General features: G+C 70.2%; 49 protein-coding genes (1 of these 49 only partly in view). 31 read left to right on the forward strand and 18 right to left on the reverse strand.

Annotated features, from left to right (window positions below; genetic code table 11):
* Positions 1-940: condensation domain-containing protein (locus LX16_RS05300; protein WP_147133931.1), on the reverse strand; the 940-nt coding region annotated here is incomplete at its 3' end.
* 351 nt (positions 941-1,291) lie between these two features.
* Between LX16_RS05300 and LX16_RS05305 the strand changes: the two genes are divergently transcribed.
* Positions 1,292-2,284: a LuxR C-terminal-related transcriptional regulator gene (locus LX16_RS05305; RefSeq protein WP_147133934.1), complete on the forward strand. Its 993-nt coding sequence runs from the start codon at positions 1,292-1,294 to the stop codon at positions 2,282-2,284.
* 22 nt (positions 2,285-2,306) lie between these two features.
* On the opposite strand, the gene LX16_RS05310 is transcribed toward LX16_RS05305, so the two are convergent.
* Together LX16_RS05310 and LX16_RS27870 are read right to left on the reverse strand one after the other, a co-directional pair.
* Positions 2,307-2,582 carry a hypothetical protein gene (locus tag LX16_RS05310; protein WP_147133937.1) on the reverse strand — a complete coding sequence of 92 codons (276 nt, stop codon included), beginning with the start codon at positions 2,580-2,582 and terminating at the stop codon, positions 2,307-2,309.
* Between the two features lie 212 nt (positions 2,583-2,794).
* Positions 2,795-2,920 carry a hypothetical protein gene (locus tag LX16_RS27870; protein WP_280176793.1) on the reverse strand — a complete coding sequence of 42 codons (126 nt, stop codon included), beginning with the start codon at positions 2,918-2,920 and terminating at the stop codon, positions 2,795-2,797.
* 214 nt (positions 2,921-3,134) lie between these two features.
* Between LX16_RS27870 and LX16_RS05315 the strand changes: the two genes are divergently transcribed.
* Positions 3,135-3,848 carry a 4'-phosphopantetheinyl transferase family protein gene (locus tag LX16_RS05315; RefSeq protein ID WP_147133940.1) on the forward strand — a complete coding sequence of 238 codons (714 nt, stop codon included), beginning with the start codon at positions 3,135-3,137 and terminating at the stop codon, positions 3,846-3,848.
* Here the strand turns inward: LX16_RS05315 and LX16_RS05320 are convergent.
* Positions 3,829-7,026: an AfsR/SARP family transcriptional regulator gene (locus LX16_RS05320; protein WP_244615765.1), complete on the reverse strand. Its 3,198-nt coding sequence runs from the start codon at positions 7,024-7,026 to the stop codon at positions 3,829-3,831. The genes LX16_RS05315 and LX16_RS05320 overlap by 20 nt on opposite strands.
* Before the next feature lie 153 nt (positions 7,027-7,179).
* Here LX16_RS05320 and LX16_RS26465 point away from each other — a divergent pair, with 153 nt between their 5' ends.
* The 4 genes from LX16_RS26465 to LX16_RS26470 all read left to right on the forward strand — a co-directional run bounded on the left by LX16_RS26465 (position 7,180) and on the right by LX16_RS26470 (position 16,454).
* Positions 7,180-7,380, forward strand: coding sequence for a hypothetical protein (locus tag LX16_RS26465; protein WP_158645481.1), 201 nt, complete (start codon positions 7,180-7,182; stop codon positions 7,378-7,380).
* 472 nt (positions 7,381-7,852) lie between these two features.
* Positions 7,853-8,068 carry an MbtH family protein gene (locus tag LX16_RS05325; RefSeq protein ID WP_147133946.1) on the forward strand — a complete coding sequence of 72 codons (216 nt, stop codon included), beginning with the start codon at positions 7,853-7,855 and terminating at the stop codon, positions 8,066-8,068.
* On the forward strand, positions 8,065-16,074 hold the full coding sequence (locus LX16_RS05330; protein ID WP_158645482.1) for a non-ribosomal peptide synthetase: 8,010 nt from the start codon (positions 8,065-8,067) through the stop codon (positions 16,072-16,074). Before LX16_RS05325 ends, LX16_RS05330 begins: the two co-directional genes overlap by 4 nt.
* Positions 16,075-16,295: 221 nt before the next feature.
* On the forward strand, positions 16,296-16,454 hold the full coding sequence (locus LX16_RS26470) for a hypothetical protein (RefSeq protein ID WP_158645483.1): 159 nt from the start codon (positions 16,296-16,298) through the stop codon (positions 16,452-16,454).
* Positions 16,455-16,528: 74 nt separating this feature from the next.
* On the opposite strand, the gene LX16_RS05335 is transcribed toward LX16_RS26470, so the two are convergent.
* A complete protein-coding gene (locus LX16_RS05335) occupies positions 16,529-17,014 on the reverse strand; it encodes a hypothetical protein (protein ID WP_147133952.1) in 486 nt (161 codons plus the stop codon).
* Between the two features lie 929 nt (positions 17,015-17,943).
* On the opposite strand from LX16_RS05335, the gene LX16_RS05340 reads away from it, so the two are divergent.
* Positions 17,944-19,953, forward strand: a complete 2,010-nt coding sequence (locus LX16_RS05340; protein ID WP_158645484.1) for a TOMM precursor leader peptide-binding protein — start codon at positions 17,944-17,946, stop codon at positions 19,951-19,953.
* A gap of 298 nt (positions 19,954-20,251) precedes the next feature.
* Here LX16_RS05340 and LX16_RS27035 read toward each other — a convergent pair whose 3' ends face one another.
* A complete protein-coding gene (locus LX16_RS27035) occupies positions 20,252-20,530 on the reverse strand; it encodes a hypothetical protein (RefSeq protein ID WP_158645485.1) in 279 nt (92 codons plus the stop codon).
* Here LX16_RS27035 and LX16_RS26870 point away from each other — a divergent pair.
* The 11 genes from LX16_RS26870 to LX16_RS05400 all read left to right on the forward strand — a co-directional run bounded on the left by LX16_RS26870 (position 20,521) and on the right by LX16_RS05400 (position 32,004).
* The gene (locus LX16_RS26870; RefSeq protein ID WP_170283843.1) at positions 20,521-20,688 is read left to right on the forward strand and encodes a hypothetical protein; all 168 of its coding nucleotides are present in this window, start codon (positions 20,521-20,523) and stop codon (positions 20,686-20,688) included. The two genes, LX16_RS27035 and LX16_RS26870, sit on opposite strands and share 10 nt — an antisense overlap.
* A gap of 46 nt (positions 20,689-20,734) precedes the next feature.
* Positions 20,735-20,926 (forward strand): hypothetical protein, encoded by a 192-nt coding sequence (locus LX16_RS05355; protein ID WP_147133961.1) that lies wholly within the window; start codon positions 20,735-20,737, stop codon positions 20,924-20,926.
* A 43-nt stretch (positions 20,927-20,969) separates the two neighbouring features.
* The gene (locus LX16_RS05360; RefSeq protein ID WP_147133964.1) at positions 20,970-21,161 is read left to right on the forward strand and encodes a hypothetical protein; all 192 of its coding nucleotides are present in this window, start codon (positions 20,970-20,972) and stop codon (positions 21,159-21,161) included.
* Between the two features lie 61 nt (positions 21,162-21,222).
* Complete coding sequence (locus tag LX16_RS05365) at positions 21,223-23,106, forward strand: TOMM precursor leader peptide-binding protein (protein WP_158645486.1); 1,884 nt, start codon at positions 21,223-21,225, stop codon at positions 23,104-23,106.
* A gap of 43 nt (positions 23,107-23,149) precedes the next feature.
* Positions 23,150-24,754 carry a nitroreductase family protein gene (locus tag LX16_RS05370; protein ID WP_147133970.1) on the forward strand — a complete coding sequence of 535 codons (1,605 nt, stop codon included), beginning with the start codon at positions 23,150-23,152 and terminating at the stop codon, positions 24,752-24,754.
* On the forward strand, positions 24,751-27,516 hold the full coding sequence (locus LX16_RS05375) for a lantibiotic dehydratase (RefSeq protein ID WP_147133973.1): 2,766 nt from the start codon (positions 24,751-24,753) through the stop codon (positions 27,514-27,516). The genes LX16_RS05370 and LX16_RS05375 overlap by 4 nt, the downstream gene beginning before the upstream one ends.
* The gene (locus LX16_RS05380; RefSeq protein ID WP_147133977.1) at positions 27,513-28,676 is read left to right on the forward strand and encodes a thiopeptide-type bacteriocin biosynthesis protein; all 1,164 of its coding nucleotides are present in this window, start codon (positions 27,513-27,515) and stop codon (positions 28,674-28,676) included. The genes LX16_RS05375 and LX16_RS05380 overlap by 4 nt, the downstream gene beginning before the upstream one ends.
* A complete protein-coding gene (locus tag LX16_RS05385) occupies positions 28,673-29,950 on the forward strand; it encodes a metalloprotease (protein ID WP_147133980.1) in 1,278 nt (425 codons plus the stop codon). The genes LX16_RS05380 and LX16_RS05385 overlap by 4 nt, the downstream gene beginning before the upstream one ends.
* The gene (locus tag LX16_RS05390) at positions 29,947-30,882 is read left to right on the forward strand and encodes an ABC transporter ATP-binding protein (RefSeq protein WP_147133983.1); all 936 of its coding nucleotides are present in this window, start codon (positions 29,947-29,949) and stop codon (positions 30,880-30,882) included. Before LX16_RS05385 ends, LX16_RS05390 begins: the two co-directional genes overlap by 4 nt.
* An 11-nt stretch (positions 30,883-30,893) precedes the next feature.
* Positions 30,894-31,706 (forward strand): ABC transporter permease subunit, encoded by an 813-nt coding sequence (locus LX16_RS05395; protein WP_158645487.1) that lies wholly within the window; start codon positions 30,894-30,896, stop codon positions 31,704-31,706.
* Positions 31,707-31,716: 10 nt separating this feature from the next.
* Positions 31,717-32,004: a hypothetical protein gene (locus LX16_RS05400; RefSeq protein WP_147133989.1), complete on the forward strand. Its 288-nt coding sequence runs from the start codon at positions 31,717-31,719 to the stop codon at positions 32,002-32,004.
* A gap of 390 nt (positions 32,005-32,394) precedes the next feature.
* Here LX16_RS05400 and LX16_RS26480 read toward each other — a convergent pair whose 3' ends face one another.
* Complete coding sequence (locus LX16_RS26480; RefSeq protein ID WP_158645488.1) at positions 32,395-32,820, reverse strand: hypothetical protein; 426 nt, start codon at positions 32,818-32,820, stop codon at positions 32,395-32,397.
* A gap of 205 nt (positions 32,821-33,025) precedes the next feature.
* On the opposite strand from LX16_RS26480, the gene LX16_RS05410 reads away from it, so the two are divergent.
* The 3 genes from LX16_RS05410 to LX16_RS05420 all read left to right on the forward strand — a co-directional run bounded on the left by LX16_RS05410 (position 33,026) and on the right by LX16_RS05420 (position 37,256).
* A complete protein-coding gene (locus LX16_RS05410) occupies positions 33,026-34,654 on the forward strand; it encodes an alpha/beta hydrolase (protein WP_147133995.1) in 1,629 nt (542 codons plus the stop codon).
* A gap of 250 nt (positions 34,655-34,904) precedes the next feature.
* On the forward strand, positions 34,905-36,575 hold the full coding sequence (locus LX16_RS05415) for an alpha/beta hydrolase (protein ID WP_158645489.1): 1,671 nt from the start codon (positions 34,905-34,907) through the stop codon (positions 36,573-36,575).
* Between the two features lie 219 nt (positions 36,576-36,794).
* On the forward strand, positions 36,795-37,256 hold the full coding sequence (locus tag LX16_RS05420; protein WP_147134001.1) for a hypothetical protein: 462 nt from the start codon (positions 36,795-36,797) through the stop codon (positions 37,254-37,256).
* A 4-nt stretch (positions 37,257-37,260) separates the two neighbouring features.
* Here the strand turns inward: LX16_RS05420 and LX16_RS05425 are convergent, their stop codons facing one another.
* From LX16_RS05425 to eccB, 3 genes are all read right to left on the reverse strand, one after another.
* On the reverse strand, positions 37,261-37,842 hold the full coding sequence (locus tag LX16_RS05425) for a hypothetical protein (RefSeq protein ID WP_147134004.1): 582 nt from the start codon (positions 37,840-37,842) through the stop codon (positions 37,261-37,263).
* A gap of 26 nt (positions 37,843-37,868) precedes the next feature.
* A complete protein-coding gene (locus tag LX16_RS05430) occupies positions 37,869-38,150 on the reverse strand; it encodes a hypothetical protein (RefSeq protein WP_147134007.1) in 282 nt (93 codons plus the stop codon).
* 73 nt (positions 38,151-38,223) lie between these two features.
* Entirely contained in the window at positions 38,224-39,579 is a 1,356-nt protein-coding gene (gene eccB / locus LX16_RS05435; RefSeq protein ID WP_158645490.1) for a type VII secretion protein EccB, read from the reverse strand.
* A gap of 244 nt (positions 39,580-39,823) precedes the next feature.
* Here eccB and LX16_RS05440 point away from each other — a divergent pair, with 244 nt between their 5' ends.
* Both LX16_RS05440 and LX16_RS05445 read left to right on the forward strand, forming a co-directional pair.
* On the forward strand, positions 39,824-41,347 hold the full coding sequence (locus tag LX16_RS05440; protein WP_147134014.1) for a type VII secretion protein EccE: 1,524 nt from the start codon (positions 39,824-39,826) through the stop codon (positions 41,345-41,347).
* 18 nt (positions 41,348-41,365) lie between these two features.
* A complete protein-coding gene (locus LX16_RS05445) occupies positions 41,366-42,334 on the forward strand; it encodes a hypothetical protein (protein WP_147134016.1) in 969 nt (322 codons plus the stop codon).
* A 160-nt stretch (positions 42,335-42,494) separates the two neighbouring features.
* Here LX16_RS05445 and eccD read toward each other — a convergent pair whose 3' ends face one another.
* The gene (eccD, locus tag LX16_RS05450; protein ID WP_147134019.1) at positions 42,495-43,964 is read right to left on the reverse strand and encodes a type VII secretion integral membrane protein EccD; all 1,470 of its coding nucleotides are present in this window, start codon (positions 43,962-43,964) and stop codon (positions 42,495-42,497) included.
* A 323-nt stretch (positions 43,965-44,287) separates the two neighbouring features.
* Here eccD and eccCa point away from each other — a divergent pair, with 323 nt between their 5' ends.
* From eccCa to LX16_RS05465, 3 genes are all read left to right on the forward strand, one after another.
* On the forward strand, positions 44,288-48,262 hold the full coding sequence (eccCa, locus tag LX16_RS05455) for a type VII secretion protein EccCa (RefSeq protein WP_147134022.1): 3,975 nt from the start codon (positions 44,288-44,290) through the stop codon (positions 48,260-48,262).
* Between the two features lie 137 nt (positions 48,263-48,399).
* On the forward strand, positions 48,400-48,702 hold the full coding sequence (locus LX16_RS05460) for a WXG100 family type VII secretion target (RefSeq protein WP_147134025.1): 303 nt from the start codon (positions 48,400-48,402) through the stop codon (positions 48,700-48,702).
* Positions 48,703-48,738: 36 nt separating this feature from the next.
* On the forward strand, positions 48,739-49,026 hold the full coding sequence (locus LX16_RS05465) for a WXG100 family type VII secretion target (protein ID WP_147134028.1): 288 nt from the start codon (positions 48,739-48,741) through the stop codon (positions 49,024-49,026).
* 27 nt (positions 49,027-49,053) lie between these two features.
* On the opposite strand, the gene mycP is transcribed toward LX16_RS05465, so the two are convergent.
* Positions 49,054-50,229, reverse strand: coding sequence for a type VII secretion-associated serine protease mycosin (mycP, locus tag LX16_RS05470; protein ID WP_147134031.1), 1,176 nt, complete (start codon positions 50,227-50,229; stop codon positions 49,054-49,056).
* A 128-nt stretch (positions 50,230-50,357) separates the two neighbouring features.
* Between mycP and LX16_RS05475 the strand changes: the two genes are divergently transcribed.
* Together LX16_RS05475 and LX16_RS05480 are read left to right on the forward strand one after the other, a co-directional pair.
* Positions 50,358-51,581 carry a hypothetical protein gene (locus LX16_RS05475; RefSeq protein ID WP_158645491.1) on the forward strand — a complete coding sequence of 408 codons (1,224 nt, stop codon included), beginning with the start codon at positions 50,358-50,360 and terminating at the stop codon, positions 51,579-51,581.
* A gap of 442 nt (positions 51,582-52,023) precedes the next feature.
* Positions 52,024-52,809, forward strand: a complete 786-nt coding sequence (locus LX16_RS05480; protein WP_147134037.1) for a hypothetical protein — start codon at positions 52,024-52,026, stop codon at positions 52,807-52,809.
* Positions 52,810-52,947: 138 nt separating this feature from the next.
* Here the strand turns inward: LX16_RS05480 and LX16_RS05485 are convergent, their stop codons facing one another.
* From LX16_RS05485 to LX16_RS05495, 5 genes are all read right to left on the reverse strand, one after another.
* Complete coding sequence (locus tag LX16_RS05485) at positions 52,948-53,865, reverse strand: hypothetical protein (RefSeq protein WP_147134040.1); 918 nt, start codon at positions 53,863-53,865, stop codon at positions 52,948-52,950.
* Positions 53,855-53,998, reverse strand: coding sequence for a hypothetical protein (locus LX16_RS26485; protein ID WP_158645492.1), 144 nt, complete (start codon positions 53,996-53,998; stop codon positions 53,855-53,857). The genes LX16_RS05485 and LX16_RS26485 overlap by 11 nt, the downstream gene beginning before the upstream one ends.
* A 221-nt stretch (positions 53,999-54,219) precedes the next feature.
* Positions 54,220-54,429 carry a hypothetical protein gene (locus tag LX16_RS05490; RefSeq protein WP_147134043.1) on the reverse strand — a complete coding sequence of 70 codons (210 nt, stop codon included), beginning with the start codon at positions 54,427-54,429 and terminating at the stop codon, positions 54,220-54,222.
* Positions 54,426-54,599 (reverse strand): hypothetical protein, encoded by a 174-nt coding sequence (locus LX16_RS26490; RefSeq protein ID WP_158645493.1) that lies wholly within the window; start codon positions 54,597-54,599, stop codon positions 54,426-54,428. The genes LX16_RS05490 and LX16_RS26490 overlap by 4 nt, the downstream gene beginning before the upstream one ends.
* The gene (locus tag LX16_RS05495) at positions 54,596-54,859 is read right to left on the reverse strand and encodes a hypothetical protein (protein WP_147134046.1); all 264 of its coding nucleotides are present in this window, start codon (positions 54,857-54,859) and stop codon (positions 54,596-54,598) included. The genes LX16_RS26490 and LX16_RS05495 overlap by 4 nt, the downstream gene beginning before the upstream one ends.
* Positions 54,860-55,228: 369 nt before the next feature.
* Between LX16_RS05495 and LX16_RS05500 the strand changes: the two genes are divergently transcribed.
* A complete protein-coding gene (locus tag LX16_RS05500; RefSeq protein WP_147134049.1) occupies positions 55,229-56,044 on the forward strand; it encodes a helix-turn-helix domain-containing protein in 816 nt (271 codons plus the stop codon).
* A complete protein-coding gene (locus LX16_RS05505) occupies positions 56,041-56,214 on the forward strand; it encodes a DUF397 domain-containing protein (RefSeq protein ID WP_147134052.1) in 174 nt (57 codons plus the stop codon). Before LX16_RS05500 ends, LX16_RS05505 begins: the two co-directional genes overlap by 4 nt.
* A 180-nt stretch (positions 56,215-56,394) precedes the next feature.
* Here LX16_RS05505 and LX16_RS05510 read toward each other — a convergent pair whose 3' ends face one another.
* A complete protein-coding gene (locus LX16_RS05510) occupies positions 56,395-56,733 on the reverse strand; it encodes an LppU/SCO3897 family protein (RefSeq protein WP_147134055.1) in 339 nt (112 codons plus the stop codon).
* Positions 56,734-57,296: 563 nt separating this feature from the next.
* Between LX16_RS05510 and LX16_RS05515 the strand changes: the two genes are divergently transcribed.
* Positions 57,297-57,671 carry the 5' end (the start) of an FtsX-like permease family protein gene (locus tag LX16_RS05515; protein WP_211354296.1) on the forward strand. It continues 1,983 nt past the right edge of the window, so the window shows 375 of its 2,358 coding nt (coding positions 1-375); it begins with the start codon at positions 57,297-57,299; the stop codon falls past the right edge of the window.

The raw sequence follows: 57,671 nt of genomic DNA on the forward strand, positions 1-57,671 counted from the left end.
CGGCCAGTCGCTCGGTCCAGTAGGACAGTTGTGAGTCCAGTGCCGCCCCGGACAGCCGTTCGCGCTGCCAGACCGCGAAATCGGCGTACTGCACGGGGAGTTCGGGCAACGTGGCGGGCTGACCGGTGGACCGCGCGCGGTACAGGGCGTTGATCTCGTCGGCCAGCACTCCGAGGGACCAGCCGTCGGCCACGATGTGATGCAGGACCACCACCAGCCGGTGCTCGTCCTCGCCGGTCTTCAACAGCCACCCGCGTGCCAGCGGCCCACGTGCGAGGTCCATCGGCTGCGACACGAGTCGTCCGACCACCGAGTCGACCGGCTCGGTGTCGCCGATGAGGTCCATACGGGTCAACGGGAAGGACGAACGCTCCTCGATGCACTGCATCGGGTCGTCGTCGACCATTTGGAACACGGTGCGCAGCGGCTCGTGCCGGGTGAGCAGGTCGTCCAGCGCGCCGCCGAGCGCGTCGACGTCCAGTGGTCCGATGATGCGGAGCCCGAAGGGGACCAGGTACGCGGCGCTGTCGGGTTCGAGCTGTCCCAGGATCCACAATCGCTGTTGCGCGAACGACAACGGGACCGGTTCCCCGCGCGGAACGCGGGGGATGCGGATGTCGTCGGCGACAGGGGTCCATGCGGCCGGTTCGTCGTCCCCGGCATCGAAAAGCCGGGCCAGGCCGGCCAGGCTGGCCCGGCCCAGCCAGTCGGAGAGCGTTGCGAGGGTGGGGTTCTCCCGCAGGTCCGACGCCGACACCGGAACGGCGAACTCGGCCGTCAGGAGTTCGGCGGCGCGGGTGGCGGCGTCGACGTCTCCGCCGAGTACGAAGAAGTCGTCGTCGGGAGCCGTGGCGCTTCGGGGCAGCAGCGGATTCCATATCGCGGCGATGGACTGCTCCGCCGGCGAGAGGCCGGTCGAAGGTGCCGGGTTCGACGGCATGGATTGCGACGGTGTCACGGGATCAACCCCCAGGGGCGAGGAGAGTGTGGCTCTCGGTCGTCGGGCGACCCCAATCTCGCAGTTTCGGTGGCTCGCGGTAACTGGTTAGTCTCACCGCCGCCTTCCGGTGTCATTTCTGACCAGTGCGGGACGCGGGCCGTGGCGTGGTGTCGTCCGGTGCCGCGTTCCGGCGGTGCATCCGGTGTTCGTACGACCGCGAACAGTGAAAGAAATTCATAACTGTCTGAATGGCGGAGCGTCACCGGTCGTGTGCGGCTGTTAATCTGACGCCTGCCAGGCGGTCCGGCTGGCCCGGCCGGGCTGCGAGACTTCTATGAGGTTTACCCCGAAATGCTCAATTCCCTTGGTATCGATCCCGAGATCCAACAGGTCTATCTGGCCATGGTGGACGAACCGGAGGCGGGTGTCCCGGAACTCGCCACGTCGTTGGGGAGGGACGAGGGCTGGGTCCGGACGGCCATGAACCGGCTCGCCGAACTGTCTCTCGTCGCCGGCTCCGACGGCGCGCCGATGATCGCCATCGACCCCGAGATCGCTCTGGCGGCCCTGCTGGCCCGCCAACAGGCCGAACTGGCCCAACGACAACGCGACGTGGAGGAGAGCCGGCTGGGCATCGCCCAACTGCTCGCCAGTCACGGCGGGCGTAAGATCGGCAGTGATCCCGAGGTCGAGCGGTTGCTCGGCAGTGGCGTCGTCCGCGCCCGGATAGCGGCGCTGGCCGCCGAGGGGCAGGAGGAGACCCTCTCGTTCAGTCCCACCGGTCGGCTGAGTACCACCGCGATCGAGGCGGCCCGCCCCGCGACCCAGGACGCCGCCCGGCGAGGCGTGCGACTGCGGTCGATCTATCTGGACAGTGTGCGCAACGACGACGTCACGATGGCCTACCTGCGTTGGCAGATGGAACTCGGTGCCGAGATCCGCACGCTCCCGTCGCTGCCGGTCCGTCTGCTGGTGATCGACCAGACCCGGGCGCTCATCCCGATCAGTAACGCGCACTGTGGAGCCGGTGCGCTCGTGCTCAGTGGCGAGGTGATCGTCAAGGCACTCGCCGCGCTGTTCGCCGGCCACTGGAAGGAGGCGAAGCCGTTGGGCGACAGGCGTCCGAGGAAGGAGGGTGTCCTGAGCCTCCAGGAGAAGCACATCCTCCGGCTCTGGGCACACGGTCACACCGACGCCTCGGCGGCCCGCCGTATGGAGGTCTCCATCCGGACGGTGCGTCGGCTCTCCGACAACCTGAGCGAGCGGCTCGGAACGCACAGCCGGTTCCAGCTGGGAGCCCTGGCGATCGCGAACGGGTACATCGACCCCGACGACCTGGCCTGACCCCGGGTCGGCCGACGCGGGATCACATCAGCAGGACCACGGACCGCACCGACCACCGGTCGATGGTCTGGATGCTCGCCAGCGAACGTCGGACGAGCTGGTCGGCGGCCGCCCGGACCGCCACCGGATCCTGGACCAGCGAATAGATGCAGATGTACCACGTCGTCGTGGTGCGGGTGGCGTGTATGTGCTCCAACCGGTCACCCGTGGAGGCGCTCACCCGGAACGTCTCCTCGAGGTCGGTGGATCTGATGCCCTCGTGAGGGCTGAATTCGACTATCGCCACAACGAGGCGCATGGTTCCCACTTGTCCGAATGCAGCCCCCGGGAGCCGCGATCGATGTCCGACCGACTGCTGTGCTCCGGGTTCGGCGACCTCTCGTCGTGCCGTGTGGGCCGGACTGTCGGCGGTACGGCCCGATGCCCGCCACCGGCGGTTCCGGATCCGTCCTCTCCGGCCGTTCCCCGTATCCGTGGAACCGGGATCCCGGTCCCCGACCGTGGGACCGCTCAGTCACACCAGTCGTAGCTGGTCGCGCAGTCGGCGAGGACGGCCGGGTCGTCCTGAGCGGTCGAGATCCCGGTGACCAGGACGAGAGCGGCCACCGCAAGAGCCGAGACGAGAAGAGCGCGCATCGGGATTTCCTTGTCTGTCGAGTGATTCGTGGTGTCACCGACCACGTTCCTCCGTGGTGGAGCCGGCCGACAGTGGTCACAACTCCGGGCGGTCGAGCAGGCAGAAGTACCCAGTGTCACGCGCAGAGCAGGTGAGTCAAGGTCGACCTGTGCGGCCCACCACGGGACACCGTCGCCCGCCGCCACGGCCACCGTTGTGACGGAAGGGAGCGAAGTGACCACCACAGTGATCGAACCGGTCGCCGGAGGCGACGCCGTCGGCGTCGACGCGGTCGTGGTCCACTGGTGCCGGGTCGCGGAGTTCCGGCCGTCGATTCCGCCGGTCTACACCGACACCGAACGCACCAGGGCCGCCGGACTGCGCCGCCCGGAGGACCGAGCGGGCTACCTCGCCGCCCACGCACTCGTCCGGTACGCCGCCGCCCGCCTCCTGGGAGCCGACCCCCTGAGTCTCATCCTGCGGCAACACTGCCCCGAATGCGGATCGCCCCGCCACGGAAAGCCCCGTATGGAGGGGGTACCGATTGAGGTCAGTCTGAGCCACACCCGGGGCTTCGCGGCCGCGGCCGCGGGTTTCCGGCCCGTCGGTGTGGACATCGAGAGCGGTGACGCGGAGATCCCCGACGTCGCGTTGGCTCCCGGAGAGGCCTCCCTGTCACGGATGGGCCGCGTCCACCGGTGGGTGCTCAAGGAGTCGCTGGTGAAGGTCGGGGCGGCGACGCTCGACGACTTCCCCGGGCTGGTACTACCTCCGCCGGATCCGTACGGCAACGGCCGGTGGCACGGTTGGGAGCTTCACAGCCGCTCCCTGCCCGGTGACGTCGCGGTGCTCGGAATCGCATTCGCGGCGGCGCCCGGCGGACGAGAGATGCCGTGGATCGCCGAATGGGGCGTCGATCCCGCGACGGTCACGCCGACCGGAACATGAGCACGCGCAACCGGGCGGCCTCGGCATGTTGCGCCTCGGCCGATGTGGACTCGCCCATCCCGGACAGTGCCTCGGCCAGGCATTCGTGGGTCTCGGCCTGTCCCGGCCGGTGGCCGGTCCGCAGATGGTTCCGCAGTGCCTCGCGGCCGACCGCGACGGCGGCCTCCCACTCGCCTCGCGCGGCGTGGCTCCGCGCCACCCGAGTCAGTGCGCGACCCTCGGCCACCCCGACGCCCTCCTCGCGGGCGAGCCGGAGTGCCCGTTCGGCGTGGGACAGTGCGTCGTCGGGTGCGCCCAGTGCGAGCATCACGTCCGCCGTCGCCAGCAGCGCGGGGATCTCGACGTCGGTCGCCGGGATGGCACGCGCGGCGGCGACCGCCTCACGGGCCGGGTCCTCGGCGAACGCCGGTGTGCCGAGCCGGCACACCGCCAGGGTGGCCAGCGCCGCGGCCTGTTGCCGCCGGTCACCGGACTCGGCGGCCAGGCGTCGGCCCAGTTCGGCGGTCGCCACCGCCTCGGCCGTCCTGCCGTACGCGGCGTGGATGAGGGCGAGTTCGTCCAGGACGTGCGACTCGTGGACCACTGCCCCGACCGTCCGGCACAACCGGATCGCCGCCTCGGCGTACCCCTGTGCCCGTGGGTAATCGCCGAGTTCCCGGTTGACGGCGGCGAGGTTGGCCGAGGCGATTATCTGGTGTTCATCTCCGCTCGTCCGCGCGAGGGCGTACGACTCCTCCAGGTACGCGAGCGCCTGGCGGAGCCGCCCCGACCGGTGGCACACCAGTGCCAGCACCGTCAACGTGCCGTCGATCTGCGCCGGGTCGACCTGCCGGTACAGGGACAGGGCGGTCTCGCAGGCGGCGATGGCGCGTGCGGAGTCGCCTCGCAGCATGTGACCGGTGCCCAACTGCGTCTGGATCTGGGCCTCCCAGTGCGGCGAACCGGCTTTGACGGCGTACTGGAGCGCCTCGTCCAGCCGGGTCAGGTTGCGTTCGTGCCTGCCGGTGATGGCGTCACACGCGGCGAGGTTGAAGAGCATCGCCGCCCGTGGTAGCGGTAGGTCGGCGGCGTCGGCCGCCGCGAGGCCCGCGACCGACACGTCGTGCAGTGTGTCGGAGTCGCCCTTGACGTACAGCGTCAACCGCATGGCGTCGGCGATCAGCCAGGCGGTGGGGCCACCCGACTCGGCCACGACCGTCGCTAGTGCCCGCTGCTCACGGTGCAGCCAGTCGCGGCCGTGCCGGGAGTCGTCGAAGGTCTCGGGGGTGACGTCGGCGGGTGGCGGCGGAGCGGGCAGCGGTGTCCACCTGCGCGACGCGACGCCGCGCGCCGCCCGCGCCGAGTACAGGTACCAGGCGCGCATCCGGTCGAGGGCGGCCCGCTGCACCTCCGGCGGGTTGTCGCGTTCCCGGCGTTGCCCGCTGTACAACCGGATCAGGTCGTGCATCCCGTACCGGTCCGGCCCCGTCGCCGTCACCAGGTGCGAGGTGGCCAGGTCCTCCAACAGCCGCGCGGTCACTCGGCGCTCACCCCCGACCAGCGCGGTGGCCGCGCCCACCCCGAAATGGCCCTCGGGCAGCAGGCTCAGCATCCGCAGCAGGCGCCGGTGCGGTGCGGAGAGGTCACGGTAGGACGCCTCCACCGCCGGCGCGACCGCCGAGTCCCCGGCGCTCAGCTCGGTCAGGCGGTGCGCGGGATCGGCGAGCCGGTCACGCAGATCCGAGAACGTCCAGTAGGGATTGACCTTGAGCCGTCCCGCCGCCAGTCGCAGCGCCAAAGGCAGCCGCCCGCACATCTCGGCGACCTCGGCCGCGGTGGCGGCGTCTTCCGCGTTGCGGACGTCCCGACCGCCCTGCCCGGTCAACAGGTCGCGCGCCTCCGACTCCGAAAGGACGTCGAGCCCGATCGGGTGGACGCCCTCCAGGCCGGGGAGCCGGTTGCGGCTGGTCACGACGACCATGCTGCCGCCCGCGCCCGGCAGCAACGGCCGCACCTGTGACTCCTCTGCGGCGTTGTCGAGCAGCAGCAGTATCCGCCGGGTCGTCAGGACGCTGCGCAGCAGTGCGGCGCGGTCCTCGGTGTTCTCCGGCAGCTCGGCCGCCGCCACCCCCAGCGCGGTCAACATGCGGCGCAGCGCCTCCGGCGGGGCGACTCTTCCGCAGGCGTGGCCATACCCGTGCAGGTCCAGGAACAACTGTCCATCAGGGAATCGGGGTGCCAGCCGGTGCGCGGCGTGTACCGCCAGACCGGTCTTGCCCATGCCCGGCATCCCGTGCAGTAGCACCGGACCGGTCGGTGGTTCCGCCGCGGCGAGGGCGACGATCTCCGCCAGTTCCGGTTCCCTGCCGACGAACGTCGCCGGCGGGGTGGGGAGCTGCGCGGGGACGTGGTGTTCCGGCGCGGGCGCGGTGGCGGCCGTGGCGGCCGTGGCGGAGTGATGCAGCGACGGATCCTGCCGCACCATCCGCCGGTGCAGTCGCCGCAACCGGTCGGTGGGTTCGTTGCCCAGTTCCTCGCTCAGTCTCTCCCGAAGCGCCGTGTACCGGGCAAGCGCCTCACCGGGACGGTCGCAGCGGTACAGCGCCACCATCAGGTGCGCGATCAGCGGTTCCGACAGTGGGTGCGCGGCCGCGACCTCGCTCAGTTCCGACACCACCTCGGCGTGACGGCCCCGTTTGAGTTCCACCCGGTACATGGTGGCCAACAGGTCCCGGTACTCGCTCGACAGCGCCGTCCGCATCCCCTCCGCCCAGGACCCCGGTACGCCGCTGAGCGGGTCGCCGCGCCACAGCGCGGCGGCGCGGCGCCACAGCGCGACGCCGTCCGCGGTGTCCCCCGCGGTCACGGCCGCCTTCCCTTGTGCCGCGAGGTGCCGCATCGCGAACAGGTCCACCGACTCGCGGGGAAGCGCGAGTCGGTAGCAACCGGCGTCCGCGCGTGACAACGTCGCGCGTTCCTCGTCGCGCAACAGGTTCCGCAACTGGGCGATGTGGCCGTGGATGACGCCCCGGCCCGTCGGCGGCGGGAACCCGTCCCACACCCGGTCCATCAGGCTCTGCGCGGACACCGGCTGGCCGTCGGCGAGTGCGAGGGCGCTGAGGACACAGGCCCGCTTGGGCGTTCCGGGCGACCGCCAGCCCCGGCCGTCGAACACCTCGACGCTTCCCAGCAGCCTCACCAGCAATGCGGCGTCCTCCGATCTGACGGGCGCGATGGCCGGGTCGCCCCGCCCTCGAATGGATCTTGACAGATTCTGACAGATTTCCGGCAGAACGCGGCTATACCTTCTGCCGGTCGATTGGCGACGCCCCTCAATGAAGGAGTGATCGGTATGTTCACGCTTGCCACCCGGCTCGGAGACGCCATGCTGGCGAAGCTGGCTCCGCGCACCGAGGCTTCGGCCGGATGCCCCACCGAGTCGTGGTACGACTACCGCTGCACCGGTGCCCGCCTGTACCGCCGCCGCTGCACCACGTCCTCCAACTGCACCACCTCCTGTGGAATCTGGAGCTACATCAGCCAGTGCCCGTAACCGGTCACGCGACCGCCCGGGTCGGACGGACCTACCGACCGGCCGACCCGCAGCCCCCGATCCGTTCCCTCCGGTCGGGGGCTGCGTCGTGTCCGGCTCTCTCACTCCATACGTGCCGTGCCCCGGTGACGGTTGCCCCGGCGGATCCACCGGAATCGCCCGGCACGTGACCGCCACACCGGAAGGGCCGCGGCGGAAGCGGGGGACACGGGGGAGACATGACGAGGATCGCACCCGCCGCGCACCGGAGGCCGTCCACACGCTGCTCCGAAGTGGACGCCGGGTCGCGCGCCTCCGGCCCCGCCCAGGGCGTTCACGAGGTGCCACCGCTTTCCGGTCGACCCCGAGCCGCCGCCGCGCACCGTGGAAGACGCTTGCCCGGATGTTGTCGATCCACCCGACGTGGAGCACAATGGCCGCCGGCGCCGATCGGGTATCCGACCGGACGACTCCCACCCCACCGGAGAACCGCATGACCAACCCCTTCGACGACACCGCGCGTCCGTTCCTCGTGCTCGTCAACGACGAGGGCCAGCATTCGCTGTGGCCGGAGGACATCGAGGTCCCCGCGGGTTGGCGGGTCAGCCACCGGGGAGACCGAGGCGAATGCCTCGCCTTCGTGGAACGGCACTGGACCGACATGCGGCCGGCCGGTCTCGTCGCCGAGATGGACGCGAGCGACCGGTGACGCCGACCGCCCCCTTGCCCGCAGGCAGGACGCTTCCGGAGTTGTTCGCCGACCAGGTGGCGGCGACACCCGACGCGGTCGCCCTCGTCTGCGGTGACGACCGGCTCGACTACGCCGGACTCGACCGCCGCTCGCGTCTCCTGGCGGCCCGGTTGGCGGCGACCGGAGTCGGTCCGGAGGACGTCGTCGCGGTGGGTCTCCCCAAGTCGCCCATGATGGTGGAGACGATCCTCGCGGTGGCCGCCACCGGTGCGGCCTTCCTTCCGCTCGATGTCGGCCATCCACCGGATCGGCTCGCCTACCTGCTCACCGACTCGGGCGCCCGGCTGCTGGTGAGCGACACCGTCCACACCGGCCGGTTCCCGGAGGCGGTGCCCCGGCTCCTCGTCGACGAGGACGACGCGCCACCGTCGGCGGACTTCGTTCCCGTGCGGCCCCGGCCCGCGAACCCGGCCTACGTCATCTACACCTCGGGCTCCACCGGCCGTCCCAAGGGAGTCGTCGTCAGCCATGCCGGGATCCCCTGGCTGATCCACGACCAGCGGGCGCGGCTCGGGCTGACCGGATCGAGCCGACTGCTGCAGTTCGCGTCACCCAGTTTCGACGCCTCGGTGTGGGACCTGTTCATGGCGTTGCTGTCGGGGGCCGCCCTGGTGCTGCCGCCACCCGGCCGGCCGGTCGTGGAGACGCTCGCCGATACCGTCGCCGCCCAGGGGGTCACGCACTGTCTACTACCGCCGGCGGTCCTCGCGGTGATGTCCCCCGAAGACCTGCCGGGGCTGGAGACGGTCATCTCCGGCGGTGAGGCGCTGCCGGCGGAGGTGTCCGGCCGGTGGGCGGGACAACGCCGCCTGCTCAACGCGTACGGCCCGACCGAGTCGACGATCTGCGCCACCGTGACCGCCCCCTTGGGGGCGCGGGAGGCACCGCATCTCGGCGAACCGGTTCCCGGCACCACCGCCCATGTGCTCGACGACGCCCTGCGGCCGGTGGCGGCTGGGGAGACCGGCGAACTGTACCTGTCGGGCCCCGGCCTGGCCCGCGGTTACCTGGGGCGGCCCGGTCTCACGGCGGAACGGTTCGTCGCGTGCCCGTTCGGTCCCGCCGGGGAGCGGATGTACCGGACCGGTGACCTCGTGCGGCGGACGGCGGACGGGCGTCTGGAGTTCGTCGGCCGGTCGGATCACCAGGTGAAGATCCGGGGGTTCCGGATCGAGCCGGGTGAGATCGAGGCGGAGCTGGCCCGCCGGCCGGGGGTCGCAGGTGCCGTCGTGGTGCCGCGACCCGACCGGCACGGCCAGGCACGACTCATCGGGTACGTGGTGCCCTTCGGTGACACGACGCTCGACACGGCACAGCTGACCGCCGCGCTGGGGCGGTCGCTCCCGGCGCACATGGTTCCCTCGGCGATCGTGGTCCTGGACGCGTGGCCGTTGACGTCCAGCGGCAAGATCGACCGTGATGCGTTGCCGGAACCGGTGTTCCGGGCCGGTGTGGGCGGCGCGCCCCGCACCCGGACCGAGCGGGTCGTCCGGGATCTCTTCGCCGAGCTCCTGGACGTGTCTCATATGGATGTCAACGACGACTTCTTCGCGTTGGGCGGGCATTCGCTGCTCGCTACCCGCCTCGCAGGCAGGATCCGAGCGGAACTCGGGGCGCCGGCGACGGTGACGGACGTCTTCGAGTCGCCCACTCCGAGGCGGCTCGCGGCCACACTCGACGTCGACATCGCACGTGACGACCTGGCGGTGCTGCGCCACCGCGAACGCCCGACACCGGAGGCCGAACCCTCGGCGGCGCAACGACGGATGTGGTTCCAGCACGACCTGGCACCCGACGGTGTCGCCTACCACCAGCCGATCCGGCTCGACCTGACCGGCCACGTCGATCACGGGGCGCTACGCGCGGCGGTCCACGACCTGGTGATGCGGCACTCCGCCCTGCGTACCGTCTTCGTGGGCGGTGCCGACGACCTGCGGCAACGGGTGTCGGACGACATCGACACGGTCTGGGACCGGCGGACGGTGGCGGCCACGGACCTCGACGCCGAGGTCGACCGGGCCGTTCGGCGGCCGTTCCGGCTCGCCGAGGAGGCGCCGTTCCGCGCCCACCTGTTCACGGTCGCGCCCGAGCGGCACGTGTTGCTGTTGCTGCTGCACCACATCGCCGCCGACGGTTGGTCCCTGACGCCGCTGGCCGACGACCTCGCGTGCGCGTACGAGGCACGGCGGGGCGGCGAACCACCCCGATGGGACCCGCTGCCCGTCGACCAGCTCGACTACGCCGACTGGCACCGGGAACGACTCGGTGACCGCGACGACCCGGCCTCCCTCGATGCCCGCCAGGCGGACTACTGGCGGAATCGGTTGTCCGGCGTCCCCGACGAACTCGCCCTGCCCTACGACCGGCCACGATCGGCGACCTCGACAAGAGGAGCCCGGCACTCCTTCCGGATCGGCGACGAACTCCACCGCGCATTGACCGCGCTGGCCCGGCGGCACGACGCGACCCTGTTCATGGTGCTGCACGCCGGCCTGGTCGCCCTGCTGCACCGGATGGGCGCGGGTACCGACATCCCCGTGGGTACGCCCGTCGCCGGACGGCTCGACCCCGCCATGGACGGCCTGGTCGGATTCTTCGTCAACACACTCGTGCTGCGCACCGGGACGGCACCGGGCCAGTCGTTCTCGGCACTGCTGCGGCGGGTACGCGAAGACGACCTCGGGGCGTACGCCCACCAGGACCTGCCGTTCGATCGGCTGGTGGAGGAACTCGACCCGGCGCGGGCGGTGAACCGGCACCCGCTGTTCCAGGTCATGCTCGCGCTGCAGAACAACACCACGGCACGGTTCCGGTTGGCCGGTACCCGGTGCACGGTCGCCGCACCGTATCCGGGGACCGCCAAGTTCGACCTGTTCCTCGACGTCACCGAGGACTCCGTGGGCGGGCTCGACGTCGTGGCCGAGTACGCCGCCGGACTGTTCGACGCCGGGACCGTGGCGCGGCTGTGCGACGGATACACCCGCCTGCTGCGGCAGGTCGCGGCCGACGACACGGTCCGGATCGGTGACATCGAACTGTTGACGCCCGCCGACCGGGCCGAGCTGCTCGTGGCCCGCAACGCCACGGCCGCACCCGAGGCGCCCCACGACGTCGCGGCCGTGATCGCGGCGCGCGCCGTGGTCCACGCCGACGTCCCCGCCGTCATGGACGACGACGCCTCACCGACGTACGCCGAACTCGACGCCGCCGCCGACCACCTCGCGCATCACCTGATCGCGCGGGGGATCGGTCCCGAGACGATCGTGGCGGTCGCGCTTCCCCGTTCCTCCCGGCTGGTCACCGCGTTCCTGGCGGTCCTGAAGACCGGTGCCGCCTACCTGCCGATCGACGTGACCCTCCCGCCGGAACGCGTCGTGCGGCTACTGACCGACGCGACACCATCCCTGGTCCTCACCGAGTCGGAGGCCGTCGGCGCCGGGTGGCCCGTTCTGCGCCTCGACCGGTTCGCCCCGACCGGTCGCGCCACACCGGTCACCGACGACCGGCGCACCGTCCCGCTGCGCCCGGATCACCCCGCGTACGTCGTCTACACCTCCGGCTCGACCGGTAGGCCCAAGGCCGTCGTCATGCCGTACCGGGGATTCGCGAACCTGTTGCGGTGGCACGTCCGCACCCTTTCCTCCCGGCCGGGGACCCGCATCGCCCAGTTCACCGCGGTCGGCTTCGACGTCTCGGTGCAGGAGATCGGCGCCGCCCTCCTGAGCTCCGCGACCCTGTGCGTGATGCCGGAGGACGTCCGCAGGGACGCCGACGCGATGGTGTCGTGGCTCTCAGGGATGCGGATCGCGGAACTGTACGCCCCGACCCTGGTGATCGAGGCGGTCGCGGTGGCCGCCGAGGAGTCCGGGCACACCCTGCCGGATCTGGTCGACATCGCGCAGGCCGGCGAGGCCCTGCGGTTGACACCGTCGATACGGCGTCTGTCGGCCGTGTCACCGCGCCGCCTCCACAACCACTACGGCCCCGCCGAGACCCACCTCGTCACCGCCGCGACGGTGGGCCGGGACGCGCCCGACCGCCCCGGCATCGGCCGGCCGGTCGACAACACCCGCGTCTACGTACTGGACGACGTCCTGCGTCCGGTGCCACCCGGAGTCGTCGGGGAGCTCTACCTCGCCGGTGCCGGGGTCGCCCGCGGATACCTGAACCGTCCGGCGGTCACCGCGTCCCGGTTCGTCGCGTGCCCCTTCGGAGAACCGGGCGAACGCATGTACCGCACCGGAGACCTGGTGCGGTGGAACGGCTCCGGCGAACTGGAGTTCGTGGGGCGCGCCGACCACCAGGTCAAGATCCGTGGATTCCGCATCGAACCCGGCGAGATCGAGGCCGCGTTGCTGCGGTGTCCCGGAGTCGCCCGGGCGGTCGTGGTCGCCAGACCCGACGCTCACGGCCGCAGCCGGTTGGTGGGATACCTCGTCGGCACCGACATCGACACCGGCGCCGTGCGTTCCGGCCTGGCCGCCGAGCTACCCGACTACATGGTGCCCGCCGTGTTCACCGTGTTGGACCGCCTCCCGTTGACGCCCAACGGGAAACTGGACCGCGCCGCCCTTCCCGAGCCGGAACCCGCCGCCTTCTCCCGACCGCCCCGCACCGAGACGGAGCACCTCCTGGCGGGCCTGTACGCGCAGGTCCTGGGACTGGAGACGATCGGAGTCGATGACGACTTCTTCGCCTCGGGCGGGCACTCTCTCCTCGCGACCCGGCTCGCGGCACGGATCCGCGCCGTGTGTCACGCCGATGTGGGGGTGCGTGAGGTGTTCGCCGCCCCCACCGTCGCGGGCATGGCCGTGCTCGTCGAACGGGCCGGGTCGGCGGCCGCCCTGCCACCGCTGCGCCGGGCGGAGCGGCCCGCGCGGCTGTCACCGTCACCCGCGCAACGCCGGCTGTGGTTCCTGGACCGCCTCGACGGCCCCGGCCCCACCTACAACCTTCCGGTGGGAATGCGGTTGCGCGGGCCCCTCGACGTCGACGCCCTGATCCTGGCCCTGGCCGACGTGACCGGGCGGCACGGCACGCTGCGGACCCGGTTCCCCGACCGCGACGGCGAACCCGAGCAGGTCGTGGACCCCCACGGCACCCCCCGTGTCGTGGTGGCCGACGCGACGGCCGACGCGTTGCCGGAGTTGCTGGCCGAGGCGGCGTCCCACGGTTTCGACCTCGCGGCCGAATGGCCGGTGCGTACGTGGGTGTGGCGGTTGGGCGCGGACGACCACGCCCTGTTGCTGCTGGTCCACCACATCGCCGCCGACGGCCTGTCCCTGCCGATCCTGACCCGCGACCTGGCCGTGGCCTACCACGCCAGGCGCGCCGGAACGGCACCACGATGGACGGCACCGGCCGTCGACTACGTCGACTACACGCTGTGGCAACGGGAGTCGCTGTCCGAGGACGATCCCGACGGGCCGGCGGCCCGCCAGACCGCATACTGGCGTCGCCGTCTCGACGGGGCCCCGGCGGAGATCCGGCTGCCGTACGACGCACCGCGCTCCTCCGGTACCGGAGCGGTCGGCGCCCGGGCGACGTTCACCCTGGACGCCGCCGGCCATCGCGCCCTGCGGGAGCTCGCGGCACGGCACCACAGCACGCTCTTCATGGTGCTGCAGGCGGGGATGGCGGTCCTGCTGCGCCGATTCGGTGCGGGGGACGACGTAGTCCTGGGCACACCGACCGCCGGCCGCCCCGACGAGGCACTGGAGGAGGTGGTCGGGTTCTTCGTCAACAGCCTGGTGCTGCGGATCGACCTGTCCGGCGAACCCGGATTCGCCGAACTGCTGAACCGGGTCACCCGCCACACCCTGGCCGGATTCGCCAACCAGGACGTGCCGTTCGAGCGGATCGTCGAAGCGTTGGATCCACCCCGGGTACTCGGGCGACACCCGTTGTTCCAGGTGCTCCTGGCGTTGGCGACACCACCGCCGATCCTGGACGTCGATGGCGTCACCGCGACCCCGGTGGATCCCGCCACCGGCACGTCCCGGATGGACCTGTCGTGGAACGTGGTGGAACGTCTCGGCCCGGCGGGCGAACCGGCCGGATTGGACGTCACCGTCGAATACGCGACCGCCCTGTTCACCCCGGCCACGGTCGCGCGGCTGGCGAACGGCTTCCTGCGGGTGTTGACGCAGGCGGCGGTCGCTCCCGGCACGGCGATCGACGATCTGGACCCGTTGACCGATGAGGACCGCCGACTGGTGACGTCGCAGTGGAACCGGGCCGCGCTTCCGCCGCGGGTACGTGCCGGGTTCGACGGCCCGGCCGACCACGTGCGGGCATATGTGCTGGACTCCCGGCGGCGCCCGGTTCCGCCCGGAGCTCCCGGCGACCTCTATCTCGCCGGCGTCCGGGCTCCGCACCGGTTCGCAGGGGAGGCGGTGGAGTGCCCGTTCGGTGATGTGCCGGAACCGATGTACCGGACCGGCGACGTCGTCCGGTGGACCGGTGAGGGCCGTCTGGAGTGGATCGACGCCGAGGCGGCACCCGAGGCCGCCCCACCGCCGCCGGCCACCGGTCGCGCTCCGCGCGGAGGCACCGAACGCCGGGTCGCCGCGTTGTTCTCCGAACTGTTGGGTGTCCCGGACGTCGCGGCGGACGACGACTTCTTCGCCCTCGGTGGGCATTCGCTGCTGGCGGTGAGGCTGGCGGCCCGATCCGGTGACGCGCTGGGCGTGGAACTGCCGTTGCGCGACGTGTTCGCGTTGCGTACGGTGGCGGCGATCGCCGGACGGCTCGACCACGGGGCCGCCACCCCGGCGGCACTGGCGGATCGGATGCGCGCCGACGCGATCCCACCCGCCGACGTGCGGGTGCCGGCGGCGCGTACCGCGGAGCGCCACGGGGAACCCCGGCGGATTCTGCTGACCGGCGCCACGGGGTTCCTCGGTGCCTTCCTGCTCGCGGAGCTCCTGTCGTCCGACGCCAAGGCCGAGGTGGCGTGCCCGGTGCGGGCGCCGGACGAGGCGGTGGCGGGCGGGCGGCTCGTCGAGTCGCTCCGTCGACTCCGGCTGTGGGACGACTCGTTCACCGACCGGATCGTCGCGTTTCCCGCCGACCTGGCCTCCCCCGGACTCGGGGTGCCGGGGTCACGCCGACGGGAACTCGCCGGGTGGGCCGACGCGATCGTCCACAACGGTGCACGGGTGCACCTGGCGGACCCGTACGAGACGATGCGTGGGCCGAACGTGGCCGGGACCGTTGAGATGCTGCGACTGGCCGCGGCCGAAGCCGTCCCGTTCCACCACGTCTCGACCGGGAGTGTCGTGGTGCCCGCCGAGGGCGCCCGCGTCCCGGTGGACGAGGACGGGGTCCTGCGCCCCGATCGGTTGCCCGCCAGCGGCTACGTGCAGAGCAAGTGGGTCGCCGAACGTCTGGTCGCGGAGGCCGGGAACCGGGGACTGCCCGTCGCCGTATACCGGCCGGGCCGGGTCAGCGGTGACACCGTGACCGGCGCCGGAAGCGACACGGACGCGTTCTGGCAGGTCCTTCGCGCCTGCGCGGAGCTGGGTGCGGCGCCGTCCGGCGAGGTCACGGGGGCGGCGTACCTGACCCCGGTGGACTATGTCGCGAAGGCGATCGCTCACCTGATCCGGCGACGACCCGCCGACGGCACCGCGTACCACCTCACCGGTAGTACACCCGTCGGCATGTCGTTCGTGGTGGACCGGTTGCGCGCCATGGGATATGCGATCGACATGGTGCCCGCCGACGAGTGGAACCGCCGGCTCGCCGACGCGGCACGGACCGCCGCCTCGGGCAGCGCCCTGCCGGGTGCGGCGGCGCTCGCCGTCGCCGGTGACGCTCCGGAACCGGTGTTCGACGACCGTCACACCCGCGGCGCGCTCGCCGATTCGGGCATCGTCTGCCCGGTGGTGGACGCGACGGTGGTGGACCGGTACCTGCGGTTCATGCGCGACTGCGGGTCCCTGGTACCGCCGCCGGCGTGATCCGGGCCGTGACGGCGGTCGCGTCGTGATCGTCGAAGCGGCGCCGAACAGTCCTGATTCCGAGGGCGGGCAGTGTGGCGTCCGACGGCCGCGCCCCGGACGACGACGGCCACAAGAGACGGCGACCGTCCTGACTCACCGATCATGTCCGTTGTGGATCAATTGTCGATCGCGCGGTTAGGTTCCTCGCGTACTGATCGTTCTCGCGCAAGGAGACTCACATGTCCCTGACCAGACTCGCCGACCGGTTGCTCGACGGCCTCCTCACCCGGGGGCGCGCCGCCGCCGGATGTGACCTGAACTCGTACCAGTGCATCGGAGGCAACCTGTACCGGTTCGACACCTGTGGCCGCACCCTGATGTGCAGCAACTGCTGCTGACCCACCGGTGAACCGCGGCGGGCCGGCCGCACCCCGCCGCGGTTCACCGACTCCGGTGAGACGCGCCGCGGTCATCAGTCCCCGGGTTCCGGAGTCCGTTCGCCGCGACGGATCTCCTCGACGCGCGCGTTCATGGCCGCCTCGTCCTCGGCGGCGATCACGCCGCCGGCGCGTGCGACCCGACTCCTGTGGTGGACGACGACGAAGAACACCAGTCCTATCGGGATCGCGTACAACAGTTGCGACAGTATCCAGAACCACCTGGTCGGCGCGGCGGTGAAACCGTTGCCGTAACCGGAGAACTCGTCGCCGTCGTCCACGAACAGGTCACCGCTCAACCGTTCCCGGTGCTCCGTGCCGTCGGCCAGTGTCCAACTGCCCGTGCAGTGCCCACCGCGGGATCCGGTGACGCACTCCACGTCCTCGACGCGCACCGGTTCGGTCGTCGCGAGCAGGACCGTCCCCTCCACCGCGAACCAGACGGGCGCGCCGATGCAGCCGGCGAACAGCGCGACGAGCCCGACGGCGACGGCGACACGGGACCAGGGTTTGCGAGCCATGGCGCGATGGTACGACCGCAAGGCCATTCGTCCCGGCGCGGACCAGGCTCCGTGTACTCCACTTCGAGACGCCGCGGATCGCGGATTCCCCGCGATTCCGCCTAACGGCCTCCCCGAATTCACCGGCAATTGGGCGAGCCATTCCTTATTTCGATAGGCATCGATTTGATATGAGGCGAATCCGATATCCTAGCGCTGCCACGCAACCCCGCCGCCGCATGACGACACACTCGTTCTGAGAATGACCGACGAGGGCCGTTCGCGGTGGTCGGGTGTATTCCCGGTGGGCGGGACCGAGGGGTTTTTCTCACGTCGCATTCCGAGTGACGACGGGTTCACGGAGTCTTTTCACCGGTCGGAGTGCCGGTGGATTCCCCAGGTTATCCGACCGGAATAAAGGGAATTGTGGCGCGTGAATCCGATTCGGAAACACCCTTGGCGGTTCCGGATGCGTAAAAGACGGAATTCTCTCGACGATTGCGTCCATTGAGGTGGGAATTGCCACGCGGCGGTCAAAAAGGATCATCTGGGCGCGCCGGCGTCGTTTCTCAGGGCGCGTCTCCGGCGTATTCTGCCGAATCGTCCCGATGTGATGGTTAGCCGAAAGTTAGCCGGATGAACATTCGATAACGGAAGCCGGGGGCGGCTGGACACCGCCGGAGACCGTCCGTACGATTCGATTCGACTTCCCGATGCCGACGAGCAACAGGGAGACGCGGTATGTCAGCCGCGTCTTCGTTCGCGCGCCGGTACGGTCGCCCGGATCTCACCGTGCCCCTGATTACGGTCTGCTGGTCTTCGACTCGCCCAAGTCGGAACGTGGCTGTTACAACCATCTCGTTGTTCCCGGCTCCACGCCGTCCATTGAGGCTGCCCTGCGACTGCCAGAAGGCGGACCTGACCACCTCTCGACCCTGGAGGAGTGCCCGATGGACGTATCCACAGCGAGTGTGACGGGCGAGCAGGAGACCCGACGACTGCGCCTGCGGCATGACCTGGTCTTCGCGGAGCTTCCCACCGGCACTCTCGTCCGTCACTCCGACGGCGGCTTCGTCCTGCGCGGCAAGGCGATCTACAAGTGGCTGACGACACTCGCGCCGTTCCTGGACGGCACCAAGACCCGTGACGACCTCCTCGCCGGCCTCGACGAGGGACGCGCGGCGATGGTCGGCCGCCTGGTCGACGCGCTCGTCGACAAGGCGGCCCTGAGCACCGTCACCGGCCCGATGGTCGACGACGGCCACGATCTCGCCGAGTTCCGTCAGCAGATCGCCTACATCGAGCACTACGGCGAGAACGGCGTCGAACGGTTCACCGCCTTCCGGGAGGCCGCGGTCAAGGTGGTCGGCGAGGACGCCGTCGCCGACGCGATCAGGCACGGACTCCTCATCAACGGCCTGAAGCGGGTCGTCGGCGCCGAGGAGGACCTTCCCGGCGACGGCGGCGGGATCCTGGTGGTCACCGCCGTCGAGGGCGGGGTGGACCGGCTCGTGGCGACGCTGCGCGACAACACCGGGACGGTTCTGCCCGTCGTCCGGGTGGGGGAGAAGGTCGTGATCGGCCCGCTCACCGGGCCCGGGCGCGTCGGCGACTGGACCACGGCGATGATCCGGCTGTCCCACAACGACGAGAACGGTGACGCGGCACGGTTGTGGCAGGCCGCCGCGGCCCCCGGCCACACCCCGGCCCCGCCGGCGATGAGGCCGGTGCACGCGTCGCTCGTCGGCCTGATGGCCGCCTACGACGTCTTCCGCGACATCACGAAGGCCCCCGGCGCCGAGACCGACGGCGCCGTGGTCGTCGTCGACCTGGCCACCGGCGACGCGGTACGCGAGGAGGTGCTGCCGGATCCGCGGCTCGTCGAAGGACGGTCCACGGTGCCGCCGGAGGGCTTCGCCGCCGACGTCGACGCCGACGCGGTCGCCGAGGAGAGGCCGATCGTCGGCGACGACGACCACGAGCACGACGACCTGCAGCGTTTCCTGCGCCTGGTGGGTGCCCACGTGGGAATCGTGACGGGCTTCGACGACGAGGAGATCGACCAGAACCCCGTCAAGATCGCCCGCTCCGTCGTCCACCCCGGTGTGGCCGATTCGCTTCCGGCGCTCGGGTTCGCCCTGGAGGCGCCGGGCGACGCGCGCCGCCGGGCCACCGAGAACGCGATCCTGGAGCACGTCGTCGCCCTCGGCCCACTGCCCGCCACCGAGTCGGAGGCCGCGCGTCGCATCGACGCCGACCGGCTCGTCCTGGCCACCGGACTCGGTGACGCCGGGTCGGGCGGCTGGACCGCCGGCCGTTCCCTCGACGGTGAGATCGTCGAGGTGCCGACCGCCGCCGTGTACGCGCGCGGCGCGGCCAACGGGCCCGGAGCATTCGAACGAAGCAGCGCCGGAGAGGGCGTGGGGCAGGACCTCACCACCGCGGTCCGTGCCGGAATCCGATCGGCCCTCGCCTACGAGGGTGTCGCGGCCCTGGCCCGCGGGGAGAAGATCGTCGAGGTCGACACGTCCGAGATGGACGAGACCGTCGGGTATCTCGTCCGGTCGGCGGCACTGCTGGGCCTCGACTTCGCGGTACACGTCCTTCCCGCCGCCGCACCGGCCGTCGCCGTGTTCGCGGTCAGGCGCGGGACCGGCGACTACGCCGTGGGTACCGGTGCCGACGTGTCGGCGGCGACGACCGACGCGCTGCTGCCGCTGATCGGTCGCACCCTGACGACTGGCCGTCCCGGCCTGGACCGGCTCCTGGTCCCCGGCGTCGATCCACGGGCCGCCCGGGTCAGCGCGGGAGACGGTCCCCTCCCTCCCGCGGAGCCGCCGCTGGCGTCGGCGCTGCGTTCCGAAGGCCGCGAGGCGGTGGTGGTCGAGACGACCCCCGCCGACGTCCTCGCCACGGGTGCGGTCAGGACCGTTCGGGTCCTCCTCACCCGTCCCCGGTAACACGCGCATCGAGAGGAGGAAACCGATGGAGTCGTCGCTCAAGAACGATCTGTCCGCTCTGGAGACGGAGACGTTCGAGATCCAGGACACGACCGAACTGGCCCTGGACCAGCCCGCATGGTCGAGCTGCTCGACGTCGAGCTGCTGTGGCTGTTCGAGCTGCAGCTGCAGCAGCACGAGCTGCAGCAGCACCAGTTCGACCTCGACCACCAGCTGCAGCGGTTAGTCGAGCCCCGGACTTCCGCCCGGTCGCCGGCCCGCCGGAGCGGAGAGCACCACCCCCCCCGGGCCGACCCCTTCACCCATCGAGAGGAGGAAAACCAATGTCGCCACTCAACGACCAGATCGCCGTGCTGGAGGCCGAGACCTTCGAGGTCGTCGACTTCACCCCGGCCGAGGACCTCGCCGCTTCCACCAGCACCAGCTGCGCGTGCAGCACGACGTCCACGTGCTCGTGCTCGACCTCTTCGTGCTGCTCCACCACCAGCTCCAGCTGCAGCTCGACGTCGTCGTGCGCATGATCCACTTCGGATCGGATCGACGACCGAGGATGTGAGAGGAGGAACCATGAACTCACTCATCAAGGACATCGCCGAGCTCGAGGCGCAGACCTTCGAGATCGTCGATGTCGCGGAGCTGTCGCAGGACGAGGCACTGACGTGGTCGAGCTGCTCGACGTCGTCGTGCTGCGGAACCACCAGCACCAGCTGCGGCTCGACGTCGTCGTGCGCCTGATCCACCCGGTATCGGATCGACGACCGAGGATGTGAGAGGAGGAAGCATGAACCCACTCATCAAGGACATCGCCGAGCTCGAGGCGCAGACCTTCGAGATCGACGATGTCGCGCAGTTGTCGCAGGACGAGGCCGTGACGTGGTCGAGCTGCTCGACGTCGAGCTGCTGTGGCTGCTCCAGCTCCAGTTGCGGCAGCTGCTGCGGCTGCTCGTCCAGCTGCGGCTCGACATCCGGATGACGCCCGCGGTCTCGGACCGAACGAGCACATGAGAGGAGGAAGCATGAACCCACTCATCAAGGACATCGCCGAGCTCGAGGCGCAGACCTTCGAGATCGACGATGTCGCACAGCTCTCGCAGGACGAGGCCGTGACGTGGTCGAGCTGCTCGACGTCGAGCTGCTGCGGCTGCTCCAGCTCCAGCTGCGGCAGCTGCTGCGGCTGCTCGTGCAGCTGCGGCTCGACGAGCAAGTAGCACCGGACGGACATTCAGCGATTCTGGAGAGAACATGACGACGGCGGCCACGGTCGATGCCGTGCAAACGGTTCAGGAACACCTGGACAAGGCGCTTGGGTACGAGGGCGGCTCCCGCCCCATCGTGTACGAGCTCGGAGAGCGGGACCTGCTGGGCATCTACGGCCCGGTCGATCCCGCGCCCTTCCGCTCCCCGGGCGTGACAACCGTTCACCTGCACGGACGCGACGCCTATGTACTGCCGGCGGCCGAATCTGAACGGCCCCCGTGCTCCCTGTGCTTCCACCGCAGGTGGCAGGCTCTCAGACAGGAGGAGGAACGCGACGCCCTCGAACTCACGGGCGTGTCGTGTTCGCTGTCCTCCGCACCGTGGATCACTCCGATCACCCTCGCGGCACTCCAGACCCTGGTCGAGAGTGCCCGGCAGGATCGCCCCGAACACCTCCCGGGAGCGGGAAGCGTACGGCGGTTGAGGCTCGACAACCTCGCCACCCGTACCTTCCCGCTCCTGACGGAACCCGACTGCCCCAACTGCGGCGTCGCACCGGAGGGTGGCCCCGCCCGGGCCGTCGTCCCGATGCGGCCCCAGCCCAAGCCGGACGCCGACACGTTCCGGGTCCGTCACGTCCGCGACTACCCGATCGACATCGAGGCGTTCGCGAACCCGGTGTGCGGCGCCCTGGGCACCCAGGCGCCCGCCGCCTTCGACAACCCCACCACGATGCCCGTCACCGGCTACAGCTTCGTACGCGGCGCCGCCCACCTCTACGAGTTCTTCTGGAGCGGGCACGCCGACAACGTCGCCGACTCCCGCCTGCTGGCCGTCCTGGAGGGACTGGAGCGGTACGCCGGACTGCTGTCCCGCGGCCTGCCGAAACCACTGTGGTCGGCGCTCGACGACCTCGACGCCCCGGCGCTCGACCCGCGTGCCTGCACCCTCTACCCCAAGGCGTTCTACGACTTCAACGCGCCGTACTTCACGGAGTTCACCCCGTCCCTGGAGATCCCCTGGGTGTGGGGACGGAACCTGACCACCGACGAGTCGGTGCTGGTGCCGCAACGTCTGGTCCACTACCTGGACCAGACCGGCCCGGCCTTCGTCGACGAGTGCTCCAACGGCTGCGCCACCGGAAGCTGCCCCGAGGAGGCGGTGTTCCACGGCGTCATGGAACTCATCGAACGCGATTCGTTCCTGCTCACCTGGTTCGCCAAGCACGAGGCCGTCGAGATCGACCCCCGAAGCAGCGGGGCACTCGACATCGACCTCATGGTCGAACGCATGGCCCTGGAGGGCTTCGAGGTCCGCATGTTCGACACCAGGGTCGACCTGCCGGTTCCGGTCGTCACCGCCGTGGCGGTGCGCACCGACGGCAAGCCCGGCAAGCTGTGCTTCGCCGCCGGCTCGTCGATGGACCCGGTGCAGGCGATGCGCGCCGCCCTGTGCGAGATCGCCTCCTACGTGCCCAGTTTCGAGCGCCGGATGTCCACCGGCGGCGACGAGGCACGGGCCATGGAGGCCGAGTTCGGTCTGGTCCGTGAACTCAAGCACCACGCGCTGCTGCACGGCCTCGACTCGATGGCCGTCCACTCGGACTTCCTGCTCGCGAACCGGCGCGCCCTTCCGATGGAGGAGGTCTACCGCGAGTGGGAGGCCACCCGTCCCCGCAACCGGGATCTCACCGAGGACCTGCGGTGGATCATCGACCGGCTCGGGCAGAACGGCTTCGCGCTCTACGCGGTCGACCAGACCTCTCCCGAGCAACGGGACCTGGGCCTGTCCACCTATGCCACGGTCGTGCCGGGTCTGCTGCCCATCGACTTCGGCTGGCACAAGCAGCGGGCCTTCCACATGGAACGGACCCTCACCGCGCACCGCCGTGCCGGGCTGCGCGACCGGGACCTCACCCCCGCGGAACTGAACCCCGTCCCGCACCCGTTCCCGTGAGCCGGCCGACGGCACACCGCAACCAGCCCCCGGAGGGAGAACAGTGACAGCCACCGAGACGGTGCGCCGGTACGTCGAGGACGTGATCCATCGGGCCCGAGTCCCGATGCCGCCGTACGACTACACGGTCAACTGGAATGACCAGCCCCGACGGCACAAGGTGTATCCGGGGGCGGCGTCGTTCACGCTCCCGGTCGGCCCGCCGGTGACGGACGCGCTCGCGACGGCACTCGACCGTACACCCTGGACGGACGGCGACGGCCCACTGGACCCGGCGCGCCTGGGCCGTGCCCTCAACGACACCTACGGACTGCTCGCCCGGCGGTTGCGGGTGACGGGCAACGACGACGCGGTGAACAAGCCCCGCAGCGCGGTGTCCACCTACTCCCGGGGAACCGCCAACGGCGGCGGCCTGTACCCGCTGGAGATGTACTGGGTGAGCGGCGCCTCCGCCGACCAGACCCCCGGTGTGTACCACTGGGACACCGCGTCCGGGGCGCTGCAACGCCTCATCGCCGGCAACGTGTCCGACCGCGTGCGGGCCGCCCTGCCCGAACCCGCCCCGCAGACCGACCAGTTCCTCCTGGTGTCCGTGAAGTTCTGGAAGAACTCGTTCAAGTACAACAGCTTCTGCCACCACGTCGTGACGATGGACCTGGGAGCGACCCTCGCCTCCCTCGAACTCCTGGGAGTCACCGACGGCGGGGCCGCCGCCGTGCCGCACCTGTGGTTCGACAGCGCGGAACTCGACGCGCTCCTGGGCATCGAGTCGCTGGACGAGACGACACTGGCGGTGCTCCCGCTCCCGCCGGGACCGCGCGGACTCACGGTTCCGGAACGGTCCGGCGACGCGGCCGTCACCCTCACCGAGGCGGAGCGGTCCAGGGTGACGCACCGGTTCGACCAGGTGACCGCGGTCGTCGAGGCCACCCTGGTACCGCAGGCCCTTCCGGACGTCGAGGTCGTCTCCCGAGTGGCCGCCCCGGCGTCGCCCGAGCCGGTGCCGCTGCCGGAGGTGTCCCTCGACGCCGTGGAAGGCGGCGTGAGCGCGATCCTGGCGCGGCGGCGTTCCTCGTTCGGGACCTTCTCGTCGAAGACGCCGCTGTCGGCGGAGGAACTGGCGACGCTGCTGCGGGTGACCGCCCGCGGATGCCGGCTGCGCACCGACGCGGGCCGCGCCGACTTCGCCCGGCTGGCGGTGTTCGTCAACCACGTCGCCGGAATCGCGCCGGGCGCGTACCTGTACGACGAGGAACGCTCCGGCCTGGTCCTCGTCGACGGTGAGGCCCCCGGCGAACTCCTCCAGACCATGTACTTCCTCGACAACTACAACGTCGAGCAGGCGGCGGCGGTGATCTCGGTGCTCGTGCCCGTCGAGTCCGTGCTCGACGCCGTCGGCGACCGCGGAGTCCGGCTCCTCAACGCGGTCGTCGGCTCCGCCACCCAGAGCTGCTACGTCGCCGCCAGTGCCCTCGACGTGGCGTGCGGAGCGGCACTCGGCTTCGACAACGTCTCCTACGCCGAGCGGCTACGTCTGTCCGGATCGGACGAATGGCCGATGATCATGCTCATGGTCGGCCGCGACCGCGATGACCAGGCCGACTTCGCCTACCCCCTGTCGGCACGATCCCCCAAGGAGTCGACGTGACCAACACCGACCTGCCCGACCTCCCCGCGACGACGCGCGAGACCGCGCTCTCGGCGCCTCCCCACTTCATGCTGCGGGTGTCCCCGCTGCCGTGGGAGAGACTCTCGGGCCTGCACTTCAGCAGGACGGTCGCCTGGGCCGACGCGGTCTTGGGCCTGGAGGACCGGTTGCGCGAATATGCCGTCCCCCTGTCGGACGCGATCGAGCCGTTCGTCGGCGGCGAGACCGACGACGCGCACCGGCGCGCCCTCATCAACCTGCGCCGCGACGTGTTCAACCTGCGCACGCCACGCGACCCCGACCAGACTCGCGCGACCATCGGCAGGCTGCCCGCCGAACTGGCCGCGACACTCCTCGAATGGCTGGAGATCAGCGTCGCCCACCGGCGGCGGCGGCGCGAGGGTGCCGACGTCTTCGGCGAGGAACTGATCGAGCGTCGCCGCGCCCTGCAACGGCTCGCGTCGCTTCCGGTGCTGCGCAAGGGCATCATGCTCGCGTCGCCGTCGCTCGACGAGATGCTTCCGCGTTACATGACCGCGGACCCGTCCAGTCTCTCCAAACGCGCCCGCCGCATCGAGCGGTCGGTCAGCGAGTACGTCTACCGGACCGTCGCCAAGACCAGCCCGTTCAGCACCCTCACCGCTGTGGCGTTGGGAGGCTTCTCCGACGACGCGGACGGACTCCTCTCCATCGACGCAGACGCGCTGGGTGAGAACCGCCTGGTCAGCCACACCCGGCTCAACCTGGCGATCCTCGCGCGCGTCGGTGAGGCGATCATCGCCGACGACGACCTCCTCGACGACCTGCCGATCGCGATCTCCAGCGGATGGACCACCGACCGCAAGCGGGTCCGCTACATGCGGCGCCAGCGCCGCGTCGGCGACGCGTCGGCGGCGATGACCCTCGACACCTTCGACGAGAACGTCTTCTTCCTCGCCCACAGCGACATAGTGGACGACCTGTTCCGGCTGCTCCCGGCGGGGGCGACCCGGAAGTTCTCCGAGGTCCGCCGCCTGCTCCACGAGAAGAGCCCGCACGACCGGGCGGTGGACGACGTGCGCCGCTACCTGCGGCACCTGGTGAGACTGAACCTGGTGACCGTCCCCATGCTGGTCGTGAACATCCACGCCTCCGACCCGATCCGGGACTTCGGCGACCGGGTGGCCCGGCTCGACCGTCCGTGGGCGAAGACCCTGACGGAGGACCTGCACCGGCTCAACGACCTCGTCGCCGGGTTCATCGGCTGCGGCGTGGACGAACGTCGGCTCATCCTGCGGGACCTGCACTCCGAGGTCAAGGAGATGCTGTCGCGCCTGGGCGTGGAGTCGCCGGAGAGCCCGAGGACCGTGCTGTACGAGGACACCACGCTCCCCGCCGGCGCGGTCGCCGCGAACACCGGGTCCTGGCGCGACGGCGCCGCCGCCGACCTGCGGCAGGTGGCGCGGATCCTGCCGCTCTTCGACGCGATGTCCTCGCACCGCCTGATGGCGCGCGGGTTCTTCCACGCCCGCTTCGGCCGCGGCGGCCGGTGCGACGACCTGGTGAAGTTCACCCACGAGTTCCACCTGGACGTGTACGACCAGTACCTGCGGTACTCCTTCAACCACAAGTCGTTCATCGACAACGAGTACCAGGACCAGGAGAACTGGTTCAAGATGCCCGAGGTCACCGCGTTGGACGACGCGCGGCGCACCCTCATCTCCGAGATGCGGCGGCGCTACGCCGCACACGGCGACGACGCGCACGAACTCGTCCTCGACCAGGACTTCATCGACACCGTCGCGGCGAAGCTGCCGCCCATGGACGACGACCTCGACCCGCGGGCGTACTTCGTGCAGGTCGGCGACGTCGACGGTGACCGGCGGGTCGTGGTCAACCGCACGTACACGGGCCTGTCGCTGCTGTTCTCCCGGTTCCAGCACTGCTTCCCCGCCTCCGACGGGGTGGACCTGGCCGGTGCGCTGCGCGACCACCTGCGGGAGATCACGCCCGAGGGCGCGGTCCTGGCCGAGGTCACCGGCGGGTACGACACCTCCAACCTCAACCTGCACGCCGAGGTCACGCCGTACGAGATCGTGTGTCCCGGCGAGATCTCCTTCCGCGACCCGCAGGACCAGATCCCGGTCGAGGACCTGTACGTGGTGGGCGACGAGGAGACCGGTCGGCTCACCCTGCGCTCCAAGCGGCTCGGCAAGGAGGTCATCCCCGTCTACCTGGGCTTCCTGATGCCGATGGCGCTGCCGGAGATGCAACGCCTGCTGTTGACCTTCTCCCGCACCCGCATCGCCAGCCTCGACCTGTGGTCGGGCACCGACCAGCCGTTGGGGGACGCCGAGATCGGCGGCCACCCGCGTGTCCGGTTCGGAGACCTGATCCTGGTGCGCCGGGTGTGGAAGACCGACCCGTCGAACCTGCCCGAGGGGATGGTCGGTGCCGAGGGCGCCGAGCGTGTCCTCGGCTGGCACCGCTGGGCCAGGACGCACAAGCTGCCACGGTACGTGTTCGTCACGCCGGACGCGGTCGATCCCGACGAGGACGACGAGGCGGACGGCGCGGTGCGGTTCGGCAAACCGCAGTTCGTGGACTTCGAGGACTACTTCTCGTTGGGGCTGCTCGACAACCTCGCCGAGTCGGCGAACCGGCGCCTGGTGTTCACGGAGATGCTGCCGGACTCCGAGGGACTGGTCGCCAAGGGACCGAACGGCGAACGGTACGTCACCGAACTCACGATCGAGATCAACGAAGCGGGAATGACGAAATGACCACTGACTCGCCCACCCAGGCCGAGAACGCCACGTTCGCGGTCACCCCCGTCGCCGTCGACGCGGAGATCCCGGTCCCGGAGGACCCGGACGCTCCCGGCGAGTGGCTGGCGGTGCACGTCTTCTACTCCAGCAACAACCACCCACTCCTGGTCGACGGGATCGCGCCCGTCATCGAGGAACTCCGCGAGGAGGGCCTCATCCGCCGCTGGTTCTTCATCCGTTACTGGATGGAGGGACCGCACCTGCGCGTCCGGCTCCTGCCCAGGCGCGCCGGAGACGCCGAGACGATCGCCAAGCGGCTCTTCAAGTCGCTCGACGAGTTCCTCGCCGACCGTCCCGCCCTGTACGAGATGGACGAGTCGGAGATGGGCGGGCTGTTCAAGGAGATGTTCCTCGGCGAGTACTCCGAGGAGCAGTGGAACCAGCTGTACGGCGCGGACGGCAACATGCCGATGCGGCCCAACAACTCCTACGCGGTGATGCGGTACGAACCGGAGGTCGCCCGATACGGCGGCCCCCACGGCATCGAGATCGCCGAGCGCCACTTCGAGAAGTCGAGCGACATGGTGCTGCGCCTGGTGGAGATGACCAACGTGCACGTGCGATCGGTCCTGTTCGGACTGGCCGCGCAGCTGATGACCGTGATGCTGGCGGCGTTCCAGCAGGACAGGGCGGCGTCGGCGGCCTTCCTGTCCACCTACCGGACCTACTGGGAACGCTCCGGCGACGGCGACTCCTCGCCGCGCCACTCCGCCTACAACGACGCCTACCAGACCATGTCGAGCGAACTGCACGACCATCTGGGCGCCGTCTACGAGACCGCCTCACGGCACGACGTCGAGTCGTTGAGCGGATTCCTGCGGGAGTGGGCCGAGCACTGCGTCGAACTGCGCACCGAACTGGTCGATCTCGCCGGGCAGGGCAAGCTCGAGTTCCCGATCGGCATGGACTCCCAGGCCGGCCCCGTCGACGCCGACACGGCCCTGTTCGCGCTGCTCAGCGGCTACATCCACATGACCAACAACCGGCTCGGCGTCAGCATCATCGACGAGTGCTACCTGTCCTACCTCCTGGAGCTGACGCTCACCGGAGGCGAACCGGTCGACCTGGAGGCCAACATCGGCGCGATGTTCGGCGGAACGGGTGCCGATAGATGAGTGACACGAGCACGGTCCCGCAGATGCGGACGGCACGGCCCCGGGTGGACCCGGCCGTCCGCATCGGCCCCGGCCTGTGGGACGGTGACCGGCGGCTCTACACCCTGCACGACCCGCGCACCGGTTGGTACTTCCGCATCGGCGAGCACGAACACTTCCTGACGTCCCGTATGGACGGTGAGCGGACCGTCGAGGAGATCGAGGACGAGTTCATCGCGCACTTCCGCAAGCGCCTGACCCCGGCGCTGTGGCAGTCGATGTTCACGCTGCTGGGTCAACGCGGACTGCTCGTCGGCTCCGACGACCCGGTCCTCATGGCGCGGCTGCGCGACGCCAGGGACAGCCAGTCGGAGCGGTCCCGGACCTGGCTGCACGCGCGGCTGCCGCTGGTACGCCCCGAACGGCTCCTGGACCGGCTGGCCGCCGTGGTCCGGCCGCTCGACCGGCCGGTCTCCTGGGCGCTGGTCTGGCTCGCGGCGGCGGCCGCGATCTGTTACACGGCACTGCTGTGGAACGACGTGTGGCCGCAGGCCCGGACACTGTGGACCGAGCCGGCGGCCATGATCGTCTTCGTGGTGATCGCCTGGACCTCGCTGTTCCTGCACGAACTCGGACACGGTGTCGTCGCCAAGCTCTACGGAGCGCGCGACATCGAGATCGGTTTCATGTGGCGGCTTCCGGTCATCGCGGCGTACTGCAAAGTGGACGACAGCCTCCTCTTCCACGACCGCATGCGCCGGGTACGGGTCGCGTTCGCGGGAGTGACGGTGTCGGTGGCCGTCAGCGCGCCCTTCGCGCCGCTGCACTGGATCACCGCGGGGGAGGGGATGTGGGGAACGGTGTCGGCGGCGATGCTGACCTTCGGCATGTTCTCCGGCCTGATGAACCTTCTTCCGGTGTTCAGGCTCGACGGCTACTATGTCCTCAGCCACCTGCTGGACGTGTCGGCGCTCGACGAGTCGGCCCGCCGCGAACTGGTGAGGCTCGTGCGGCGAGGCGGGGCACCGGCCGTGCCCGGGCCGAAACGCCGGGTCTACCTCGCGTACGGCATCGGTGCCTACCTGTTCCTGACCGCACTCGTCGCGGCGATGGCCGCCTTCGCCTACTTCGGCATCACCCCGTACGTGGGGGCGGGCGCCGCGGTCGCCCTGATCGCGACCGCGATCCTGCTCGCCTTCGTCCTCGGCGTGATCATGACCCGACGCTCTCGCCGGAAGATGTCCGCCCTTCCCGGGACCCAAGCCCCCGACCACTCGAAATGGGGACAGACATGACCCAAGGAACCGACGGGCCGGTGATCGAGACCAGCGGCCTGACGAAACGATTCGGCGGCAAGTCCGCCGTGGACGACGTGACGCTCGACGTCCGGCGCGGCGAGGTCTACGGGTTCGTGGGCCTCAACGGCGCCGGCAAGACGACGTTCATGCGCATGCTGGTCGGACTGGCCAGGCCCACCGCGGGCTCCCTCAAGGTGCTCGGCCACTCCCGCCTCACCAACCCGGTGCTGCGGCGCGTCGGCACCACGATCGAGCGGCCGGCCTTCTACCCGGGAATGACCGGCAGGCAGAACCTCTCGCTACTGGCGCGGTACTCCGGCATGGGTGACGCCGACATCGACGCCGCCCTGAAGACGGTGGACCTGGCCGATCGCGCGGGGGACAGGTTCCGCACCTACTCCCTCGGCATGAAGCAGCGCCTCGCCCTGGCCTCGGCACTCATGGGCGAACCCGAACTGCTGATCCTCGACGAACCCGCGAACGGCCTGGACCCCTCGGGCATGGCCGCGATGCGGGAACTCATCCGGGAACAGGCCGCACGCGGTTGCACCGTCATGCTCTCCAGCCACCTCCTGGGGGAGATAGCGCAGGTGTGCGACCGCGTCGGCGTGCTCCACCACGGACGACTCATCGCGGTCGGGACCACCGCCGAGATCGAGGCGCAGTACGGTGCCCGGCCCGCGCTCCTGGTGACGTGCGACGACACCGGGAAGGCGGCCTCGGTCGCCCGCGACCTGGACGGCGTGCAGGACGTGAGCGAACAGGACGGCGGCATCCTCGTGTACGCGCCCGAGGACGCCGCGGGCGCACTCAACTCGGCCCTCGTCGCGGCCGGGATCACGGTACGGGGCATCAGACCCAACGAACGCAGCCTCGAAGACGTGTTCCTAGAGATGACCAGCGACACCGCGAACGAAGGGCGGGCATGATGGGCCGGGCGTTGAGCGCCGAACTGTACGGGATACGCCACCGTGGCTCGTTCACCGTGGTCTCCGTCGTATGGCTGCTGCAGATAGTCCTGTTCGCGTATCTCGCGAACTACATCGTCTCGTTGACCGTCGCCGAACTCCCCGCCGACCAGATCCAGGCCATGAAGGACGGCCTGGCCCCCTCGGCGGTGGCCGCGGCGGTCGTCGGATCGCTGCCCATGTACGGCGGTCCGGTGATGATCATCCTCGGCGCGCTGATCGGCGCGGGCGACGAACGTTCCGGAATGCTGCGCACCGTGCTCAGCAGGTTCCCGGAACGCGGCAGGCTGGTGGCCGCCAAACTCGTGGCGTTGACGGCGCTGATCCTGGTGCTCATGGCCGTCACCTTCGTCGTGGCGTTCCTGTGCGGCCTGGCGGTCTCGCTCATCGAGGGCACGCAGTGGTCCTTCCCGTCCTTGGCCGACACCGCGGCGGGACTGGGCGCGGCGTGGCTCATCGGCGTGGCCTGGGCCGTGCTCGGCTTCGGCATCGCGGTCCTGACGCGTTCCCTGGCGGGGACGATCGCGATCGGCCTGTTGTGGGCACTGGTGTTGGAGCAGGCACTCCACGGCCTGGCGGGTGTCGCCACGGTGCTGGAGTCGGTGCGCCCCGCCCTTCTCAGCGGCGCTTCGGCGATCCTCGCCGAGTCCGTCGGTTCGGCTGGGGCGATGCCGGCCGGTACCCCCGACGCGGGCGTTCCGGTCGCCATAGTGGTTCTGTCGGTATGGATAGCGGTGAGCGCGGTCGCGTCCGCGATCGTGTTCCGCCGCAGAGATGTGGCATGAGGAGGACGAGATGGTCGACGGTGCGGCGTCCAGGGGACGCGGCAGGTTCTTGAACGTGGCCGTGTGGGTCACGGTGGCCGGAGTGTTGTGCGCGGTGGCCGCCGCGGTCTCCACGACGGTGGGAGGCATGGAGGGGGTGGTGCGCGCCGTCGGCTTCACGGCCATGGTGTGCGCCGTCGTCTCGGGCGCCGGTGCGGTGATGCACTCGCTGAACGGGGCGAAGGCCCTGTACGCGACGGCGGCCGTCGCGACGTTCATCGCGGGTTCCACGTTCTTCGGAATGAGTTTCTCCGCCTGACCTCGCGGCTACTCCGGTGGCGGAGCGTTCCCGGCACCGCCACCGGACCGTGCCGCCGTCCGGCTGCACCTCGCGCGGCTTCCGGCTGCCCGACGGCCGATCCGCGGCCGGCGCGCGGCGGTCGCGGGCCGATTGGACAGCCCACGTGGTTGTTCGTATCATTCGATCTGATCTCTGCGCCGGTCTCCGGCGGTACGCGGCAGGTCAGCCGCGGCCATCGGATGTACGGCGTTGTCACGCCCGGATCTCACCGAGCTGTTCCGCCCGTCCACAGTGCCCAATCTCGTCGCGCGTCGGCCGACCGTCGCGTGGGCGGGCGCTCCCGAGACCACCCGCGACGCCTCGCGTCGGCGGGCCGAGGAGACGGGGCGCGGGCGGAGCCCCCGCCGTTCACACCCACAGTGGACGGCCGCACCCGTACGACCGTACGGTCCGACAGCCCGCATCGGTGATGCGGGGCCGGACCGAGAGAAACCAGTCCAGGAGGACAGACATGTCGCACCTCATCGACCAGATCGCCGTCTTGGAGGCGGAGACCTTCGAGGTCGTCGACCTCATCCCCAACGACGACCTGCAGGCGGCGTCCACCAGCACCACCAGCAGTGCGTGCAGCACCACCTCCACCTGCTCGTGCTCGACCTCGTCCTGCTGCGGCACCACGAGCTGCAGCTGCGCCTCGACCTCGTCCTGCGCATAGCCGGAGCCGTCGGGAGGCGGCGTCGCGACGGCTGAGCTGGCTCCTCGACCGTCGTGGCCACAGTGGTCGGTCGGGTTCCCCGGAACGGGCGGTCCGCCGTCCCGGGGAACCCGGCTCACACTCCGAAGTGTATCGACGCCTTCCGATATCGTCTCGGATTGGCTATCCTGCGGAGAACTCGGCGCGACGGGTACCGGTACACGCTCCACGACGCCGGAGTCGTTCCGCGACCGATCGACCCGATCCCCGGTGGCGGGCGATTCCGCTCGGCCGGTCACCGTCCACGTCGGTGGCCACACTCGGAGTTCCCTGGATTGGTGCGCGATGAACTACGCGGAGCTGCTCCACCTCGACACCGGCAACCTCTCCCGCACCGCCGAAGCCGTCGGGCTCGTGGGCGGCAGGCTGGGGGACCAGGCGAGCGAGCTGTGGGGAACGGCGAACATCCCGACGACCTCGTGGGACGGTGACGACGCCGAAGCCGCGACCGGCCGGATCCGGGACCGCGTTCCGCCGCTGGAGGACACCAGCCAGGCCATGCTCTACGCGCAGGTCGCGTTGCTCGACCTGGTCGAGAAGCTCATCGCGGCCAAGGCGCATCTGGAGCGGGCGCGAAGCGCGATCGCGGGCACACCGCTCACCATCACGCCCGAGGGCGTCGTTCAGGTCCCGCCCGGGCTATCACAGGCGGACGACGAACGGTACCGCCGACTCGCCGACGACGTCGCCACCATGATCCGCGAGGCCCTGACCGCCGCGAACACCGCCGACGCCGAGGCGATCGCGGCCCTACAGGGCGTCGGCGCACCCGGTGCCGCACCACCGATGTCGGCCCCGGCCACGATGCCCGGTGAGGGTTGGAGCCCGCAGCAGTTCAAGGACTGGTGGGACGGACTCAGCGAGCCCGAACGCCAGTACATGCTCGAGAACCATCCGGATGTCATCGGCAACGCCGACGGCATCCCGTCGATGTACCGGGACCTGGCGAACCGTGAACTGCTGGGTGACGCCATAGACCGGACCCGGTCGGAGATCGACGCGCTGAAGGACGAACGCGCCGACCTGCCCGGTGGACCCGGCAGCGAGGGCGACCGACGCCGGCTCGACGGGGAGATCGCGGCCCTCGAAGGGCGCCTGGGCGGACTGGAGACCATTCAGGACAGACTCAACGCGCCCGGCACCGCCGAGTACGACGACCGGGCCTACCTACTGCAGATCGACCCGTCCGGTGACGGGAAGGCGGTCGTCGCGGTCGGCAACCCCGACACCGCCGACAACGTCTTCACCTCCGTGCCCGGCACCGGCGCGAGTGTGCCCACCATCGGAGGCGACCTCGGGCGGGTCGACCGTATGGTCTTCGACGCCAACCAGCGGGACCCCGAGGCGTCCACCGCCGGAATCCTGTGGCTGGGATACGACGCGCCCGACGCGATCAACAACGCCGCCTCCACCTCGTACGCCGACGGCGCCGCACCTGCCCTGCGGGAGTTCCAACAGGGACTGGAGGTGGTGCAGGGCGGGCCGGACGCCGCCAACAACACCCTGTTCGGTCACTCGTACGGCACCACCGTCATCGGTCACACCGCCACGAGCGGTGGTGTCGCGGCGGATCAGATGATCTTCGTCGGCAGTCCCGGAGTGGGCGCCGACCACGCCTCCGACATGGGAATCGGCGCGGAGAACGTGTACGCCACGACGGCGCCCAACGACATCATCCACGTGGTACCGGACGCGAGCTGGGCGCACAACACCGCGCCGGTCAAGGAGGAGTTCGGGGCGCAGGTGTTCGACACGCCCCGCTACGACGGCAGCCGGATCGCCGCGCACAGCGGCTACTGGGACGACGGCAATCCGGCGCGGACGCACTTCGCGTCCATCATCACCGGCAACGGCACCGAGGTGCCCCGCGGCGAGTACCACGAGCGCTGGTACGAATGGCGCCCCTGGAACTGACCCCGACCCGGGGCATGGCGGAGTGTGCCGGGTTCACCCGTGGAATCTCGATACCGGTGGATCGGGCGCTGCCGCGTCTGTCCGATTCGCGCCGGATTGGTTATCCTGCATAGCACCGAGAGACCGCCGGTGGACCGGGCCGCCTATGCGGGCCGGCCCGCGACCGCCGCCGGTGTGCTCCCGAACGGGTGTCATCACCGGACGCCCACACCCCAGCCTGTCCGACTCAGGCCGTGATGGATGGTGCCGCATGAACTATCTGGAGTTGTTGAACCTCGACACCGGCAACCTCACCCGAAGCGCCGAGGCCGCCGGGTTGATCGGAAAACGGCTGGGGGACCAGGCGAGCGAACTGTCCGGCATGGCGGACGTCCCGCCCGCCGTCTGGGACGGTGACGACGCCACGGCCGCCGTCGACACACTGCGGGAGCGCGTGCCGCCGCTGGAGGACGTCAGCCAGGCGATGCTGTACGCCCGGGTCGTGTTGATCGACCTCGCCGAACAACTGCAGATCGCCAAGGACGCCCTGATCGCGGCCAAGTCCGAGGCGGAACGCACCCCACCGCTGTCGGTCGACGCGCAGACGGGGATGGTCGTCATCCCTCCCGGTCTTCCGAAGGAACAGGAGGACGCCCTCCGGCCGTTCGCGTCGCGGGTCTCCGCCCAGATCACCATGGCCGTCATCAACGCCAACAACGCCGATTTCCATGCGACACAGGCGCTGGAGGGAATGTCCAGGCCAGGAGCGCAACTCCCGATGTCGGAACCGGCGAGCATGCCCGGTAAGGACTGGACACCGCAGCAGATCACCGACTGGTGGAACGGGCTGACCGAGGAGGAGCGGCGGCACCTGTTGGAGAACGAGGCGCCGTTCGTCGCCGACACCGACGGAATACCCACCGTGTTCCGGGACCTCGCGAACCGTGAGCTGCTGGGCGACCAGATCGATCAGACCCGGACCGAGATCGCGGGGTTGAAGGAGGACAAGGGCGACCTCCTGGGTGGTCCCGGAAGCCAAGGTGATCGTCGTGCCCTCGACGACCAGATCAATGCCGCCGAGGACAAGCTGGCCGCGCTGGAAGGGCTGCAGAACCGTATCAACGAGAACGGCGCCGCCATCTACAACGACGACGGGACGTACGAACGCTCTTACCTGATGGATTTCAACCCGGAGGGCGACGGCCAGGCCGTCGTCGCGGTCGGAAACCCCGACACCGCCGACAACGTCGTCACCATGGTCCCCGGTATGGGTTCGGAACTGTCCGGCGTCCCGGGCGACCTCGGCCGGGTGGAACGGATGGTCGCCGCAGCCAACACATTGGACCCGACTCAAGAGACGGCCGGCATTCTGTGGCAGGGCTACGACGCGCCCGACGGCGTTCACAACGCCTTCTCGTCTTCCTACGCCGAGAACGGGGCGCCCGCGCTCGGGCGGTTCATGTCCGGACTGGAGGCGGTGCAGGGTGGTCCGGACGCCGCCAGGAACACCCTGCTCGGTCACTCGTACGGCTCCACCGTGGTCGGCCACGCGGCCACCGCCGAGGGGGGCGTGGCTACCGACCAGATGGTGTTCGCCGGCAGCCCCGGCGTGGCCGCCGACCACGCCTCCGAACTGGGGGTCGGCGCGGATAACGTGTATGCGACCTCGGCGACGAACGACATCATCAACGCGGTGCCGGATTACCCGTGGACACACAACGCGTCGCCGGTGGATCAGGAGTTCGGGGCCCATGTGTTCGACACGCCGCATGACGGCGGCCCTATCTCGCCGTTCGCGGCGCATTCCGGATACTGGGACAACGAAACGACCCTGCACAGCTTCGCGAAGATCATCACGGGCAACGGCGAACACGTCCCCGAGGTCGTGCATGCACCGAACAACAGCCCCGGTCTTCCCTGGTTCCTCGACCCGTATAACTAGCCTTCGGCGCCGGCCACCTCCCATCGCACAGCAGTAGGTGCCCACCCGTCCACGTACTCCGATGCGGTAGGCGCGACCACGGCACCGTGCCCACCCGAGCGGATCGGCGCACGGGCATCGCGGTTCCGCGGCGGTGAGGTTTCCCGGCTCGGCGGTCCCGGTATAGCCTGAGCCGAGTCGTACTCGTGGGCCTCCCGGTCCGGTCGGTAGGAGGAAGTGTTGTCCGCGATCGAACAGCTCGACGAGCTTCAGGGGTACGTCAGGGCCGAGGAGAAGCTGCAACCGGCGTTGGTGCTGCTGAGCGCCGACTTCGACGTGATGCCGGGCCTTCGTAACTCGGTGCCCTACGACGACGAGAACGGCAGACCGACCGACTTCGCCAACGTCGAGATCAACTACCTGTTGAAGCACCGGCCGCCGTTGGCGGGTGTCCCGGCCGAGGAACTGCTCGCCGCGAACTCGGCGTTCTTCACGCGGGTCGAGGAGCTGTGGGACGAGTTGGGCCATCGCACCATCACCCGGACCGTGGAACAGCCGTTCCGGGTGCTCCGGGCGCAGGACCCGCGTGACGGTTTCATCATCGCGCTCAAACAGGGCAAGATCGGGAACCTGTGGATGACGGCGTCCTCCGCGCCCGTGCTGCGCACCGGCGCCACCCCACCACCCCCGGTGTGGACCTGAGCCGTCACAGTTTCCCCGACACCGATCGGATCCGGTGACCACCCAACCGGTGGCCAAACTCGGTGACGAAATCCGGGCGCAGCGACGGCCAGTTCCAGAACGTCAGGCCCAGGGCGGCGAAGGCCCACGGCGTGCCGCTCCACCGCCAGTCGTTGAGCCGGGAGGCCAGACCGCAACCCAGGCAGTCCAGCCGGGAGCCACCGCCGCCGAGCCAGTCGGTCAAGACCTCGGAGAACCGAGCCGCCTGAGCCGACTCGTCTCCACGGGCGTCTCGCCACTCGCCGACCCGGTGACATCCGGGACACACGAGGCGGCTGTCCTCATCGACGGTCGTGAACACCTTCCGGCCGATGTGGATGGACACTCCGTTGGTCCGCGATCCCCACGGCAACAGGTCGGGTTCTTCGACGACCGCGGAACCGCCGGGGCCGGGTGGATGGCCGAGATCGGCACCGAGAACGCAGTCGGTGCGTTCGGCGGAGATCACGGTCACCGACACCAGCCAGGCCGTGATCGACTCCGCCAACGGTCCCGCCTCGTCCACTTCGGCGTCGAGGTCGGTGATGCTCTGGAACCAGTCACCCATCGGGGGTTTCCGTCGTCGCGGATGGTTCAGCGGGGGAAGCAGCCGGCCTGGTTCTCGTCGTTGGTGCCGTGGTTGGTGCCGCAGTTGCGGATGGCCTCACCGTCGGCGGCGATCTCCGTCGACAGGGTGATGGCGAACTCCGTCCACACCGTCGCCAGCTTCGCGAACTCGCCGGGTGTGCGGAGGCCGGGTGTGGTCGCGTCGAGCCCCGCCAGGTTGCTGCGGACCTCGTTGCCGATCGACTCGCCCAACGTGGTCACCTCGTCTCCCTTGGCGGTGACGTCGGTCGGCGAGATGAAGAAACTCACGGCGTCTGTCCTTTCCGGCCGGCGGGTAACCTCGTCCGTTCAGACTAACCGGAACGGCACGGCGTGGGAAGGCTCACGGCACCTGGGTACGCGCGCGCTCGGGGTCCAGTGCCGGCCCGGTGGGGATCAACGCGACGAACGTGGCGGGCACCGGCAGCGGCGTCACGTCCCGGTAGCCCAGCAGTGTGGCGGCGTCGCCGGCGAGGGCGTACTTCACTCCCAGATCGGTGATGAGGTAGAGCGTCCCGTCCACGGCGCCGGGTGTCGCCTGTGACCGGATCAGTGCGCCGCCGCCACCGGGGACCCAGACGTGCTCGGCGGTGTCCACGACGTCCAGGCCGTCTCGCGGGGCGAAGCTCGCGGGAGAACCGATCTCGGCGGGCGCCTCCGGGTACCACGAGACGGTGATCTCCTCGTCCTCGAAGACCGTGCACACCGCCGCGCCGTCGGGAGCGGTGACCTGGCGGGGAACGTCCTGCGGGAAGCCCTCCGGTTCCACCGTCGTCGTCCCGACCTCGTCGACCTCGGTGGCCGTCAGCGACGTCGGGGTCACCGGCTCGCCGTCGCTCAGCAGCGCCTTCGACGTCGCGCCGATCGGCGCGAGACCGTCGACGGTTAGCACGTAGTCCCGTCCGCCGGCGGTGAACAGGTCCCCGTACTCGGCGTCGTGGTCGGACAGCGCGTCGGCGGAGTCCCCACGGTCGTCGATGTCGGGGGCTTCCAGGGCGGGCCCCATCACGACGGCGTCGAGGAAGATCGAATCGACCCGGGTCACCGCGTCGGGGTCGATTCCCAGCGCCAGCAGTGTCGCGTCGTCCGACACCTCGTGTTTGCGGTCGGCCAGGACGAGGAACCGCTCGTCCGCCTCGTCGGCGACGACCAGACCGCCGTCCCCGAGGGATTCGCCGGTCGCGGGTGCGTCGAGCAGGACGTGGCTGGTCTGCCGCATCGGATTGTCCGGCTCGGGTGCCGTGCACACCTGCCACGGCAGGCTCACCAGGGCGTCGGGCGGCGGCAGCGACTCCGGACCACCCCGGATGCCGATCTCCCAGCCACGGGGTTCTCCCGCCAGGTCGGCCGGGCTCACCATGTGCACCGGCACGTCGGGGCTGTCGAACATGAGCTTCGCGGAGGCCAGATTGGTCACCGGGAACAGGGTGGCGTCGATGTACACGTAGACCGCGCCGCTCTCGTCGTCGATGACGATGGAACCCTCCTGCTTCCACAACTGGTTCCCCGCCGGGAAGATCAGACCCACCACCCAGAACCCGACGAAGATCAACACCGCCAGCGCCAGCCCGCCCAGGACCGACATGGTGGTGCGCCGCAACGGCAGTTCCAGGTTGTCGGGCCTGCCGGAGGTCATCGCCGAGACGATCCGGCGGGTGACGAAGTGGTACGCCTGGAACTGCTCGCGTCTGGTGCGCATACGGGCCTGCCCCTGCCTGGCTGTCCGACACGGCGGTGGGAGGAGTAGACCGCCGACCGACAGCACCATACCCGCGCCGGGCGAGAACGGGAAGCCGTGTGCCGCAACAGGCGGAGCCCGCAGATCGCGGGGATTTCCTCATTGGTCGGCAACTGATATCGTGATGCCACTTCCACACATTCAGCACTCTCGGATCCCGGCCGCCCGGACCTGGGATCGGGTGCGTCGCGGTCGCGGAGGTCGGATGGCAGTGGTGGGACTTCCCGTTCACCGGGACCGGCCCGGTGTCGGCGACGTCGGCCTGGGACGGCTCGTCGCCGTGGAGTTCGCCGCCGCCGGCGCACTGCTGTCCTGGCATCTGCCGGACCCGTACCCGTACGTGCTCACCGGGGTGGGGGTGCTGGTGGCCGCCGTGATCCTGCTGTCCGGTTTCCGGGGCATCGGCCGGCGTGTGGCGCTCCGGTTGCGTACCGCCCGGTTCCGCAGGGGCGCACAGGAGATAGACGTCGCCGGGAACGTCCTGGCGGGACTGGCGCCCGGACTGGACATGCGGGACGTCACCGAACGCGGCACCCGGTACGGCGTCGCCTTCGACGGTGCGGGTTGGTTCACGGTCGTCGCCCTCGACCACTCCGACGCCACCGCCCCGGTCGGGCTCGAATCGGGCATGTTGCGGGCACTGTCGTCGGCTCTGCTGGGTGCCGACCGCGGCCCCGCCACGATCCAGGTCGTGACCCACATGGTTCCCGCCCCCAGTGCCGAGGTCGACGCCGACGCCGCCTGCGCCCGGTCCTACGCCGAACTGCTGGGCGACGACCCGGTCGTGTCGCACCACATGACGTGGCTGGCGGTGAGGCTGGACGGCCGGGACGCCGCGTCGGTCGCGGCCGCGCGCGGCGGCGGCTCCGAAGGTGCCAGGCGTGCCGTGGTGGCGTCGACCCGGCGACTGACCCGGTACCTCACCGACAACGGAGTGGACCACCGCGTGTTGCCCTCCGACAGCCTCCGGTTGGCGTTGGCGCACTCGGTGTCGGGGGAGACGGTGTCGGCGGCACTGCACCGGCGGGCCTTCGAGGAACGCCGGGCCTGGCGGGTCGGGGCACTCGCGCACGTCGTCTTCGGTGTGGAGGGCCGGATCACCGACGTCGACCGGCTCCGTCGCCTGTGGATGTCGATGGCGATGTTGTCCACATCGTTCTCCGCCGTCTCGGTGGTGTTCCGGCCGCTTCGGAACCACGGACCGGCCGCCTCCGGGGTACGGCTCCAGACGATGCTGCGGGTGGCGTACGACGCCGGTTTGAACGAGTCGCCCGCCGACGAGCTGGTCCGTGCCGCCGCCGAGTGCGGCGTACACGTGTGGCGTCACGACGGTGAGCACGCCGCAGCCACCTACGCCTCGGCGCCCACCGGTGGGGGAAGCCGAGCCCGCAACCGATTATCCCGCACAGACAACGGATGGAGAGCCCACATGGCACCGATGGCCGAATCCCATGTGACCCCCGACGACCTCGCCGGGCACGGCAACCACATCACCAGTACCGGAGACGAGATAGCCGCGACCGTGACGTCGGCGCGCGAACTCGGTATCGAGATCCCGGGACTGGCGACCTCGGCGGCGTTCGCCTGGTTCCGTGACCGGATGGCCGACCGGGTCGCCGGGCCGCAACGCCGGATCAGCGACGCGGGTGTCTCCGTCGTCAACTCCGACCACAGCCACCTGGCGAACGACGGCGACAACGGTCGGCCGTTCGATCGCGCCTTCGAGTAGAAAAGGCGGGCACCCCACGTGTTGTACTCCGACCTCAAGAACATGAACGTCGGCCTGATATTCGAGGCCGCCGCCGGATCGACCTCCACACAGGAGGGACTCGTCAACGCGGGTGCCAGGGTCCGGTCGCAGGCGGCGGGCCTCTCCGGCGTCTGGGAGGGCGACGACTCCCTTGCCGCGTCGACGGCGTTGGAGACCGACAGCCTGCCCGTGACCTCCGCCGGCGACTCCTTCGGCACCGCCGCGCAGATCCTCAGCCGACTGGGAGAGCAGTTGGCGGTGGAGCAGGCGGTCCTGTTGTCGGCGATCGCCCGTGCCACCGCCATTCCCGGCATGGTCGACGAGGCCGGGATCGTCATTCCGTTGATCCCGCCGTTGACCCTGCCGCCGGTCGCCGCCGCCATGCAGGCCGCCGCCACGGCGTTGACCATGGAGATCGCCGGAATCGTCGCGCGCGCCAACGGACACGACCAGGCCGCCGCCGCCGCACTGGCCGTCGAGTCGGTCGCCCCGGACGACCCGCCGCCCGGTGAGGAGGGCTCCGAGCAGTTCAAGTTCCCGCAAATTCCGCCGATGCCGGACCTGTCGCAGGGTCTCGGTTCGGGAGGCTCCTACGGCGGCCCGGACCTGCCGGGCCTGGGTGAGGACTTCGGCGGCGAGTACGACCCGTCCCAGCCCGGTGGCGGCCTCGCCGGTGCCGGGGGATCCTTCGGTGGCCTGGGAGCTGCCGGATCCGGAATGGGACCGGCGGGCGCCGGGTGGGGTGCCGGTTCGATGACCGCCGCCGGCGGCGCGTCGATTCCGGGCGCCGCCGCGGGCGCCGCCGGAATGGCGGCACGCCCCATGGGCATGGGGATGATGCCGATGGGCGCCGGGATGGCACGCGACGACCAGGCCGGTGACGGTTCCCGCACCTGGCTGACCGAGGACGACGACCCGTTCGGTTCCGACGAGGCCGCGCCGCCGGTGTTCCGGGGCACCGCCTGACCGACTCGGCCGGGGTGCCGCCGCGTCACGGCACCCCGGAACGGACCGGACACCGCTCGCCACGAACGAGGATCGAAGGCGGCCTCTGAGCGTGCGTTCGCGAGGCGGCGGAGGAGACGCTCTGGAAGATCCGTGCGTACCGTGTGGCGCGCCCCGCCTCTCAGCCGACGACGCCGCGAGGCGCCGACCGGGTGACGCGCAGCGGAACGGCAGGTTCGGAGACGGCCGCTAAGATCGTCCGGATCCACCAGTACAGGTCCCACACCCACAACGTCAACGGGATGACCGCCACCGCCAGGACGATGTGGAGGACGTCCCCGATCCGGCCCCACAACGGCGGGATCCGGCGTCCCGCCACACCCAACGCGTGGATGAACAGGACGACCGCCCCGGCGGCCAGCGCGCCCGCCACGATGAACAGCCGCTGCGTGGGCGGCAGGGCCGCGGCGCCGACCGCCGCCAGGGTCGCGGGACCGGCGAAGCCCACGACGAGGACCGGCACCCGCATCCGCACCGTGTGGAAGTCGCGGGACTTGACGAGCATCAGCATCGACACGACCGCCGCCAACACCGTCGCCGGTACCGTCGGGGTCGCGGCCAGGACCATCACCGCGACGGTCATGACCGCCGCGCAACCGGCGAGCAGCCCGGCGAGGTAGGCGTCGGAGAAGTCGCTGCGCGCCAGCAGCCGGTCGCCCTCGTCGTCGGCGAAGTCGATCTCGCCGCGAAGCTCCTCGGGATTGGTCGGCACGTCCGGCAGCGGCAGCTTCGCCAACCGGTACGAGAGCATCGGCAACGCGGGGATCGCCAGCAGCGCCACACCGGTGATCACGGCGGCCGACGCGGCCGCCGGCACGTCGAACCACAGGCACAGGGCCGCGCCGAGCGCCAGGCCGATCCCGGCGGTCAGGGAGGCCAGGAACGGCGGCGTCGGCCGGTTCACCGTCAACGTCGCGATCACCGAGAAGACGATCGCCGCGCAGCCGCCCGCCAACCACTGCGCGGCACCGTACTCGGTGAGGAATCTGCCTTCGGCGACGACCAGGGTGCCGCCGAGGAAACCGGCGAGGACGCCCAGCGAACCGGTCAACACCGCCGGCCCCGACATGCCGAACGCGCGTTCCAGCGCCCACGCCCCGGCCAGGCCCACCAGCCCGCACACGACGACCACTGCGGTCGTTCCCGGGCCGGGCACGCCGGCGGCCGTCACCAGCGCCGCCACGATCGCCAGGGATCCGGCGACGAGGCCGACGCGGCGGGTGTCGGTGGAACGCCACGCCCCGGCCCGGTCGACGGCCGCCGTGGCGACCGCGTCGACGACGTCGTCGAACACGGCCGCGGGGGCGGTGTCGGGGGCGGGCCGGAAGTACAGTTCCTCTCCGTCGGCGATGCCGAGCTGCGCGCACGACAGGTCGGGGTCCATCGGTGGTTCGCCGAGCCTGGCCAGGGTCCAGCCGCCGACCTCCACGCCCTCCTCGACGAAGCCCTCACCGTCGGGGGACGCGGCCGACTGCGCCAGCAGTTCGGCCTGCAACTCCACCAGCGGTATGTGCGCGGGAAGCGCCACGTCCATCCTGGTGTGCGGCGAGACGATGGTGACCCGGCAGAGCGGGTTGACGACGAAGGTCATGAAGTGCTGGCTCCCGGCGGAGAGGTCGGTGCGGCGACACCGAGGGTCGAGGACGGAGGATGCGGCGTCCCCTGTGGTCGGTCGGCGGTCTCTCAGAGGCTGTCTCCGCACCCGCTGTTCTGCCGCGCGGCGCCCGGTCGGCGCCTCGCGACGTCGTCGAAGGCCGTGCTACTGAGAAGCGGTGCGTACCACACCGGTACGCACGGACCTTCCCGGAGCATCGCCTTCTCCGCCTTGCGAAGGCACTCGACCGGATCGCCGCTCGCGACGAACGAGGCCCGAAGACAGCCTCTAATATGGCAACCGATCGATGGGAGCGCAACATGGGCACCGTGCACTTCCGGCGCCGGCCAAGGAAGTGGGGACCGGCGCTGCCCGCCGGGGAACTCGAACTGAAGGCACCCCCGGAGCTGCCGCAGCCAGCGCAGCGCAGCATGACGCAGGTCCTCCAGATGCTCCCGATGTTCCTGCTGTTCGGCGCCATGGCGCTGATGTACACCACCCGGCGCGGGTTCGGCGGTCCCATGCTGGTGATCGGTGGGCTCTTCGTGGTGGCGATGCTGGCGATGGTCGCGACGTCGTTCCTGGGCGGGGGTCGGGGCGGTGACCGGCACCAGATGACCAACGACCGCCGCGACTACATGCGTTACCTGACCCAGGCGCGACGCAGGGTCCGTCGCGCGGCCGTCCAGCAGCGCGCCGCCATGCTGTGGAGCCATCCGCGTCCGGGCGCGTTGTGGAACATCGCCGCCTCACCCCGGCTGTGGGAGCGGCGTATCACCGACGAGGACTTCTGTGAGGTCCGGGTGGCGGTGGGCAGGCAGCGCCTCGCGGTCTCCCTCAAGACCGAGGAGACCAAACCGGTCGAGGACCTGGAACCCATGAGCGCCATGGCGTTGCGGCGCTTCGTCAAGGCACAGTCGACGGTGCGGAACCTGCCGATGGCGATCCAGTTGCGCGGTTTCCGGCGGGTCCGTGTCCACGGTGACGACGCGGCGGCCCGGGCGTCGGTGCGGGCGATGCTGGCGCAGTTGGTCACCTTCCACGCCCCCGAGGACCTGTGCCTGGCAGTGGTGGCCGACCCCGGTCGACGCAAGGACTGGGAGTGGGTGAAGTGGCTGCCCCACAACCAGCACGAGGACGCCATGGACGCCGCCGGGCCGCGACGTCTCATCGCCGGTTCGCTCACGGAGCTGGAGACGTTGCTCGACGACACGTTGGCGGGGCGCAGCCGGGGAACCGCCCAGGTGTCGCCGGTGCACGAGGGCCGGCACGTCGTCCTCATCCAGGACGGCGGCGAGATCGACCCGGCGGGCCGGCTGACCGGGCCGGGCCTGTCGGGCACCACCGTCATAGAGTTCGGTTCCCGTTTCCCCCGCAGGATGCCCGAGTGGCTGGTCGGTATGGAGGTGACCGCCGACTCGGTGACGATGACGTACGGCGAGGGACGCACTCCGATGGGGACACCCGACAGGATGAGCCTCAACGCCGCCGAGGCGCTGGCCCGGCAGATCTCCCGGTTCCGGTTGGCCACCGCGACCGCCACCGCCGAGCCGCTGGCGGTCTCGATGGACCTCCCCGACCTGTTGGGTGTGCGCGACATCGGCGGCTGGGAGCCGCGACGCACCTGGCGCCCGCACCAGCCCGCCGCGGAACGCCTGGTCATTCCGCTGGGCCTGGATCCGAACGGCGGCAAGGTGACCCTGGACTTCAAGGAGGCGGCGCAGGGCGGGATGGGGCCGCACGGCCTCATCATCGGCGCCACCGGTTCGGGCAAGTCCGAACTGTTGCGCACCATCGTGTCGGCGTTGGCGATCACGCACTCCTCGGAGGAGTTGAACTTCGTCCTGGTGGACTTCAAGGGCGGCGCCACCTTCGCCACACTGGACCGGCTCCCGCACACCAGCGCCGTCATCACCAACCTGGAGGACGAACTGGCGTTGGTGGACCGGATGGCGGACGCCATCAACGGTGAGATCGTGCGGCGGCAGGAGTTGCTGAGGGACGCCGGGAACTACGTCTCGCAACGCGACTACGAGCGGGAACGCCGCGCCGGGGCGGCCCTGGCACCGTTGCCGAGCCTGCTGGTGATCTGTGACGAGTTCTCCGAACTGCTCACGGCCCGGCCGGAGTTCATCAACCTCTTCGTCCAGATCGGACGGGTCGGTCGCTCGCTGGGCGTTCACCTGCTGTTGGCCTCGCAACGCCTGGAGGAGGGCAGGCTCCGGGGACTGGACACCCACCTGTCGTACCGGATCGGTCTGCGCACGTTCTCCGCGATCGAGTCGCGGACGGTGTTGGGGGTCCCCGACGCCTACGAACTGCCGCAGGCACCCGGGCACGGCTACCTCAAGATCGACCAGGACACCATGTTGCGGTTCCGGGCCGCCTACGTGTCCGGGCCCTACCGCCGGGTCCGGCGGCAGCGCGGCACGCCCGGGACCGGTTCGGCACCGGACCGGGTGGTCTCCTTCGACTCCACGCACCGGCCGCTGGAGGTCGAGGCCCCGGTCCCGGTCCCGGCCGGACCGGACCAGGAGGAGCCACAGTCGAGTGAGACGCTGATGGCGGTGCTCGTCGACCGGGTCGAGGGCAAGGGACCGCCCGCCCACCGGGTCTGGCTTCCCCCACTGGGGCCGGCCCCCTCCCTCGACGGGTTGTTCCCTCGCCTGGAGGTCACGCCGGAACGGGGCCTGCACGCCCCCGACTGGCCCGGCGGGACACTCCGGTTCCCGATCGGGCACGTCGACCGGCCCTTCGAACAGCGACGCGACCTGCTCACCATCGACCTGTCGGGCTCCGGCGGTCACTTCGCGGTCGTCGGCGGCCCCCAGTCCGGTAAGAGCACGGTGTTGCGGGCCGTCGCCGGGTCGATCGCCCTCACCCACACACCGGCCGAGTTCCAGATCTACGGGATCGACCTGGGCGGCGGGGCGCTGCGGGCGTTGCGGAACCTGCCGCACGTGGGCGGGACCGGGTCCCGGCAGCAGCCCGAGGTCGTGCGGCGGATCCTCGCCCAGGTGCTCGCGCTCATCGACGAACGCGAGGCGACGTTCGCCGAGGAGGGCATCGACACCATGGCGACGTACCGGCAGGCGCGCGCCGAGGGGCGGGTCGAGGACCCCTACGGTGACGTCCTGGTCGTCATCGACGGCTGGCCGGTGTTCAAGGAGGAGTTCACCGCGCAGATGGACCAGGTCTTCGCCATCGCGCAACGCGGGCTCGCCTACGGCGTGCATCTGGCCGTCGGCGCGAACCGCTGGACCGACATGCGTCCGCCGCTTCGCGACCTGTTCGGTACCCGGGTCGAACTGCGCCTGGGCGACGCCATCGACTCCGAGATCGACCGCAAGGCCGCCAAGAACGTCCCGGACCGCTCACCGGGCAGGGGACTGGTCGAAGGCGGCCACGCGGTCCTCACCGCCCTGCCTCGGATCGACGGACGGAACACCGTCGACGACCTCATCGCCGGGATGGACGGCTTCGTCACGCGCGCCGAGGAGTCCTGGACCGCCACGCCGGCGCCCGCCGTCAAGTTGCTGCCCCGGAGGTTGCCGTTCGCGGACGTCCCCGCCTACGAGCCGGGCCGGGAGGTCCACTTCGGGATCGACGAGGCGCGGCTGGCGCCGGTCGGGATCGACTTCTCGGTCAACCCGCACTTCGTGATCCTCGGCGACTCGGAGTCCGGCAAGACGAACCTGCTGCGGGTGCTCATCGGGCAGCTGTGCCGTTCCGAGGCGGAGAAACCGCCGAAGTTCGTCGTCGTGGACTACCGCCGGACCCTACTGGGGGAGGTGGAACCCGCCGACCGGCTGGTGTCCTACTCCGCCGACTCGGCGACCGCGGCCACCTCGGTCGCGGAGTTCGCCGCGGCGCTGCGTCAACGGCTGCCGGGTCCCGACATCACCCCCGAGCGGTTGTACTCCCGCGACTGGTGGACCGGTTCGGACGTGTACTTCGTCGTCGACGACTACGATCTCGTCGCCGCGCAGAAACCCAACCCGGTGCACGCGCTCATACCGCTCCTGCCGCAGGCACGCGACATCGGACTGCACCTGATCGTGGCCCGCCGGATGGGCGGGGCGTCACGCGGACTGCTCGAACCGGCGCTGCAGGCGTTGCGGGAGTTGCAGACACCGACGCTGATGCTGTCCGGGTCACCGGACGAGGGGCCGCTGTTCGGTAGGCTGCGTCCCTCGATCCAGCCGCCCGGACGCGGTACGCTCATCCGCCGGGAGGGCGCCGGATTGATCCACACCGCCCTGCGGCCCTCGAAGTTCACCCGGGATGCGGCGTGATCCACAAGACGTCCACAATCGCCGCCGCTCCCGCCGCCCGTGACGTTCTCATCGTGGCGGGCATCCTCTAATGTCAAGTGATGACAGGCGAATCGGCCGATTAGTGCGATTCGTCGTTCCACACGGAAAGGCTGCACATGGACTTTCTCAACGTAGACACCGGCAGTGTCGCGACAGGTTCCACGCAGATCACCGAGACCGCCACCGTCGCACGCGCCCTCATCGCCAAACTGGACGGTTACCTGGGCGACACCAGGTGGATGGGCCAGGCGGCCGAGGCCTGCCAGGGCTCGATCGCCGCCTACCAGGACTTCTCGCTCAAGCTCAACCAGGTGCTCGACAACCTGGGTGTCGACGTCGGCACGGCCGGAGTCGAACACGACGAGAACGACACCGTCCAGAGCGCCGGGTTCAACCAGGCGTCCGCCGCGATCGCCTGAAACCGGGTCACCGCAGACAAAGGAGAGGAGCCGGTCATGCCCGCGGGCATCATCGCCGCCAACTTTTCACAGCTCGCCGATCTGGAGGCGAACGTCATCCAGACCGGTACCGAGCTGATCCAGGTCGTGGAACAGCTCATGGTCCAGCTCCAGGGAATGGAGTGGGAGGCCGCCGACAGGACCGCGTACCAGGAGTTGCAGGAGACCTGGAACTCCGAGGACTTCAGCCTGCAGGAGATCCTGCAGCAGATCGGCCGTCAGGTGGGGATCGCCAGCGAGGGCACCCAGTCGACGATCATGCGTAACGCCGCCCAGTTCGGCTGACCGGGCACGTCGGCGGGTGAGCCCGTCTCACCCGCCCGCAATCGCCTTCCGGCGCCGGATCCGGGTGACGACACCCCGTCCGGCGCCGATCGCCGTCACCGACGCCAGTGTGCCGACCAGCATCCCGGTAGCGACCCGGCTCGGCCACGCCTGTGTGTCCGCCCGCAGTCGCAGTACCGGCGGTCGCGCTTCGTCCTCCAGGGCGAGTTCGTGACCGAGGTCGGTGGTGACGGCACGGTACGGGTCCACCATCCCGAAACCCACCTGCGGGTTCCACGCGCCGGCCGGATGTTCGGCGGTGGCGATCATCCGCGCCGTCAACTGTGCCGCCGTCGCGTCGGGGAAGCGGGCGCGCAGCAGCGCCGCCGTTCCCGACACGAACGCGGTCGCGAAACTCGTACCGGTGGCGGCCTCGCCGCCGGTGTATCCGTCACCCTCGGGGCCCGGCCCCACGATCTCGACCCCGGGTGCCGCCAGATCCAGGTAGTCGCCGCTGTTGGACGTCTCCGTGGGCCGCCCCTCCGGGTCGACGGCCGTCACCGCCAGCAGCGCGTCCTCGTCGTACGCCGCCGGGTACTGCGGCCGGTTGTCGCCGTCCTCGCCGCCCCGGTTGCCCGCCGCCGCGACCAACACGACGTCGTTGTCGGCCGCGTACGCGACCGCGTTCTCCAGGACCTTCGCATGGCTGACCTGAATGGACAGGTTGATGACGTCGGCGCCCGCGTCCACCGCCTGCCGGATCGCGGTGGCCAGTCGCGCCGGGATCTCCTCGCCGTTGACCGGACGGAGGTCGGGCATGACCCGGATCGACAGGATGTCGGCCTCCGGGGCCATCCCGGTGAACGGCGAGTCCGACGCCGTCCGGCCCGCGATGATCCCCGCGATGGACGTACCGTGACCGACGAGGTCGCAACCGGCCGACAGGTCGTCGTCGACCAGGTTCTCACCCACGGAAACCTTGCCCGCCAACACCTCGTGGGAGTCGGAGACACCGGAGTCGATGACGGCCACCGTGACGCCCTCACCGGTGGTGAACGGCCAGACCCGCTCGGGCGCGAGTCGCCGCTGACCCCACGGCACGTGGTCCAGTTCCGACTCCCGGGTCAGTGGTTCGCAGTCGGCGGCGGACGCGGGGGCGGCCACGGCGAGCGCGGCGGTCGTGCCGAGGAGCGTCGCCAGCAGCAGCGAGCGGAGTCCACGCATGCCGGATAGACTAACGGGACGAGCACGTTATGGCCATAACGTGCTCGTCCGCCGCCTGGATCGACCGTCGAGGATTCCGAGCCGTCCCAATGAATCGTGATCCGCAGTCCCCTGGGGACGGTGAAGGGGTGGTGTCGCCCTTCCCGTCACTGTTGGAGTCACGGCGGCTACGCGAACCGGACGACGTCACCGAGGCACCGGCGCCGGAGGCACAACCGCCGCCGACCGGGACGCCGAAGCCCAGGCGGGGCAGGGTCTCCCGGTTCCTGTCACGTGGGAGCCGCCGGTCCGGCGACGACGGCACCGTTTTGGACGTGCCGTCCGCCGAGGCGGCGGAACGCCCGGAACTGCGTCCGGTGGCCCGGGCGAGGCTGACCGGCCGCCCGGTCACCCCCACATCGGCGGTCGATCACCCCGACGTGTTCGTCGCCGCCGATCCGGCGCCGTCGGTGGCGGAGATCCTGGCGACCGCGTCGGTGTCCGGCGCGCGAGGTGGGTTGCCGGCCGGCGCGGAGCCGGCACCGGCCACCGTGGCGGTTCCCGACGAGGTGGAGCCGGCTTCCGGCCCGGCACCCGCCGCGACCGACCGCCGGTATCCGCCCGCGATCGGCAGGGCGGCCGTCCCGGTCACTCGGGCGATCGGCAGGGCCGCCGTGCCCACCACGGTCCCCGCCGGGGACGGCGTGGAGGAGAGCGAGCCGGGCACCGGCGACGAGTCCGTTACACCGGACGGTGCCGTGTCGCCCGACACCGAGGACACGACGGTCATCGCCGTCACCACGCCGCCCGCGTCTGCGGGGCCGGTGAGCCCGGCCGATCGTAGGCCACTTCGGACCTTCACCGCCGCCGTGCCGCTGCCGACCCGGGAGACGACCGCACCGGTGGCCGCCACGGCCGACGCGCAGCCGCCGCCGGTGGGGGAGACATCCGCCGGCGGGGCCGAGACTCTGTCTATTCAGGACTTCTCGCCGGAATCTCCCGCCCCCGAGGTGGTGGATCCCAGGCCGGCCGGAGCCGCATCTCCCGGTGACACCGCACCGGACTCGGCGACTCCGGACGGCGGCACCGCGCCACACGGCGGCGGGGCGGACGGGCGGCCGCGCGTCACCGTGACGTCGTCGGACGATTCCGGCTCGATTCTTCCGCCTGCGACGGAGCCGGACGTTCCGGAACCGGCCGCGCCCGGCCGGCGGCGTGACGGCCGCCCGTTGGCGCGCTTCACCGCCACCCGGCCGCCACGCCCCGAGAAGACGCGAACGGAGACGGTGAACGGGGGCCACTCCGAGGACGTCACCGGTGTCGGTGACGCCCCGCCGATCCGGGGCGCTGAAACCGTCACGCCAGGATCGTGAAGACCGCCGCCGCCATCGCCGGGACGGCGAGCGACACGAACGCGACGACGGCGCAACCGCCGCCGGAACCACTCGGGCGGGTGAAGCCCCTTCTGCCCGGTGCGCCGGTAGTGTTCCACCCGCTTCATCGCGCTGTCGTGGCACTGCCGGCAGATTCCGCCGTCGGACACCTCCATCGGCCTGATCCCGCAGGCACCGCACTTCGGCGGTGGAGGCGGGACGTATGGAACGTATGGTCCGTCTCCCATGTCTCACACCTCGCATCTCGACCGGCGGCGGACACACCCCGACGGCGCGTCTCTCCACGGTACCGAAGCCCACGCCGAGGTGATGTGTCCCAGAAGCGTTGCCGGGCAGGGGGAGTGACGACCGGACGGCCGCCCCTGATCAGAACTCCGTCCGTCCCGGACCGTGGCTTGCCCTGCGGCGATACCGTGAACGCATGGCCCGTACCCCCGCCGATCGGCGCCGCACCGTCCTGCTCGCCGGTGCCGCCGTGCAGACCGTCGTCCTGTTCACGGGCGTGTACCTGCTGGCCGCCACCGACAACGGAGTCGCCGGGGCCGTGGCGGTGGGATCGTGGTCCGCGCTCGGATTGCTCGGAGCCTGTCTGTACCTGGCCCGCCCGCTCGTGGCGGCGGAACTGGATCCCGGTGCCGAGGCCGCACGGGACGCGGACCAGGCGGTCCTGGTGCGCGTCTGCGGACTGGTCCCACTGGCGCAGGTACCCGTGGTCGGCGGCATGGTCTGGATCCTCACCGCGGTGACGGGTTTCGACGTCGGGTACTTCCTGGTCGCCGAGGGCGTCGGCGGCGCCGTCGGTTCGTTCCTGCTGCTGTTCCTGGTCGCCTACCTGTGTGAACTGCTGGGGGTTCTCGTCCTGTTGCTCATCGGGTTTCCGCTGATGCTCCTGGCCGGGGCGTTGAATCGGATCCGCAAGGGCGACAGGACCTCGTTCCGTGCCGCGTTGATCGGTCTGATCGTGTCGGCGGTGCTGCCGATGAGCGTCGCGGCGGTCCTCGCGGTGGACGGGCCGTCCGGTCGCGGTGGGGGACTGGGGCGGCTGCTGGTGGTGCTGGGTGTGGAGTCCGAGCGGTACGAGGTCGTCAGTGACGGTTGGCTGTGGACCGCCCGCGCCCTCACCCTGCTGTTCGTCGTCGTCGTCCTGCTCGTCGTCGCCGCCGAGAAGACGAGCAGACGCGCGACGAGGCGGCGATCCCCCAGGTGAACCGTTCTCCGTCCGATCGATGCCGGCCGGGAGGCCGGGCGACCACATTCCTTGTCGCTCGGTCTCGGTGAGATCGGGTACGGCTTCGCCCGATCACACGGCCGGTGACGGCTTATCCGGCGGGGTACTCGGCGCGCGTCACGGAACCGGCTGCGCCGTGCCGTCGGCGGCGGACGGTGCGTCGTCCGCCTGGAGGAACGGAGACAGCGCCTCGACGATCGTGTCGATCCGCGCCCAGAAGCCGGGGGAGTCGAGCGGCCAGAATCCGCCGGGACGCACCAGGAACAGTCGGGCGCCGACGATCTCGACCTGGATCGTTCCGCCCAGCGCGGACGCGTGCTCCAAGATCCGTGATTCCTCGATCAGCCGTGTGAGCGGGCGGTGGTCGGGCTTCCGGCACCGGACGCGGTACCCGCCGGGGCCGTCGACCGGCGTCAGGGCGCGCAGCGCACGCGGCCCGGTCTCGGCGTTCCGCGCCGCGAAGTAGTGCGGAAGTGTGTCCCGGAGCCGGAACACGGCGTATCCGGACTCGGCCCAGTACGACTCCGCACCGTCCCAGTCGCGTTCCTCCCGGTAGTCGGCGACCTGGAACCCGCCGGGCGAGGTGAGCCGATCGAGATGGCGGCGCGTCGGCGAGGCGGAGTCGAACAGATCCGCCGCCGGCTGCTCCACCACAGCCGGTGTCGGTTCGTAGGTGAGCCCGTTCGCGGCGGCGAACCCGGTGAGCCGGAATCGTCGGCGTGCCTTCGGCCCCCAGTGGTCGAGGCGCCGCACCTTGAGCGAGATCAGTGCCATCACGAGGATGGTCCCGACCCACAGGAGGGACATCGACACACTCAGAAGCGTGACCCCCTCCGTCAACAGCAGCCCGGTGGGAACGGCGGGCGCGCCGACGACGAGCACGACCGCCAGGAGGGCGAATCGATACCGTTCCATGCGTCGTACGGCGAGGTCGGTCCCGTGCCGGCCGTTCATCGCGGCCCGCGTGAACTCCTCCCAGTCCGGCCCGTTCGGGCGCACCGTCAAGGCCGTGGTGTCGAGACGTCTAGTCGTCATCTGCGAACCGCCATCTCGTTCCGTCGAGGAACGGCGAACCCGGCCCGGTCCTCACCGGCCCGGACTCGCCGCCGAGCCGCACACCGTCGAGATTGAAGCCATACCGCACGACCTCGTCAATCTCCCGACTCATCCGATCACCGTACTGCGGCCGCGCACCCCCCGCTCCGCCCCACGGTGCCGGCTTGGTTGGTCATACGACCATCGACGTGCCTCGAATAGGCCCTGATGTCCGAATTTTCGCCGTCGTATGCCCAACCAAGCCGGCATTTCAACCAACCAAGCCGATCGGGTGGCCGGTCGCCGGATACGGGGGATACCGGCGACCGGCCCGGGTGCCCCGGGACGGGGCGGCTATCCGGCGCGACGTGCCTTGGCCGGCACCGGGATCACGTGCCAGCTCGCGGTGGCGTCGCAGTACCCGATGCGCGGTGGGGGACCGGTGTGGAGCAGTCGCCAGCCCTCCCGGATGCGCATGGCGTCACCTCGGGTCTCGACGTGCGCGTCGTGGATCGTGCAGACCCGGCCGCCGATGTCGTCGAATCGGATGGGTGGTCTCGTCATCGGTCCGTCTCCGGTTCGGTCAGGATGTAGCCCTGGAACGGGACACAGCCGGTGCCCTCGCAGTGCGGGCACGGTCGCGGCTCTTCGGTGCCCGGATCGTCGGCCGTCGCCCGGACTCCGGTGACCGTGCGGGCGGCATCGCAGTCGGGGCAACGGGTGTAGGCGGTCACGACGCGGCCTCCCGTCGCGCGGACGCGGCGCGGTACACCGCGACCGCGGCGGCCTCGACCCGGGTGTACCAGTCGGCGGGCTGCCCGAGCCACGCCGCGCCCCATGACGCGGCGGCGGAGTCGCCCACGACACTGACCGTGCAGGCGAGGATCCGGTGATCCCCCTGGACCGAGTACAACCGGACGGTGTGCGGTGCCGCGCTCGGTGCCACGGCGAACGTGTCGCCACAGTGGATGAAGCGTCCGAGTTCCGTGTTCACGCCCACCACCGCCGGGTCCTCACGGCCTCGCAGGGCCACACGGTGCGACACAACCGGCAGGACTCACCCCGGATCGAATCCGGCAGGTGAGTGCGGGTGTCCCCTGTGGTCAACGGTTCCCACCGCGCGCGCCGCTGGTGCCCCACGACTTCGCCACGTATCCTGTCACTGCCATCCATGATTGCCTCCAAGCTGAGTGGATGGTCTGTGAGCCGGGCGCGCCTCTACCGCGCCCGGCTCTCTTCTTGTGTGGCGCCGATCTGCCGGCCCCACTCACTGACCGTCAGTGGCCCATGTCACCATTGGAAGTAGAAACGAGACGGCCTTTAGGGACCGTCCTTCCCGAACCGCTCTTCACGGACGGCGCCAATGACTCGATCTCAGCCCACACTTGCGCGTCGCGCCCTCGGACGAGGGCTCCGCCGACTTCGCGAGGCCAGCCGGATGACCGTTCCGGAAGCAGCCGCTGCAATCGGCTACAGCCGACAGACCATCGCCCGCATCGAGGCGGGCTCACAGCCATCCCGTACTCAGCAGATCAAGGCGCTGTGCGAAACCTACGGCGCTCCCGTCGAGCAACAGTCCTACCTCACCGCGCTCGCCGTGAAATCGAACGAGCGAGGATGGTGGGAAGCCAACAAGGCAGGCGTCATCCCTGAATTCCGACTCTATGCCGAGGCGGAGCAAGAAGCCGTCGAGATGCTGATCTACGAACCCGAATTCGTCCCGGGTATCGCCCAAGCCGACAGCTACATACGCGCGCTCTTGGCGGCAGACCCACCGCGAACACCAGAGATCGGCGACGCCATCCGGGCATTCCGGTTGCAGCGTCAAGAGCTGCTGTACGCACGGAGCCCGCTGCCGCGCATCACCATGCTGCTCGGGGCCGGCACGTGGGCGTACCTGCGCCACGCTCCGTCGGCCGTCCAGGTGGAACAGGCGAAACGTTTGATGGAGGTCACCAGCCTGCCAGGGATCGAGGTGCTACTGACTACCCAGCCGCACCCGGCGATGGGGTCGGGGTTCACGGTTCTCACACCACCCGACGACGACGGCCCCGCATTCGCGTACATGGACGCGATCGACGGGTGCCGGTACGTCGAGGACCCCGACGTAGTGTCTCATTATCGTCGGGCATTCAGCCGTGCCCGCGAAGTCGCATCACCAATCGAGGAGCACCTATGACCGGAAAGTGGCGCAAAGCGCGCCGCAGCAGCGCCCAGGGGAACAACTGCGTTGAGGCCCGCCTGAACGGCGAAACGCCCGAGGTCCGGGATTCCAAGATGGGGGACCGTTCCCCGATCTTGGAAATGTCTCGTCATGACTTCGCCGCCCTGCTGCGTTCGGTGGGATAGCAGCGGAACGGCACCCGATGAATCTTCGGCAGCCGCCTCGGCCGACCCGGCGGGGGCGGCGCTGTCATGAGCAGGCGGCACCTCCCGGACGACCCGCCGATCGTTCGGTGGGCTGGTGGCGCACCGGCACGCGATGGATCCTCGGCGGCCGCGTCGGCCTCGACGTGGCGGGTAGCGGCGTCAGGGCCGGTGCGGGACCACGCACATCTCCCAACTGCTGTTGCGTCCGACGTTCTCGTTGATCCGTTGTCCGTCGGGCTGCCCGTCGCAGGTGCCGAGGTCGGAGTCGTCCCGTTCGCCTTCGGCGTCCCCTACGACCTTCCAGACGGCGGCCGGGTCGTCGCACTCGACGATCGGATACCCGGTGAGCCCCTCCTCGAGGCCGGTGAGACAGTCCCCGGCCACGGGACGGCCCTGCCAGGCGACGACCATCATGACACCACCGAGAACCATGAGTACCGCCCAGATGGCGAATCCGATGCGGCGGGAACGGCTCAACCCCCGGAACCTCTCGAGCATTCCGTTCACCTTCGACGAGGACCCGTCGTGCGGCCCGCTTGGCCGGGCGGCACGGTGGTCGGGGGACTGGGACACGGGAGACCTTCCTTCGGGCGCGATGCCATGCCGCACAGGGCCGGGGCGGGGGCCACTGGAACGAACCATAGTGCCGAACGGGTCCGGCGGACAGGACCGGGATGGTTCGGTGCCCGAAATGCCCCGAAGCCGGCGCGGTGCGAGCCGGTCGATCCCGTGTCCGTCGCACGTCACCTGCCGCCATCCTCTCCCCGACACCGGTTGAGAACATGTCGTGATCTGGTCGGTCGACGGACTCAGCGCGAGCCGGCTTCCCGACGCGTCGTTCCGTTGGACACCTGTTAGGACATCCCGACACCTCTGCGGCGCAGAGGATTCAGCAACCTTAGGGGCCTTCACCGGTGTCGAACTACGGGTTCCCGTTGATATCCATTGAGTATGGACGTACAGCCTCACTACATGCACCACGCCCATTCAGCCCACTCATGCCTCGGCACCCCGCGATGAGCCGACAGGGCGGGATTCGGTTCCGGTACCTGCGTCGGGACATGGTCCAGAACAAGGGCGTCAACCTCACGCTCCTACTGATGCTCGTACTCAGCGCCTTTCTGATGGCCACCGGTTCGATGGTCATGGAGCGTCTGGTCGGCGCGGTGGACCAGCTGTTCGATGTCGCCAAGCCGCCCCACTTCCTTCAGATGCACAAGGGGGAGTACGACGAAGCGGCGCTGGAGCGGTTCGCCGCCGCCCATCCCGAGATCGACTCGTGGCTCATCGAGGAGATGCTCGGCTTCGACGGCGCCTCCCTCGCCTGGGAGCGTCCGTCCACCGGGGAGTCGGGGGATCTGTCGAGCCGCCTGATCGACAACCTGTTCGTGACACAGAACGAGGAGTTCGATTTCCTCATAGACGAGACCGGAGCC

Origin of the sequence: Stackebrandtia albiflava (assembly GCF_007994225.1) — a bacterium.
Lineage (GTDB): Bacteria > Actinomycetota > Actinomycetes > Mycobacteriales > Micromonosporaceae > Stackebrandtia > Stackebrandtia albiflava.

Coding starts and splice junctions, on each gene's coding strand:
- LX16_RS05305 (WP_147133934.1), top strand. CDS start 1,292: ATGCTCAATTCCCTTGGTATCGATCCCGAGATCCAACAGGTCTATCTG.
- LX16_RS05310 (WP_147133937.1), bottom strand. CDS start 2,582: ATGCGCCTCGTTGTGGCGATAGTCGAATTCAGCCCTCACGAGGGCATC.
- LX16_RS27870 (WP_280176793.1), bottom strand. CDS start 2,920: ATGCGCGCTCTTCTCGTCTCGGCTCTTGCGGTGGCCGCTCTCGTCCTG.
- LX16_RS26465 (WP_158645481.1), top strand. CDS start 7,180: ATGTTCACGCTTGCCACCCGGCTCGGAGACGCCATGCTGGCGAAGCTG.
- LX16_RS05325 (WP_147133946.1), top strand. CDS start 7,853: ATGACCAACCCCTTCGACGACACCGCGCGTCCGTTCCTCGTGCTCGTC.
- LX16_RS26470 (WP_158645483.1), top strand. CDS start 16,296: ATGTCCCTGACCAGACTCGCCGACCGGTTGCTCGACGGCCTCCTCACC.
- LX16_RS05335 (WP_147133952.1), bottom strand. CDS start 17,014: ATGGCTCGCAAACCCTGGTCCCGTGTCGCCGTCGCCGTCGGGCTCGTC.
- LX16_RS05340 (WP_158645484.1), top strand. CDS start 17,944: ATGGACGTATCCACAGCGAGTGTGACGGGCGAGCAGGAGACCCGACGA.
- LX16_RS26870 (WP_170283843.1), top strand. CDS start 20,521: ATGAACTCACTCATCAAGGACATCGCCGAGCTCGAGGCGCAGACCTTC.
- LX16_RS05355 (WP_147133961.1), top strand. CDS start 20,735: ATGAACCCACTCATCAAGGACATCGCCGAGCTCGAGGCGCAGACCTTC.
- LX16_RS05360 (WP_147133964.1), top strand. CDS start 20,970: ATGAACCCACTCATCAAGGACATCGCCGAGCTCGAGGCGCAGACCTTC.
- LX16_RS05380 (WP_147133977.1), top strand. CDS start 27,513: ATGACCACTGACTCGCCCACCCAGGCCGAGAACGCCACGTTCGCGGTC.
- LX16_RS05385 (WP_147133980.1), top strand. CDS start 28,673: ATGAGTGACACGAGCACGGTCCCGCAGATGCGGACGGCACGGCCCCGG.
- LX16_RS05390 (WP_147133983.1), top strand. CDS start 29,947: ATGACCCAAGGAACCGACGGGCCGGTGATCGAGACCAGCGGCCTGACG.
- LX16_RS05400 (WP_147133989.1), top strand. CDS start 31,717: ATGGTCGACGGTGCGGCGTCCAGGGGACGCGGCAGGTTCTTGAACGTG.
- LX16_RS05410 (WP_147133995.1), top strand. CDS start 33,026: ATGAACTACGCGGAGCTGCTCCACCTCGACACCGGCAACCTCTCCCGC.
- LX16_RS05415 (WP_158645489.1), top strand. CDS start 34,905: ATGAACTATCTGGAGTTGTTGAACCTCGACACCGGCAACCTCACCCGA.
- LX16_RS05425 (WP_147134004.1), bottom strand. CDS start 37,842: ATGGGTGACTGGTTCCAGAGCATCACCGACCTCGACGCCGAAGTGGAC.
- eccB (WP_158645490.1), bottom strand. CDS start 39,579: ATGCGCACCAGACGCGAGCAGTTCCAGGCGTACCACTTCGTCACCCGC.
- LX16_RS05440 (WP_147134014.1), top strand. CDS start 39,824: ATGGCAGTGGTGGGACTTCCCGTTCACCGGGACCGGCCCGGTGTCGGC.
- eccD (WP_147134019.1), bottom strand. CDS start 43,964: ATGACCTTCGTCGTCAACCCGCTCTGCCGGGTCACCATCGTCTCGCCG.
- eccCa (WP_147134022.1), top strand. CDS start 44,288: ATGGGCACCGTGCACTTCCGGCGCCGGCCAAGGAAGTGGGGACCGGCG.
- LX16_RS05460 (WP_147134025.1), top strand. CDS start 48,400: ATGGACTTTCTCAACGTAGACACCGGCAGTGTCGCGACAGGTTCCACG.
- LX16_RS05465 (WP_147134028.1), top strand. CDS start 48,739: ATGCCCGCGGGCATCATCGCCGCCAACTTTTCACAGCTCGCCGATCTG.
- mycP (WP_147134031.1), bottom strand. CDS start 50,229: ATGCGTGGACTCCGCTCGCTGCTGCTGGCGACGCTCCTCGGCACGACC.
- LX16_RS05480 (WP_147134037.1), top strand. CDS start 52,024: ATGGCCCGTACCCCCGCCGATCGGCGCCGCACCGTCCTGCTCGCCGGT.
- LX16_RS05485 (WP_147134040.1), bottom strand. CDS start 53,865: ATGACGACTAGACGTCTCGACACCACGGCCTTGACGGTGCGCCCGAAC.
- LX16_RS26485 (WP_158645492.1), bottom strand. CDS start 53,998: ATGAGTCGGGAGATTGACGAGGTCGTGCGGTATGGCTTCAATCTCGAC.
- LX16_RS05490 (WP_147134043.1), bottom strand. CDS start 54,429: ATGACGAGACCACCCATCCGATTCGACGACATCGGCGGCCGGGTCTGC.
- LX16_RS05500 (WP_147134049.1), top strand. CDS start 55,229: ATGACTCGATCTCAGCCCACACTTGCGCGTCGCGCCCTCGGACGAGGG.
- LX16_RS05505 (WP_147134052.1), top strand. CDS start 56,041: ATGACCGGAAAGTGGCGCAAAGCGCGCCGCAGCAGCGCCCAGGGGAAC.
- LX16_RS05510 (WP_147134055.1), bottom strand. CDS start 56,733: ATGCTCGAGAGGTTCCGGGGGTTGAGCCGTTCCCGCCGCATCGGATTC.